Raw genomic sequence first — 55,197 nt, 5'->3', positions numbered from 1 at the left:
CGCGAGCAGAAGGGAGATCGCACCGACCACGCCCGGCGCCACCGCGCCGGGGCTGATGAACTCGAACACCAGCCCATACACGCCGACGGTCAGCAGCAGCAGCGCGATGGTCGGGCTGGTGATGGTGGAGAGCAGACGGACGCGCCAGTCGGGTTCGATCCGGGCCAGCGCGGCGCCGCCGGTATGCAGCTGCCTTTCCTGGCCGAGCACGGTGACCTTGCTGCCGTCGAGCTGCCGCACCAGCGCCTCGCTATCGGCGGCAAGGTAGTCGATCACCCGCAGCTTCAGCGCCTCCTCGGCCGGCAGGCTGACCGCCTCGCGCACCGCGCGCTCGGCCCAGTCGGCATTGCGCCCGCGCAGCTGCGCCAGGCCGCGGATATAGGCGGCGGCATCGTTGACATGCTTGCGTGCCAGCGCCGATAGAGGCTTGCCGGCGGCGTCAGGCGGCGTGTCGCCGTCGGGCGCCATGCCCGGCGCGCCGATCTGCACCGGGGTGGCCGCGCCGAGGTTGGTGCCGGGCGCCATTGCCGCGATATGGCTGGCGTAGAGGATATAGGTGCCGGCGCTGGCGGCGCGCGCGCCGCCGGGCGCCACCAGGCCCGCCACCGGCACCGGCGAGGACAGGATGGCCTTGACGATGGCGCGCATCGAAATGTCCAGCCCGCCGGGCGTGTCCATCTGCAGGATCACCAGCTGGCTGCCGTCGCGGGCGGCGCGGGCCATGCCGCGCACCACGTAATCGGCGCTGGCCGGGCCGATCGGGCCGTCGATGTCCAGCAGCGTCACCGGCGGCGGCCCGGCCAGCGCACAGGCTGCCAGCAGCAGGCCCAGAAGACAGAGCAGCGCGCCGCCGGCATGGCGGCGGCTTCGAGGCAATGGCATGGCGAGATTCCCGGATTCTCCACAAGGGCCGGCACTGGCCGGTCCATCCACCATGCCCATTCTTGTGCAGCCGGGCCGCGCGGGTTTGCGTCACATCAGAAGCCGGCCCGCCAGGTCCTAGCGGATGATCACCATGTACATGCTCGTGACCGAATTCCACGGTCCCAGCGTCACGCCGCCGGCGTTGAAGTGCTTGCGGAACACGCTGTAGGTGCGTGTGGCGCTGCCCTCGCGGGTGGCGACCTCGGCGCCGGTATCGGTCCAGCTGTCGTCGACCCAGGACGGCACGCCGCGATCGTTCTGCAGCGCGATATAGACATCGGCCTCGGCGTTGAGCGTGAAGGACGCCAGCGGATTGCCGGCGTAGCTCTTGGAGTCGTTGGCGGTGCGTATCCACTGGGCGCCCAGCAGGTTGCCCGGTATCGACAGGAAGGTATAGGCGCGGTCGCCATAGACCGCATCGCCGGCCTGCAGGTCGGTGCGCAGCGACCAGTCGGGCGCATTGGCATTGTCGGCCACCTGCAGGTTCGACGCCTGCAGCGCCGGCACGCCGCAGCCGGTGACGCGGGCGCCGGCCCAGTCGGCATGGTCGTACTGGTTGCCGTCGCCGGCATCGAGCACCACCAGCCGCATCTGCTGCCTGCCCGCCACGCCAACGTTGACATTGCGCCGCAGGTCGGCGCCGCGCACGATGCCGCTGTCGTAGGCCTTCACGCCATCGAGCCACACCTGGAATACCACGCTGCCGAGATCGCCCACCTCGTCGTCCACGCCGACATCGGCGATGAAGCTGCCCGAGCAGGCGCCGGCAAGGTTGTAGACCACCTCCGACGGCGCATGCACGCCCAGTCCGCGCGGATACGGTATGCCGCCCAGCGTGATGGCGTTGCCGTCGCCGGCGGCGGCTTCGCCGTTGCTGCGGTTGTTCTCGACCGGACCCCAGCCGCTGGCCGGCGTCGCGGCCGGCGCGAAGTCGGTGATCTGCTGCTTCATGTAGATGTCGCGGGTGGCGGTGGCGGTGGCGCCGGTGGAATCGGTGACGGTCAGGCGCAGGCGTATCCAGCTGTTGGCTTCATTGACCTCGAACGGGGTGGCGACAAAGGAGCCGTCGGCGCCTGTCAGCGGGCCGAGGAAGTCATGGGCATGCGCATCGTGCTGGAAGTCGATGTCCCAGACCAGCGATGCGGGCGGCAGGTTGCCGTCGTCGGGGTCGAGGCCGGCGCCCGAGAAGCGCACCAGTTCGCCGGGTGCGAAGCTGGCGCCGACGGCTGGCGTGTCGATCCGGGCCAGCGGTGCGCGGTTGCTGGTGACGGTCAGCGTGGCCGAGCGCGACTCGATGCTGCCGAAGGCATTGGCGACCTGCACCCGGAAGGTCGAGTTGCTGTCGGCCGCGCTGGCGGGAGGCGTGGTGTAGCTGGGCGCGGTGGCGCCGGCGATCGGCGCGCCGTTGCGCAGCCACTGGTAGGAAGTGGCGTTGTTGGCGCTGACGCTGAAGGTGGCGGTGCTGCCGATCGACACCAGCTGGTCCTGCGGTTCGGCCGCAATGCCCGGCAGCTGGGCGGTGCTGGCGCTGAAGCTGATCTTGCCCAGCGAGCCGGCGCCCGGCTGCGGCGAGCCGGTGCCCTGGTTGCCCGCCAGGTAGTACAGTCCGCCGTTGGGCGTGACAGCCAGCGCGATCGGATTGCCAATGGCGCCGGCAAAGGCTTCGGGCGTGCCGGGGGCGGCGGGATCGAGGCTGCGGATCTGGCCGGTGCAGAAATCGGCGAAGAAATAGCGGCCGATGAAACGCGCCGGAAACTGCGGCGCGGCCGGATTGTAGAATGCGCCGCCGGTCACGGAGCAGGCGCCGCCGGCATGCTGGTAGGCATAGACCGGATTGGTGAAACGGCTGTCCGAGGAATTGCCTTCCGCCGCCGGCCAGCCGTAATTGGCGCCGCGCTGGCCACGGTTGATCTCTTCCCAGGTGGCCTCGCCGACGTCGTTGATGTAGAACAGCCCGGTGCCGGGCTGCACGTCGATGGCGAACGGGTTGCGCAGGCCGAGCGCCCAGACCGCCGGGTAGGCGCCGGCGGTGCCGACGAAGGGATTGTCGCCGGGCACCGTGCCGTCGGCATTGATGCGCAGGATCTTGCCGAAGGGCGTGTCCAGCCGCTGCGAATTGGCGCTGGCGAAGGGCTGCACGGCGTCTTCGTGGTTGCCGACCGAGATGTAGAGCTTGCCATCGGCGCCAAAGCGCAGTCCGCCGCCCATGTGGAATCGGTTGCCGGCGGGCGCGTTCGGCAGATCGAGGATGACCCGCTCGCTGCCGGCGACCGCACGGTCGTTTGCCTCCGTCACCCGCAGCACGCGGTTGTTGACGCCGGTGGCGTTGCGCACCGTGCAGTACAGATAGACGAAATGGTTATTGGCAAAGCCGGGGTCGGCGACGGCGCCCAGGCAGCCGTGCTCGGAAGCCGAGTCGACATCGGCGACCTGGTAGAAGCTGGTGGCAAGTACGGCATCGTTCTTGACCATGCGAATCAGGCCGTTCTGCTGCACCACCAGCAGGCGGCTGTCGGGCAGCGCCGCCAGCGCGGTCGGGCTGGTCAGGCCGAGGAACAGCTGGCGGTCGGAAAATCCGGTCGGCACGCTGGCAGCCAACAGTGCCGGAGCGACCGGCAGCAGGCACAGCGCGGCCCAAAGCCGGCGCCGTAGCCGTGCAACGCTGGCCATGGTGGAACAGGCACGACGGAAAAACGAGATCGTGGGCACAGCAGTCTCCTCGGTGGTTGAGCGCACGGCGCAGGCGGGGGGACTGAAGGTGAACGGCTCTTGCGGCCTGCAAGATGTGCAGGGCGGGGCTGGCCCGGGATGGCTGGAGCATTGCTGTCCGCACGTTACAGCGGCGCGTACGGAAGCAAGCACGACCGGCCGTCCCAGCGAACGATCAGTGCCTCTTTCGAAAACCCGTCAATGAAGTGGGCACTATTCTCCCGCTTCATGCACATGCATTTGAGATGGATTAAGCTCGAACCCAGCGACAAGTAAAATTGTTAAAAACTCGTTTCGTTAGTTGCAAACCTTTGCCGGCACCGCTGGAAACCGGTCATTCCTGTCGCTTCCCGCCGCCCAGGCCTGGGCGATCGCCATATCCGGCAGCCGCCATGCCCGGTGGCGCGAAGCCAACTATGCTGACTGGCGGCGCCAGCCGGCCATGCTTACCTCACCTGGAGACGCCATGACAGATGCCCCCTTCTTCCAATCCGCCGCAACCTGGGACCAGCGCTACAGCGACCCAGACTTCGTGTTCGGCACCGAGCCCAATGCCTACCTCGCCGACCAGGCCGGCCTGCTGCAGCCGGGCAAAAAGGCGCTCGCAGTAGCCGATGGCGAAGGACGCAACAGCGTCTGGCTGGCCCGGCAGGGGCTGATCGTCGATGCGTTCGATATTTCGCCGGTGGGCGTGGACAAGGCGCGCCGCCTTGCCGGGGATGCCGGCGTCGACGTTGCCTACCATGTCAGCAGCGTTGATGACTGGGCCTGGCAGGAGCAGGCCTATGACTACGTGGTGGCGATCTTCGTGCAGTTTGCCGACCCGGCGATGCGCGACAGGCTGTTTGCCGGCATGGTGAAAGCCCTGAAGCCAGGCGGCTTCCTGGTGCTGCAGGGATACACGCCCAGGCAGCTCGAATACAAGACCGGCGGCCCCGGCGTGCTGTCGCATCTGTACACCGAGGACATGCTCAAGGCGGCCTTCGCCGGCCTGCGTATCGTCGACATGCGGTCCTATGATGCGCAGCTCGACGAGGGCAGCCGGCACAGCGGCATGTCGGCGCTGGTCGGCATGGTGGCGCGGAAATAGCCGGAAATGGCAATCGCCGGCAAGGCCCTGTCAGCCCTTGCCGAAATAAGCGCTGGCCACCGCCGCCAGCAGGCAGGCCAGCGCCGCGCCGAGCGCCAGTGCGCGCATCGGCGCGGGATGGGCCGCAACGGGCCTGTCGCCAGCGGTCAATGCCCTGCCCCGCCGCTTGCCGCAGACATGGAAGCCGGCGGCCAGCGCCAGCAGCGCGGCCCCGAACAGCAGCAGCGCGCTGTCGCCATCGGCGAGGCCGGCACGCAGCCACAGCATCGCATTGACCAGGAAGGCAAAGGCGGTGCGGCTCCAGGCCAGCACGGTCCGTTCGGCCTGAAGGCCGGGGTCATAGGGAGGCAGGACATGATGGTCGGGCACGATACGGCGGCGCTCAGGTGAAGGCGACCATCGCGCCGACGAAGACGCCAAGCGCGAGCAGGCAAACGGACAGCAGCGGAATCACATGGGGAAAGGGCAAGGGCTGCGCATGGCGCATCGCGATTTCATTGGCCCGCCAGCGGAAATAGGCCAGGCCGCACAGCCCCGCTGCCAGCCCGCACAGGAATATCGTCCCCGCAAGCACCAACCCCCTGGGATGGAGCCTGCTGGCGAACTGGTGCACCAGCACCGCGCCGGCCAGGATGGACAGCGCGGTCCTGATCCAGGCCAGATAGGTTCTCTCGTTGGCCAGCGAGAACCGGTAGTCAGGCTCCGTTCCGTCCTGCTGCCAGGACGGCCTCCTCCCGTGCCGCATCGTGTTAACCCCCGGGTTGTCGATGATGGCGGCGTGCGCCTGCATGCCGGCGCTGCCGCAAAGCGCGCCAGTATATCAGCCGACCCCGCAGCCGCCTCCGGCGCCTCGCACCGGCGCCGGGAGCATGCCTGGCCGAGCCAGGCCACCGGCAGTCATTCCGTCATGTCAACTGCGGCTGCAAGGCGATCACCGCCATGCCCGCCAGCGCCAGCAGCGCGCCGGCGACGTCCCAGCGACTCAGGACGACGCCATCGACCACCCGCAGCCACAGCAGGGCAACCACGATGTACATGCCGCCATACGCTGCATAGGTGCGGCCGGCCGCCGCGGGATGCAGCGTGAGCAGCCAGGCGAAGGCCGCCAGCGACGCCGCGGCCGGCAGCAGCAGCCAGGGCGTTCTGGCGTCGCGCAGCACCAGCCACGGCAGGTAGCAGCCGACGATTTCGGCCAGGGCGGTCAGTGCGAACAGGCCAGCGACCTTGATCATTTCCGGCATGAAAAAACTCCGTGGATGGGTTGGACCATGCCGGGCGCAGCAGGCATGCAGGCAGCGTTCAGGCGGTTTCGTGCCGGCCTTCCCGCGGCCGCCATTCCAGCAACTCGAACAGGGCCATGCCGGCCAGCATCGCCAGCACGAAGACCAGCGGCTTGATGCCGCCCGACAGCAGCGAGGCCAGCGCCGGGCCGGGGCAATAGCCGGCCAGTCCCCAGCCCACGCCGAATGCCAGGCTGCCCAGCGCCAGGCGGCGGTCGATCCGGGTGGCCGCCGGGAGCCGCATCGGCCCGCCGAGCAGCGCGCCCGACCGGCGCCCGGCCAGCCGGAACGGCAGGAAGGCCGCCGCGATGGCGCCCGCCATCACCAGCGCCAGCGACGGGTCCCAGTCGCCGGCCAGGTCGAGGAAGCCAATCACCTTGGCCGGGTTGGTCATGCCGGACAGGATCAGCCCGATGCCGAAAACCAGGCCGGCGAACAGTGCGGTGACGATCTGCATGGCGATCTCCTCAGGCGAGCAGGTGGCGGACGATGAACACGGTGGCGAAGCCGGCCGCCATGAAGCAGGCGGTGGCCACCAGCGAGCGCGGCGACAGCCGGGCGATGCCGCAGACGCCATGGCCGCTGGTGCAGCCGGCGCCATAGCGGGTGCCCACGCCCACCAGCAGGCCGGCCACAATCAGGATCCCGGCGTCGGCATCCACCACGGTTCCGGGCAGCGGACTGACCATGGCATAGAGCAGCGGCGCGACCACCAGGCCCGCCAGGAAGGCAATGCGCCACAGGATGTCGTTCCTGGCCGGATGCAGCAATCCGCCGAGGATGCCGCTGATGCCGGCGATGCGGCCGTTGAAGAGGATGAAGACCGCCGCCGCGACGCCGATCAGGATGCCGCCCGCCAGCGAGGCCCATGGCGTGAAATGGGTCCAGTCGATGTTCATGATGCCTTCTCCTTTTCCTTTTCCGGTGCGCAGTAGAGCGCATGAAGCAGCGTCATCACCGCCAGCGCTTCCCGGCTGGCGATGCGGCAGCAGATCTGCTTGCCCTCGCGCCGGGTGGCGACCATGTCCTCGCCGCGCAGCACGGTCAGCTGCTGCGACTGGGTGGGCTGCCTGATCCCGGCCGCCTCCTCGAGTTCGCCGACGCAGTACTCGCCCTGCGTCATCTGGCACAGAAGCAGCGGACGGTCCGGATTGGCCAGCACCTTCACCAGCCCGCAGGCCTGGCCGGCGGCCTGGCGCAGCTGCTCGATATCGATATTGGCGGTGGTTGTCATCCTTTCCCTTTGACCGTCGTCATGGCAGCGGCACATGCACGCTGATTTTTTACTCGTCCATATTATATATTTTTGTATATTGAAATGCCAGGCGCATGGCTTGGCCCAACCCAGCGTCCCCAGCGCCCAGCATCACTTAACTCCGACAGCCCACCACAGGATGCAATGACATGACCACGCCCCGCCCCCTTGCCGGCAGCGCCCGCCTGTTCCTGGCCGCCGCGCTGATCGCGGCGCCTGCCCTCCATGCGCAGGAGAGCAACGAACCCAAGACCGCCGTCAGCGGCGAGCCCAAGACAGCCAGAACCCGCACCCTGGAAGCCGGCGCCAAGCTGTTGCAGGGCAAGGCGCCGCTGCGCGGCTTCGATATCTACCTGGTTGGCTTCCACCCGATGAAGGACCAGCCGCAGGCCCAGATGGAAGCCCATCACTACTGCCACCAGGTCAACCAGGATTTTGCCCAGTGCGTGCTGTTCGACGGCAATACGGCCAAGGCCAACATGCATGGCGTCGAGTACATCATCTCGGAAAAGCTGTTTGCCACCCTGCCCGACGAAGAACGCAGGTACTGGCATCCGCACAACGGCGAGATCCTGTCCGGCCAGCTGGTGGCGCCGGGCATACCGCAGGCGGCGGAAAAGTCGCTGATGAAGACCAAGATGAACAGCTATGGAAAAACCTGGCATTTCTGGAACACCGGCATGGCCGGACAGCCCGGCGACAAGCTGCCGCTGGGCGACCCGATGCTGGCATGGTCTTTCAGCCGCGACGGCGAGATCCTGCCCGGCCTGGTCGGGAAGCGCGACAAGGCGCTCGGCACCGACACCGGGAAGAAGCGCCGGGAACGCGCCGGCCTGCAGACGCTGGCCAAGCCCCAGTCCGGCGTGGACGACCTGAAAGGCAAGTTCGACCGGCCGACCAAAGAGATTCCCGGCGTGGTCGACAGCAAGCCCGCCACCGCGCCGCGCTGAGCCGGGCTGCCGGCCTGAAGCAGCCAGGTCAGGCCGGCAGCGACAGCGCCGCCCTGGCCACCATGCCGAGCGCGACCAGCGCGGCCACCGCGGCAAAGGCGCGCTGGACGTGGGCGCCGCCGATGCGGGCCGCGACCATGCGGCCGCCCATCATGCCGGCCAGCGCGCCGGCGCAGAAGGGCAAGGCCGCCGCCCATTCCAGGCGGCCGGCCACGATGCTGGAGGCCACGCCGCTGGCCGAGACCAGCGCGATCACGGCCAGAGAAGTGGCCACGACCGATTCCATTTCCAGGTCGGTGGTGCGGCGCAGCGCCGGCACCATCACGAAGCCGCCGCCGACGCCCAGCAGGCCAGACAGCAGGCCGGCGATGCCGCCGGCGATTGCCAGCGAGCGCGCGCACGGCGTGGTCCAGATGAAGCGGCCGCTGGCGGCATCGCGCAGGCAGGGTGGACTGCGCTGGCCGGGCTTGGCGGCGGCCCCGGCCTGGCGGAAGCCGCGCCAGGCGACGATGGCCAGCACGACGGCGAACAGGACGGTCAGCGAGCGGTTGTCCACCCGCGCCGCCAGCCACAGCCCCACCGGGGACAGCAGCATGCCGGCGCCGGAGATCAGCAGCGCGGCGCGGTAGCGCACGATCCCCTGGCGCAAGCCCAGGGCCGCGCCGAGGCTGGCCGCCATGCCCACGGCCAGCAGGCCGATCGGCCCGGCCTGCGCCATGCCCATGTGCGCGCCGAACACCAGCAGCGGCACGGCCAGGATGCCGCCGCCGGCGCCGGTCAGCGCGAGGATGGCGCCTGTCACCAGGCCCAGGAACAGGTACAGCGTCATGGTTGACTCCGGCAATGCGCAATGCGCCGTCCGTCCGCGGTCATGGCTTTGGCCCTGGCCGCGATGGACGGCTCTGCCCTGGCCACGGGCACCATGTCGCGCTAGCCCTGCCGCGACGGCGCGCGGCAGGTGCGGATGCCCAGCAGGGTGTAAAGCGGACACCAGCTCACTAGCCCTGTAACCAGGGGCACCAGGCCAATCAGCGCCAGCCAGCGCGTTCCTTCGCCGAGGAAGAAATACAGCGACAGGATGATCAGGCCGGCGACGATGCGCAGGCTGCGGTCCGTGCTACCGACATTGGCTTTCATGGCAGCTTCCTTTCAGGTTGGACAAAGCGGGATTCAGGAGACGGCTTCATTGGTCGCGGCGGCATCCACCAGCTCGGGCTGCACCATCCATTCCCGGCCCTTCAGCATGCCTTCCCAGTACAGCGGCGGCAGGATGCGCTCCTTGAGCAGCCAGGCCAGGCGCGACGGCCGGGTGCCGTCGATCAGCCACGACGGGAAGCTGGGCGCGAGCTTGCCGCCGTACAGGAATTCGGCAAGCACGATCCTGCCGCGCTCGACCGTCAGCGGGCAGGAACCGTAGCCGTTGTAGTGCGCCTCGCCCTTCGCGCGGCCCAGCGCCGCCAGCAGGTTGTGCGCCACCACCGGCGCCTGGGCCCGGGCCGCCGCGGCGGTCTTGGCGTTGGGCGTGTTGCCGGCGTCGCCCATTGCGAACACATTGGGATAGCGCTTGTGCCGCATCGTCGCCGGGTCGATGTCCACCCAGCCGGCCGCATCCGCCAGCGGACTCACGCGTATGAAGTCGGGCGCCTTCTGCGGCGGCACCACGTGGATCATGTCGAACGCCTTCTGCACCAGTTCCTTCGTGCCGTCCGCCGCGGTCCGGGTGAAGGTGGCCACCCGGCCCGGCCCGTCGATCGCCGTCAGCGCATGGTTGAAATTCAGGTCGATGCCGTAGGCCTGCACATACTCCATCAGCGCCGGCACATAGTCCGGCACGCCGAACAGGGCCGCGCCGGCGTTGAAGAAGCCGATGTCGACCTTGTCCAGGACGCCGCTGCGGCGCCAGTGGTCGGCAGCCAGGTACATCGCCTTCTGCGGCGCGCCGGCGCACTTGATCGGCATCGGCGGCTGGGTGAACAGCGCCCGGCCACCGCGCAGATTGCGCACCAGTTCCCAGGTATAGGGCGCGAGGTGGTACAGGTAATTCGACGTCACGCCGTTGTGGCCCAGCGTCTCGGCCAGGCCGTCGACCGCATGCCAGTCCAGCTTCAGCCCGGGGCACACCACCAGCTGGCGGTAGCGGACGACGCGGCAGCCGTCGAGGATCACCGCATTGCGCTCCGGCTCGAAGGCGGCGACCGCGGCCTTGATCCAGTGCGCGCCCTGCGGGATCAGCGAACCCATGGTGCGCACCGTGTCGCGCGCATCGAAGACGCCGCCGCCGACCAGGGTCCAGCCGGGCTGGTAGTAATGCACGTCGGCCGGGTCGATGATGGCCACGTCCAGCCCCGGGCTGCGCGCCAGCAGGCTGGCGGCCGCCGCAATGCCGGCCGCGCCGCCGCCGACGATCACCACCTCATGCTCGGCCTCGCTGACCTCCACCGGCGTGCGCCCGCCATGGGCGATGCGCCGCACCACGCCCTTCAGGTCGAAGCCTGCATGGCTGGCGGCATCGATGATCTCCGGCAGCGGCCGCCTGCCCGACTGCGACAGCGCCCACATCGTGGTCGAGCGCATGCCGGTGCGGCAGTAGGCAAGCGCCGGCTTGGGCAGCATCGCCATCAGCGCGCCGAACACCGCGCCCTGCCCGTCGCTGACCTTGCCCGATTCGGCCGGCAGGTAATGCGCCTCGATGCCGCAGGCGCGGGCCGCCTCCTCGATCTCGGAAAACAGCGGCTGGTCGTTGCCTTCGCCGTCCGGACGATTGCAGATCAGCGCGCGGTAGCCCGCCGCCTGCAGCGCCGGCACGTCGGCCGGCACGATCTGCGGCGACACGGAAAGTTCGGGAGTCAGTCTGCGGATGTCCATGGTCGTCTCCTGCCTGGAAGGGAATGGTTGGAAATGAGCGCTCTCTTTTCAAAGCGAGTCGATCGGTATCTTCAGGTAGCGCCGGCCGTTGTCTTCCGGCTCGGGCAGATGGCCGGCGCGCATGTTGACCTGCACCGACGGCAGGATCAGCACCGGCATCTCCAGTGTCGCGTCGCGCTTCGTGCGCATCGCCACGAATTCTTCCTCGCTGATGCCGTCGCGCACATGGATGTTCTGCCTGCGCTCCTCGGCGACGGTGCTGACGAACTGCACCTCGCGGCCGTTGGGCTGGTAGTCGTGGCACATGTAGAGCCGGGTGGCCGGCGGCAGGGAGAGCACCTTGTTGATCGAGCGGTACAGGGTGCGCGCGTCGCCGCCGGGGAAGTCGCAGCGGGCAGTGCCGTAGTCGGGCATGAACAGGGTGTCGCCGACGAAGGCGGCGTCCTCGATGCCGTCGCCGACGACATAGGTCATGCAGGCCGGCGTATGGCCGGGCGTGTGCATCGCCCTCGCCCGCAAGCCGCCTATGCGGAATTCCTCGCCATCCTCGAACAGGTGATCGAACTGGCTGCCGTCGTGGGCGAAGCCGGGGCCGGCGTTGAACAGCTTGCCGAACACGTCCTGGACGGTGGTGATCCGGCTGCCGATGCCGACGCGGCCGCCCAGCCTCTCCTTCAGGTAGGGCGCGGCCGAGAGATGGTCGGCATGCACATGGGTTTCCAGTATCCACTGCACCTTGGCGCCCAGTTCCCTGACCCGCGCGATCAGCCGGTCGGCGCTGGCGTGGCCGGTGCGCCCGGATTTCGGGTCGTAGTCCAGAACGCTGTCGACCAGCGCGCACTGCCTGGTCTCGCGGTCCAGCACGAGGTAGCTGACGGTCCAGGTGCGCGGGTCGAAGAAGCCTTCCACCTGCAGGATGCTGTTGCCATTCATGATGTTTCCTCCAGCGTCGTGCTGACATTGATGTCACCCTGTAGCGCAAGCAGCGTGCCAGCCGGCGGAGAAAAAGCCTTATACATCCAGGTCATTGAATTTAAAGGACTAATTTTCCAAGGCATCGCTCAGCTGCGACGTCGGCATACTGACAACCGCACTGAAATGGCAGAGAATGGCAGCAAATGGCAGACATGCCTGGCAGCGCTTCCCGCCCCCTGCCAGCCTGCCCCCCTACTTTCCGGAATGGATGCCGACCATGACTTCCAGCGTTCCCGATGCCCAGGTGCAGGCGCTCGTTTCCTACCTCGACCAGGAAGCCCAGCCAGCCATCGTGCTCGACACCGACTACAACATCCTGGCCTCGAACACGGCCTACCGGCGCCAGTTCGGCTTGGCCGGGCAGTCCGTGGTCGGGCAGAAGTGTTTCCGGGTGTCCCATCACTATGACAAGCCGTGCGACCTGGCCGGCGAGCATTGCCCGATGAAGAAGGCGCTGGAAAAGCGCGGCCCCGACCGGGTGCTGCACATCCATCACACGCCGCGCGGCCCGGAGCATGTGAACGTGGAACTGCGCCCCATCCTGGATGCGGCGGGCAACGTGGTCGGCTATGTCGAGCACCTGGTCACGGTGCGGCAGGCCTCGGCCCGCGCCAGCAGCGACGGCCTGGTGGGGCGTTCGCCGTGCTTCATGCAGGCGCTGGAAGCGCTGCAGCGGGTGGCGCCATCGCGCCTGCCGGTGCTGCTGCTGGGGGAGTCCGGCAGCGGCAAGGAGCTGTTTGCGCGCGCGGTGCACGAGGCCAGCGAGCGCTCGCGCGGGCCGTTCGTGGTGGTCGATTGCTCCGGGCTGAGCGAGACGCTGTTCGAAAGCGAACTGTTCGGCTACGAGAAGGGCGCATTCACCGGCGCGGCAAGCCGCAAGCACGGGCTGGTCGAGACTGCCCGCGGCGGCACGCTGTTCCTGGACGAGATCGGCGACGTGCCGCTGGGCATGCAGGTCAAGCTGCTGCGCCTGATCGAAACCGGGACCTTCCGCCGGGTCGGCGGCGTGGAAACTCTGCAGGCCGACTTCCGGCTGGTGGCCGCCACCCACAAGCCGTTGCGCGAGATGGTGGCCGACGGCCGCTTCCGGCAGGACCTGTACTACCGCATCAGCGCCTTTCCGATCGAGCTGCCCGCCCTGCGCGAACGCATCGGCGACATTCCCATCCTGGTCGACTCCTTCCTGCAGCGCATGGCGCAGTCGTCGCGGCCGCTGCGCATCACGCCGCAGGCCGTGGCAAGGCTGGCGGGCCATGACTGGCCGGGCAACATCCGCGAACTGCGCAATGTGCTGGAGCGGGCCAGCCTGTTTGCCGACGACGGCATCATCGATCTGCCGCAGTTGCCGGCGCTGGCCGCGGTTGCGCCGTCGGCGCCGCAGCCGGCGGGCCTGCCGGCGCCTGCGGGCAGGCGCATGTCCGATGCCGAACTGGCCAGGCTGGCACGCGGCTTCCCGGGAACGCGGAAGGAGCTTGCGCGCCAGCTCGGGTTAAGCGAGCGCACCCTCTATCGGCGCCTCAAGGCCCTGGGCATCGCCATGCCCGATCAGGATGCGGCGCCGTGACCACAACGGCGTTCCGGCAATCCAAGTGCATCCTGCACGCGCCAGATCAAGCACCGGAGGCCGCGCAGCAGGCATGATGCCGCCATGAAGCCCAGCCACCTGCCCACCGATGCTGCTCAGGGTTGACACCGTCACCGGCCCGCTTGGCCTGCTGGAGCCGGCCGCCTTCTGGCTCGGCGCGGACAGGATCACCGTGCTCGACGTCGTAGACCGCTGGCCGGCGTCCGACTATATCTACTTCAAGGTGTCCGCCAGCGACCAGGCCAGCTACATCCTGCGCCATGACAGCCGGCAGGACTGCTGGGAACTGACGCTCTACAAGTCGCCCGGCCAGGCCGCCTGACGCCCGGCCGGCACGGGCATGCCGAGCAGTCGCGACAGGGGCGCCTGCCGTTCCAGTTCATCGAACCAGACGCCATAGCCGGCATCGCTCGGATGCAGCCTGTCGGCCGCGATCAGCCGCCGCGGGTCCTGCGCGAACGGGTCGGCGGCATGCTCCCGGTACAGGTCGACATAGGCCGCGCCCACCGTGCCGGCGCTGGCCCGCGCCAGCCGGTGCAGCAGGCGTGCCCGGTGCGACAGCAGCCACGACAGCGGCCGCGGAAAGAAAGGCGCATTGCCCACGTTCGGCGCAGGCACCAGGATCACCCGCTCTGCCTGGGAGGCTGCGCGATGCAGCGCCAGGTCGATGTCCCGCGCCAGGCGCTGGCGCGACGTGAAACGCATCACATCATTGGCGCCGCCGGCAACCAGGATCAGGTCATGCCGCCCGGCATCGTGCAGCTGCCCGGCAATATCGGCGAAACGCGCGCCGGCACGGGCCAGGTTGCGCACGCGCAGCCGAGGGTAATGCGCGGCGATGCGGCCCGCCAGGCTGGCCTGCGGCGTGCTGGCGCCGGTGCCCAGCGCGGTGCTGTCGCCAACGATCAGCAGGCTGGCCTCGGCCGCTTCCGGGCTTGCATGGAACGGCCTGCTCTGCCGCGTCAGGCGGGCGGCATGCCGGAGGTTTTGCATGGTGCTGCGGCCGATCGATGCCGCGGCAGCCAGCATGGCCAGGTAAAGGGTGCCGCGCACGGCGAGCGCGCCGGAAGTGCTTGTATTCATGGACGGATTTCCTGTGGCGGACATCGCCACGAAACGGCTGCTCCGGAACAGGGACAGGCAATCCGGGAGCGCCTGCGGCGGTATTGCCGCTCCCTGTCGAGCCCCCGGCAGTGGCTCCGGTTCAGCCATTTCGCCGCCGCCGTCGTTTGGCGCAACACATGAACGGCTGTCTGTCAGCCGATTCCGACGGCCAAAAAGCGGCTTGTCCGATAGGCAGCACCGGCGCGCTGGCCTAGAGTCCGGACATCCAGGCCCATTTCATCCACAGGAGACCGCCATGAACCGCGAACCCGATACCGGCAAGCCGCCGCTGCCAGGCGAAGACGACCGCGCTGCCCAGCCCACCATCGTGCACGAAACCGTGCCCGGGGAAGACCCGATCGTGCAGGGCGGCGATGCGGATGCCAAGGAAAAGGGCGGCAAGAGCACGGCGGACGAAGATATCTGAGGCAATGAACAAGCGGCGGCAAGCGACGAGCAACGCCCGCCGCCTGCCGCTGCGGGCTGGAAGACCGCCGCCGTATTGCTTTCCTGCCCGCGTTCAGCCAAACAGCTTGTTGGCCGTCCTGGCGATCAGTTCACCCTGATGGCGCGCGCCGGCCAGTTCGGTCTGGCTGGGCTGGCGCTCGCCCTTGCCGCCGGCGATGGTGCTGGCGCCGTAGGGGCTGCAGCCGACGATCTCGTCCAGGGTCATCTGGCCCTGGAAGCTGTATGGCAGGCCAACCACGGTCATGCCGAAGTGCAGCAGGTTGGTGATGATGGAAAACAGCGTGGTTTCCTGTCCGCCGTGCTGGGTGGCGGTGGAAGTGAAGGCGCCGCCGACCTTGCCGTTGAGGGCGCCGCGCGCCCACAGGCCGCCGGTCTGGTCGAGGAAGCTGGCCATCTGGGATGGCATGCGGCCATAGCGGGTCGGCGCGCCGATGATGATGGCGTCATAACTTTCCAGTTCATCCACCCTGGCTTCCGGCGCCTGCTGGTCCAGCTTGAAATGCGCGTTCTTCGCCACTTCCGCCGGTGCGGTCTCGGGCACCCGCTTGACGTCAACCGTCGCGCCGGTGGCGCGAGCGCCTTCGGCGACTGCGTTCGCCATGGTCTCTATATGGCCGTAGCTGGAATAGTAAAGGACGAGAACCCTGGACATGCTTGCCTCCGCTGATAAGTGAACGATGTTTCCGGCGGACGATGCCGCCGGGGCTGTTCTGTAGAGAAAGGCCGGTCGCCATAGTTCAACCGATCGGGGGCCGGACAGACTGCCGTCATGGCCGTGCGGTTTGAACAAGCCTGGCGCGGCGCCCTGGTCACCTGCCCCTGAAATGCGGCGCGCGCCGCGAAAAGAAGGCATCCATCGCTTCGGCGAAATCCTCGGTGGCGGCGCTGGCGCGGAAGTTGTCGCGCTCCAGGTCGAGCTGGGTGTCCAGGTCATTGTCGAGCGACTGCCGCAGCAGGCGCTTCATGCGGCCGATGGCCAGCGTGGGGCCGTCGGCCAGACGGCGCGCCAGCGCATCGGTTTCCTCCTGCAGCGTGGAGGCCGGCACCACCCGGTTGATCAGGCCCAGCCGCAATGCCTCGGCGGCGTCGAAGGTGTCGCCGAGCAAGGCAATGGCCATTGCGTTGCGCAGTCCGACCAGGCGCGGCAGGTTCCAGGAGCCCGATACGTCGCAATTGGCGGCGACGTTCACATAGGCCAGGTTGAAGCGGGCGGTATCGGCGGCGATGGCCAGGTCGCAGGCCATGGCCAGGCTCAGGCTGCCGCCCGCCACGCTGCCATGCAGGCTGGCGATCACCGGCGCATTCATCGCCGCCAGCAGCCTGACCGCCTTGTGCATCGGCTCGATCAGCGCCATTGCGGTGCCGACCGGGTCCTGCCGCAGCGCCGCGAGGTCGCCGCCGACGCCAAAGGTGCGGCCTTCGCCGCGCAGCACGACGGCGCGCACGCCGGCGTCTGCCGCCAGCTCGGCGCAGGCATCGTAGAAGGCGTTGGCAGTCGGAATGTCGAGCGCATTGAGCCCTTCCGGACGGTTCAGGATCAGCCAGGCGACGCCGCCTTCGCGGCGCAGCACGACAGGTGCAGTGGATACACTCATGACGTTTCTCCTCTTCTTCTTGTGAACTTCAATCGAACGGCGCTGCCCGCATCAAGCGCTTTGGTTGCCGTCCATGTTGCACGCAATCGCTTTATTCGTCCATTAAGCGGTCGGGTCAATTGAAAATCGCACATTTACAAGGACGCCGCCGCTGGCGCCAGGTCATTAAACGAATAAATACAAGATATTCTTTTTGGCGAATAATGTAAATTTATTCTTTTAAACATATAAAATACGAGCAATCAACGAATCATGTCTTCGCCTGTTCCACGTATTTCATTGCCTGCCCAGGGAGCCCGAATGACAACGCCCATCCGTACTACCGGTCAGCTTGGCCCGGTGCTGCGCAGCCTGCGCAAGGCCCGGGGCTGGTCGCAAGCCGAACTTGGACGCCGGGTTGGCCTGTCGCAGGAACGGATCTCCGCCATCGAGAGCCGGCCGGAGAAGGTCAATCTCGACACCCTGCTGACGCTGGCCATGGCGCTGGACGCCGAACTGAGCATCGGCGCACGCGCGCAGGCGGCGTCGACGCCCGAATCCGGGGAGCAGTGGTAGATGGCCGGCCGGCCTTCCCGCACGCGCGCGCTCGACGTCTGGATGAACGGCGAGCGGGTGGGCCGCTGGACGCTGGCCGGCGCCAGCCACCGCTTTGCCTATCACGCCGACTGGCTGTCCAGTCCCAATGCGAGGCCGCTGTCGCTATCCCTGCCGCTGGCGCAGGGCAGCGATGCCTTCGGCGGCGAGGCGGTCGAGCATTACTTCGACAACCTGTTGCCGGACAGCCTGGCAATCCGGAAGCGGCTGGCGGGCCGCTTCGGCGCCGCAACCACCCGCGCCTTCGACCTGATCGAAAAGATCGGACGCGACTGCGTCGGCGCGGTGATGCTGTTGCCGGCCGACGCCGCCGCGCCGGAGGTGCGCAGGATCGATGCGGAACCCCTGTCGGAAAGCCAGGTGGAACGCCTGCTCGATGCCGCCATCGGCGGCGCCGGGCTGGCGGCGGACGATGGCGAGGAACTGCGCATCTCGATTGCCGGCGCGCAGGAAAAAACCGCGCTGCTATGGCAGGGAGCATGGTGCCGGCCGCTGGCGGCCACGCCCACCAGCCACATCCTGAAGCTGCCGCTGGGCGAAGTCGGCGGCGCCCGCGCCGACTTCTCGACATCGGTGGAAAACGAATGGCTCTGTTCGCTGCTGGCCAGGGCTTTCGGCCTGGAAGCCGCCAATAGCCACATCGAGCGGTTCGGCCGGCACAAGGTGCTGGTGGTGGAACGCTTCGACCGCCGCCAGATGCATGGCTGGATCGCCAGGCTGCCGCAGGAAGACTTTTGCCAGGCGCTGGGCTGCCCGGTCGAGCTGAAGTACGAGAACCGGGGCGGGCCGGGGATGGCCGCCATCCTCGACAGGCTGCGCGGCAGCAGCACCGCAACCCGGGACCGCGAGACCTTTCTCGCCGCGCAGCTGCTGTTCTGGCTGCTCGCCGCCCCGGACGGGCATGCCAAGAATTTCAGCATCTTCCTGGAACGCGGCGGCGCTTACCGACTGACGCCGCTGTACGACGTGCTTTCCGCCTGGCCCGTGATCGGCGACGGCCCGAACAGGCTGCCCTGGAAAAAGGTGGCCATGGCGATGGCGCTACGCGCCGGCAATAGCCATTACCGGATGGCCGACATCCAGCGCAGGCACTGGAACGAAGCGGCCAGGCGCAATGCGCTGGGCGCGGATTTCGAGGCGGTGATCGAGCTTTTCATTCGCCGCGCGCCAGCCGCGCTGGCCGAGGTGGCCGCCCGCTTGCCGGCGGACTTTCCGGCCTCGGTGTCGGATCCGGTGTTCAGCGGCATCCTGAGTCAGCTGGCGGCGCTGCAGCGGCAGGCTTGAGATTCGGCGTTTGCGGGGCCGGGCGCCGCCTCAATCAGAAACCGAACGGCCGGTCTTCTTCTCCAGGTACATTGCCTGGTCCGCATGCCTGAGGATATGGCCGGCTTCCAGGCCATGGTCGGGATAGAACGCGAGCCCGATACTGGCGCGCGCCTGCAGCAGCTGGCCGTTGACATGGGCCGGCCGCAACAAGGCCCTGCGCACCGTGTCGGCCACCACCATCGCCTGCTGTTCCTGGTCCACCTCTTCCAGAAGGATCACGAATTCGTCGCCGCCCAGCCTGGCCACCGTGTCGACTTCCCGCACCGAACGCTTCAGTTGCTGCGCCACGTGCTGCAGCAGCAGGTCGCCAACGGCATGGCCCAGGGTGTCATTGACCTGCTTGAAGCCATCGAGATCGATGAACAGCACCGCGGCGCGGCATTGCTTGCGCCGGCAGCGCGCCAGCACCGCCTCCAGCCGGTCCTCGAAAAGACGGCGATTCGCCAGCCCGGTCAACTGGTCGTAGCGCGCCAGCCGCAGCAGTTCATCGTTGAGATTCCTGCGCCTGATCGCCATGGCTGCCTGCGCGGCAACGAAATGCAGCAGCTCGCTGTCCTTCCCGGTGCGCGCTGTCCCCGCCGGCTGCTTGACCAGCAGCACGCCGATGGTCTCCTTCTGTGCCACCAGCGGCATCGCAAGCCATGGCGGCGCCCCCGGTTCGTCGTCGGGCACCGCCATGGCCTCACCGGTGCGGATCACGGCGGCGCAATGCCGCAGCGCATCCGCCTCCCAGGCCGCCCCCGAATAGGCGTGCGGGCCCGCGCGGCAGGCAAAAGCCAGCTGGCCGGTCCTGATGTCACAGGTAACGACAGCAAAGCCGATCAGCGGCACCAGCGTGGTGATGATGCGATGGATTTCCTGAAAGAGCTGGTCCAGGTCGGTGGCATCGTGCGTTGCTTCCGAGATGGCATAGGTTGCCGCCTGCATCTGCTCCGCATGCTTGCGTTCGCTGATGTCCCGGGCAACGCCGATGCGCAGTTGTGCGGTATCAGACCAACTAGCCGACCACATGATAGCCACCAGATGGCCGTCCTTGTGCACATAGTGGTTCTCGAAGCCAATCCGGGCGCATCCGGCCACGACCTTGCCGGCCTCCTCCAGGGTGCGCGCACGGTCTTGCGGCGCGACGTGGTCGATCAGCCGCTGTCCCGTGAGCTCTTGCGGCGTGTAGCCGAACATCCTTTCGCATGCTGCGCTGACATAGACGACGCGACCGTCCAGGCCTACCAGAAAGACAGCATCCAGCAGCAGATCCACGAACGGCGGCAGCAGGTCTCTGTTGATATCCATCGCGGCATGATACCTGCTTACTGGTGGACAACAAATGGTAATTCCGCGCCAGATCCTTCGCAGGACTGCATCCATCAAGCCAGGCCGGATCGCCGGCTCTGGCGCTGCGCCGCAGGATCCTGCAGCGCGCCGACGCCAAAAGCCGAGCCCGGCATGGCCTGGTGCGTGAAAGCCGGATGCACTTCCGGTTCTGCGATTTCATCCCGGCATCATGAAGCCCGGCTGTATTCGTGCGCAGGGGAAAAACAGGGGCGACGCTTGTCTGCAAGTCGGTTTTCGCGGCTTGCAAGCTTATGCAGCGGGATCGAGGCCACCCAATTGTTTCTAACGTGAGTCGGAGAAATTTACGAACGACCGTGCAAAATACTATTGATAAACGTCTACATCGCACATTATTTCAATTGCCGTGCACTAAATTTCGAAATACCATCTAGCAACGAATTCCGTTATAAAACAATGACTTATATTTCCAACCGGAAAATATTTGCAGCGGATTCGCAGGCATGGCGAACGGCCCGCCACCGGGCCCTAGCCTAGAACACCAAAAACCAGGAGACATGCATGTTGAAAAATACTGGCCGCCGCATGGCGTCCGCCGTGATTTTGCTTGCCCTTCCACTGACCGTGCTGGCCGATGGTGTCGCCATCCGCTATGACCTGTCCGACCCGGCAGGCAGTCCCTTCCCGAGCGACCGCTTTACCGTCGCCGACCCCAGCCAGAACACCGGCCGCCGCGTGGAACTGCCGCTGCCGAACTGCGCCACCCGTCCCAGCGACTGCGCCGACATCGAGGTGCTTAATACCCTGGACGGCTTTTCCACCCAGCCCCGCATCACCCTGCCCTTCAACGGCGCCATCGACCCGCGCACCGTCAACAGCAACACGATCTTCCTGATGAATCTCGGCGATATCACCAACGGCATGGGCGCCGGCCAGAGAGTCGGCATCAACCAGGTGGTATGGGACCCGGCCAGCAAGACCCTTGCCTTCGAATCCGATGAACTGCTCAACGAGCATTCCCGCTATGTGCTGATCGTCACCGACGGCGTGCGCGACGCCAGCGGCAAGAAGCTCAAGTCGATCGACATGGACAACGACGACAGCGACCAGCGTCGCGAGACCAGCGAATACCGGCGCGAACTGCGCGACGCGCTGCGCTCACGCATTCCGGCCAATCTGAAGGTTGCCGCTGCCACGCTGTTTTCCACCCAGAGCATCAGCGCCGACCTGTACAAGATCATGAAGTCGGTCAGGGACGCCAAGCCAGGCGCCAATTTCATGATCGGCAACGGCGGCGCCGCCCGCGCGGTATTCCCGGCGGCCGGCACCAGCATCGCCTTCAAGCGCCAGACCAGCGTGGCCGGATTCACCACTTCCCAGTTGCCGATGGCGGCACTGCAGGTCGTGCCGGGCGCGGTTGAAAAGATCGCCTATGGCACGTTCGACTCGCCCAGCTACCTGAACGACGCCAAATACATTCCGGCAACGCCGACCCGCACCGGCCAGCCCGCGCCGCAGGGCAGCGAGAAACTGGTGTTCCAGCTGTTCCTCCCATCCGGCGACAAGCCAGCCAGGGGCTACCCGGTCGCCATCTTCGGCCACGGCTTCACCGACAGCATGTATGGCGCGCCCTGGACGGTGGCATCGACCTTTGCCGACAAGGGCATCGCCACCCTGGCAATCCAAGTGGTCGGCCATGGCGGCGGCGACCAGGGCATGCTGACCATCACAAGCAACGGCACCACCGTCACCCTGCCGGCCGGCGGCCGTGGCTACGACCAGAACGGCGACGGCAAGATCGACTCGACCGAAGGCGTCAACGCCGCCGCACCCTACACCGTGCTGGGCAACCGCGACGGCCTGCGCCAGACCGTGGTCGACCTGATGCAGCTGGTGAGCGTGGTCAAAGCCGGCATGGACGTGGACGGCGACGGCAAGGCCGATCTCGACGGCGACCGCATCTATTACAGCGGCCAGTCCTTCGGCGGCATCTACGGCACCATCCTGCTGGGCGTGGAGCCGCGCATCAAGGCCGGCGTGCCCAACGTGCCGGGCGGCTCCATCACCGAGGTAGCCAGGCTCGGCGCCTTCCGTCCGCTGACGGGCACTGCGCTGGCCACCCGGCTGCCGTCGCTGATCAACCTGCCGCCGGCGGGAGGCATCGAATTCAATGAAAACATCCCGCTGCGCGGCCAGGGCCCGGTGGTCAACAATGTGCAGGGCGCGATGGCGATCCAGCAGCTGCTGGACCGCAACGAGTGGGCGCAGCAGGCTGGCAACCCGGTGTCCTATGCGCCGTTCATCCGGTCCAATCCGCTGCCCGGCAACAGCGCCAAGCCGGTGCTGTTCCAGTTTGCGCACGGCGACCAGACGGTGCCGAATCCGACCACCAGCGCGATCCTGCGCGCCGGCAAGCTGGCCAATGCCGCCGTGCAGTACCGTAACGACCTGGCCTATGCAAACATCCCGGGGATACCGAAGAATCCGCATACCTTCCTGACCAACATCTTCACGCCCGCAGCGGCTCCCTTTGCGATCGGTGCGCAGCGGCAGATTGCCGAGTTCTTCATCAGCGATGGCGCGAAGGTGAAAGATCCGGATGACAACGGCCCGGTCTTCGAAGTGCCCAGCAGGGATCTGCCGGAAACGCTGAACTTCATCCCCTGACCGGGCACGCGTCGGCGGCGCGGATCACGCGCTGCCGACGCGTTGCCGGCAAAACGCCTGGCCACCGTCGCGGCGGCCAGGCGTTGTCACATCCAGGGCCGGGGCTCAGAACACACCCAGCAATAACAGCAGCAGGGTCAGCACCAGGGATACGGCAATCGAACCCAGGCAGCCCAGCCGGCTGGAAAAGAATACAAACATCGCGTCCTCCCGCAACAGCGCCAGCGGCTTGGATCACGAAACCGGCCTAGCGTTGCATGCAGGTCGCAACGCCAAGCCGGCTGCCTGCTCAACGCCGCAGGTCGGGCAGGCCGCGCAGCTGGCGCACCGCATGCATGGTGGCATGGCAGGCCCTGGCCGCCTCCTCGCCCTTGACCACGAAGTGCGCGGCGAAGAAATCGCGGTGCTCTGCGCCGGCATGGAAATGGTGCGGCGTCAGCACTGCCGAAATCACCGGCGTGCCGGTGGCAAGCTGCACCTCCATCAGGCCCGAGATCACCGCCTGGGCGACGAATTCATGCCGGTAGATGCCGCCGTCCACCACCAACCCGGCGCCGACGATGGCGCCATAGCGGCCGCTCTGGGCCAGCAGCTTGGCATGCAGCGGGATTTCAAAGGCGCCGGCGACCTCGAAGAAATCGATGTCGCTTTCGGCATGGCCAAGACGGCCGATTTCGGCAATGAAGGACTGCCGGCACTGGTTCACGATCTCGCTGTGCCAGCCGGCCTGGATGAAGGCAACGCGGCTGCCCGGCAGGGAGGCGGCGGCATCTTTGGAATGGAAGGTTTGCATGGTTGTTACTCCTGTTTTCGATGGACAAAAAACAGGGCTTGCGATCGATGGGAAAGATGCACGCCATGCGCTTGCAGCATGGCCGCCGGCCTGGCGCGACTGGCCCGGCCACGGCATGGCGCGACCAGGCAGTCCGCGCCGAAGCAGCCGGCCGGGAAGGCACTATCCCGCTCTCTCTTTATCCGGACTGTGACCGTCGGTCCCGGAATCGCACCGGGTCTGCTGACCTTGCCGCGATGCCGGAGAACCGGCGCTGCAGCAAGCGCTCGCGGACTAGGGGCAGTCCTGTGCCAATCCAAAACCTGGCATATGCCCGCCCCATTACCGCCGGTGAGGAATTTCACCTCGCCCTGAGAACGTATGCGGTCCGGCATGGCCGGAAACCGCGACGGCAATGTAGCACAGCGCCGACATGTCTGCTTAACCGAACGACTCGTCGCTGACCGGCTTTCGCGGGCAGAATCATGCTCTCGCGCTGCCCGGGTATCGCCCCCGGCTTGCCATGTCCGCCCATCCCGTTTGGTTTCCCTGCTGCTCAGTCTGGGCGGCTTTGCCACGCTGCTCGTGAGCATGACCGGCATCCCGGTCTGCACCGCCGTCACCGTGGCCTGGCTGCCGGAAGAGCAGCACACCCCGAACTCGGCAATGGACCTGGCACAAACGGGCAAGCCGGGCCGGTGTTAAGCTTTGCCGCTTTCACTGCGCCCTATCACACGAGGAGACAACAATTGACTACCCCGACCGAAAAAACTGCCCTGGAACTGCGCTCGCTGGTCAAGGCCAGCGGCGAGCTGGAACTGTCGCTGGCGCCGGTGCCGGTGCCAACGCCGGCCGAGAATGAAGTGCTGGTGCGTATCGAAGCCTCGCCGATCAATCCGTCGGACATTGGCCTGCTGTTCGGCGCTGCCGACATGTCCAGCGCGGTCTTCAGCCGCAATGCCAGCGGGCCGGTCGTCACCGCGCCCATCCCCGAGCGCGGCATGAAAAGCATGGCGGCCCGGCTCGACCAATCGCTGCCGGTGGGCAACGAAGGCGCCGGCACGGTGGTCGCGGCCGGCGCCTCGCCGGCGGCGCAGGCGCTGATGGGCAAGACGGTCGCGGTGCTGGCCGGGGCCATGTATGCGCAATACCGCTGCGTGCCGGCGGACCAGTGCCTGCCGCTGCCGCCAGGCGCCACGGCCGCGCAGGGCGCATCCGCCTTCGTCAATCCGCTGACCGCGCTGGGCATGGTGGAAACCATGCGCAATGAAGGCCACAAGGCGCTGGTGCATACCGCCGCGGCGTCCAACCTGGGACAGATGCTGAACCGCATCTGCATCAAGGATGGCATCGGCCTGGTCAACATCGTGCGCTCGCAGCAGCAGGCGGAACTGCTCAAGGGCATAGGCGCGCGTTACGTGGTCGATTCCACCGCCGACAACTTCATGCAGGAACTGACCGACGCGCTGGTCGCCACCGGCGCCACCATTGCCTTCGACGCCATCGGCGGCGGCCGCCTGGCGGGGCAGATCCTGTCCGGCATGGAAGCGGCGGCCAACCGCACCGCGAAGGAATACAGCCGCTACGGCTCCACCACCTTCAAGCAGGTGTATATCTACGGCGGCCTCGACACCCGGCCAACCGAGATCGTGCGCGACTTCGGCATGACCTGGGGCATGGGCGGCTGGCTGCTGTTCCCCTTCCTGCAAAAGGCCGGCCCCGAGGTGGCGGCGCGCCTGAAGCAGCGGGTTGCCGCCGAACTGACCACGACCTTCGCCAGCCATTACACGAAGGAAGTGTCGCTGTCTGAAGCGCTGGGCGCCGACGCCGTGGCGGCCTATGGCCGGCGCAGCACCGGGGAGAAATACCTGATCAATCCATCGCGGGGATAAGGCGGCGCGGCCTGCAGGCCAGCACGGCAATGCAGCCCGCCACCATCGTCTTCGGCGCCTTCGACCGGCACAACTTCGGCGATTTGCTGTTCGCACAGGTGGCCGCTGCGCTGCTGTGGCCACGCCACCTGGTCTATGCCGGGCTGGCCAAGGTCGACCTGCGCCCGGTCGGCGGCAAGCGGGTTCTGCCGTTGTCCGATGTGCTGGCGCGACATGGACGGCATGGCGGCGCGCTGATCCATGCCGGCGGCGAACTGCTGACCTGCAGCGTCTGGGAGGCTGCGGTGATGCTGCTGCCGCCGCGGCAGGCGATGCCGATAGTGAACTGCCTGGATCACGACCTCCAAGGTCGCGCCGCCTGGGCCCATGAACGGCTGCGCCGCCCTGACCTGGCGCCGTATCTGGCGGCGCCTGCCGGACTGCGCGTGCTGCATGTTGCCGTCGGCGGCGTCGGCCTGGCGCAGTGCGATGCAGCGATGCAGCGCGAAGTGCTGGACAAGCTGCGCCAGGCCGAGGCTGTGTCGGTGCGCGACGGAATCACCCACGGCCTGCTGGCCCGCGCCGGCATCGCCAGCCGGCTGATGCCGGACCCGGCGGCGCTGACGGCAAGGCTGCTGGATCGCCGCATCCGCCGCCACGCCCATGGCAGCGCCCTGTCCGCACTGCGCCAGCGTTTTCCGCGCGGCTACCTGGCCGTGCAATTGAGCGCCGACTTCGGCGACGACTTCACGCTCGACGCACTTGCCCGCGCCCTCGACCTGGCGGCGCGGGAGACCGGCTGCGGCATCGTGTTCTTCCGTGCCGGCGCCGCATACTGGCATGACGACATCGACTGCTACCGGCGCGTTATTCGTCGCATGCGCACGCCGGCCGCGATCCTGCACAGCCTGAACCTGTGGAACATCTGCGCGCTGATTGCCGGCGCCCGCTGCTACCTGGGCAGCAGTCTGCATGGCCGCATCGTGGCAATGGCCTATGCGCTGCCGCGCCTGAACCTGGGCCTGCCCGGCCAGGAAGGCGTCCCGACCAAGCAGGCGGCCTATGCGGCCACCTGGGACATGCCGGCAATGCCGGGCGTGCTGCCTGTGCATGCCCTGCCGGAAGGACTGCACCGGGCCATGGGCACCGACCCGCAGGCGCGGCGGGAACTGGGAGACCGGCTGGCAGAATGCTGTCTTGCCGGTTATGCGCTGCCGTGCCGCACACGGGAATCAACTGGCCGGCGCCATTAGAGCGGGTTGGCAAGCGCGGGCTCCGGAAAGCGAAGGCGTCGCATCCACGCAATGAGCCGTCCGCACGCAGAAAAAAGGCTGCCACGCTCGGTCGTGGCAGCCTGCTCAGCCGCCTGACCGGCCTGTGTTGCATCAGGCCAGCCGGCGGTCTCCCCTGAGGACGGTTTACAACAAATGCGATCAGGCCTTTCTGCGTCGCGACAGGCTGAGTCCAAGCACACCCAGGCCAAGCAGGGCCAGCGTGGCCGGTTCGGGAACCTGGCCGCCGCCGCCGCCGTTGAAGATCACGTCCAGCGAGCCATTGATGACCTGGGTACCGCTCAGGCTGAAATTATTGAGCTGGCCGGACTGGAACGACACGCTGTAGAACGGATTGGGCGCGGTGAAATAGCTCGTGCCAGCGGACGTCAGCCCCCAGGACGACGACGCGCCGAAGCTGCCGCAGTTGATGCCGGTGCCACCGCTGCCGGAACAGGTCGGCAGGTTGGGGTCCAGCGTGCCCTGTCCCGAAGTCGGCACGCCGTTGGCGATCCGGATGTCTTCACCCGCGTTGGCGGTTCCCCAGGCGGTGGAGCCGTTGCCTGGCTGCGTGAAGGTGGTGTTGCTGCCCGGGTCCAGGAATACTGACAGGTTGCCGCCCGGGGAGAAGCGGAAGTTCGTGGTGCCATTGGCGCCGGCGCTGAAGCTGCCGTTGCCCTGGTACAGCGCGTACATGCCGTACTGGTTGGACGTGACCCCGCCAAGCTGGGACGCGACCGGCGTCGTGCCGTCGTTGGCTACGAACTGGCCGGCTTGCCACAACAGCGACACATTGAAGTTGTTACCACTGAAGGTAATCACCTCGACGTAGTTGCCGGTCACCTTGTCAGCATTGACAATGCCCGCGTTCGCGCCAGGAACAGCGACTTCACTCACGGTAAAGTCCGGGAATGTCGTCTGTGCTCCCGCGCTTGAGGCAAGCATGGCCAGACCTCCCGCGATGCTGCATGCCAAAACTTTTTTCTTCATGGTAAAGCGCATGGTGTTTTCTCCGATCAAAATCTTGAGTACAAGCCAGTTCGCAATAAAGGAAAGGCTCCTGCTGATCTCTTTTACCCATTCCCTGAAAAAATCTGCTGCAAGGCGCGTGCCATGAAATAAGCAAACATGGAAAATCAACAGCTTAATGAATTTTTTTATTGCGCCCTAAATGAATGTGTAAATAAATCCGACATCTAAATTTTCCCAGGCTAAAATTTTATTGTTTTCCATGAAAAACATGTTACGCAGAATGCAATTAAATATTCCTTATGTCACTGTATGCAAAGGGGAAAATATTTCCTTCCAGGCCATGGAAATGCTGCAATTTAGAAGATGAAACGTCCCGCTTTGAAGTTGGCATTATTCGTCATTACCAGGTTCTTAAAAAGCCAATCCCTGGCCTTTACGCTTGTTTTACCGGGAAGAATATATTGGCATTTATTTAATTAACTTAAGAATCTTTTTCAGAAATAAATGGTTGACGGAAAATTTCCTCATTCAAATTAATTAAGGGAAACCAGGATATTTAACGGAAATAAATTGTGAAATGACAAATACTAATTAAGGCCAGGAAATAAATGCAGGATTTTCATTCCGATCGGGGAGGACGACTGAAAGACCGAATGCTGCTCGGACGCACCGCACCGATCGCCGACGAAGTTCGTACAAAGCGCCGCGTGATCCTGGACAAAGCCGCTGCGGGCGTGGCGCTTGCAGTGCTGCTGGCCGTGAATCATCTGACCATCAGGCGTCAGGCACGCCAGGGCTGGCGCAGGGACCGCTGCAGACCGGACTGACCGAAACCGTGCTGATGGAAGAAGTCGAACACGGGCTGCAGATACTGGGCGCGCTGCGCGGCGGGCGGGAAGTCAATGGCCAGGCTGTTGGGTGACGATCCCAACGCAGCCATGCGGAAAAAAGACGCCGTTTCATGAGACGTGATGGCTTGGAATTAATATCCGTCCCGGGCACGATGCATATGACGCTTCAACGTTCAATAAAAACGTCGTTTATTTACCTCATCGCGCCATAATCCTTTCCAACTAGAAATCCGGCCGTTATCATTACGCTGCATTTCCCCTCCGATTTCACATTCCCTACGCATCATGAAAAGCATCGTTCTGTCTTCCGCGCTCGCCGTCCTTGGCTGCATCGCACTGAGCATTGCCGCCGCCGTACTGGCCGGCACCCCCAGCGCGCAAACAGACAGTTCGAGCGCCGCGCCGCCGGCGGTGCGCAGCGCGGCCAAGGCCGGCTGATACCCTGCGCCACGCAGGCGGGAACATCCGGACCGGCGTCGCGCCGGTCTGATCCGTCCAGCGCATCCCGCTTTCACCGGGGCCATCCGGACCGGGGAAACGCCACGCACGCACGACAACCGGGCGGCGCTGCTCAGTCAGCGCTTTTGTCGCCCGGGTTCTTGCCGGCCGGGTCCAGATGCTCGATCGCGGCATTGAGCTCGGCGCCGAACAGCAGGATGAACGAGGTCAGGAAGAAGTACAGCAGCAGCACCACGGCCGTGCCGACGCTGCCGTACAGCCTGTCGTAGCTGCCGATATTGCGCACATAGAAATCGAAGCCCAGCGAGGCGGCAAACCAGACCAGCACCGCGATGACGGCGCCGGGCGTGACGAAGCGGAAGCGCTGCTTGACATCGGGCGTGATCCAGTAGATCACCGTCACGACCGCTGTCAGCAGCAGCAGGACCGCGGGCCAGCGCAGATACCAGGCCCACATGCCGGCCCACCAGTGCGGCAGGCCAAGGTCCTCGGCCAGCACCGCCATCGCCGCCGGCCGCACCAGCAGCAGGGTCACCGCGAATGCCAGCGCGGCGCCTACCGCCAGCGTGGCCAGCACGGACTGCAGGTAGCGCCTCCATAGCGGCCGCTCTTCCCGAACGCCATAGATCACGTTCATCGCGTTCATCATCGCCCGCATCGCCGAGGAGGATGCCCACAGCGCGAACACGATGCCGAAGGACAGCATGCCGTGGCGCCGCTGCTGCAGCTGGTCGATGACGGCATTCATCTGCGGCGCGGTCTGCCGCAGGAAAAACACTTCCGACTGCCGGCGCAGGTAATCGAAGAGGCTGACTATTTCCAGGTAGCCCAGCAGCGCCATGAACAGGATCACGAAGGGGAAAAACGAGAACAGCACCTGGAAAGTGACCGCCCTGGCGTGGGTCACCATGTCATGCGCCATGAAGCGGGACAAGGTCTGCCTGAGCACCGTCGCCGCGCCGATGCCGCGCAAGCCGGGAATGGCAATGTCGATCACGCTGACCAGGCCTCGAAGAGATGCAATTGGCATGCCGCCTAGCATTCCAGTTCCAGGCGGCGCGCACCTTATCCGCAATCACCTTTATGCGCAGATGCCGGCACTGGATGCAGTGCCTGCGGCCAAACGGATACGGGCAGGGACCCGAAAATGCAAAACGGCCCATAAGGCCGATTGCGAAGGCGCAACGCGCGTTCTTGCATTTTAAATAACAATGAAAGCAGGATCATTGTCCGCTTCCGCGGATGCCGCCCGGCTCTGCACCTCCGCGGGCACACACGAACCAACGCTTTCAAGGCCTCCCTCCATGTCCGATACGCCTTCCCGGCCTGGCAGCAATCTGACAACCATCGCGCTGATGCTCATCACGGTCGCCGTGCTGTATGTCGGCCGCGATATCTTCGTGCCGTTCGCGCTGGCGATCCTCCTGAGCTTCCTGCTGGCGCCGCCTGTGGCCTGGCTGCGCCGCACCAGGATGCCGCGCGTTGCCGCCGTGGTGCTGGTCGTCACCACCGTCTTCGCGCTGCTGGCCGGCGCCGGCTTCGTGGTCGGGCGCCAGGCACTGACGCTGATCGGCGACATACCGCAGTACCAGCGCACCATGCACCAGAAGATCCGCTCCATCAGCGGCGCCGTGCCCGGCAGCGGCGCGCTCAAGCGCAGCGCCGAGGTGGTCAAGGAAATAGGCCGCGACCTGTCGGAAGCCACCGGCACCGCCAGGCCGGCCGACACCGGCGGCCAGGGCCGGGCGCGGGAACCGGTGCCGGTGCGGGTCGAACCGGTCGCCGACCCGCTGCGCACGCTGCAGGACATGGTGGACCCGATCCTGAAGCCGCTCGGCACCGCTGGCCTGGTGATCGTGTTCGTGTTCTTCGTGCTGCTGGCGCCCAGCGACCTGCGCGATCGCTTCATCCGCCTGGCCGGCAGCGACCTGCATCGCACCACCGAAGCGCTGAGCGAGGCCGCCAGCCGGGTCAGCCGCTACCTGCTGATGCAGCTCGTGGTCAACGCCACCTATGGCATACCGCTGGGCGTGGGCCTGTATTTCATTGGCGTGCCGGGCGCGATGCTGTGGGGCTTCCTGGCCACGCTGCTGCGCTTCATTCCCTACCTGGGGCCGGTGGTTGCCGCGGTTTTCCCGCTCACCCTGGCCTTCGTGGTCGACCCCGGCTGGTCGATGCTGCTATGGACGCTGGTGCTGGTCCTGACGATCGAACTGGTCAGCAACAATGTCGTCGAGCCGTGGCTGTACGGTTCCAGCACGGGCATGACGCCGATGGCGGTGATCCTGTCGGCCATCTTCTGGACCCTGCTGTGGGGCACGCCGGGCCTGATCCTGGCCACGCCGCTGACCGTATGCCTGGTGGTGATGGGCCGCTATGTGCCGCGGCTGGCCTTCATCGAGGTGCTGCTCGGCAGCGAGCCGGTGCTGTCGCCGGAAGAGCGGCTGTACCAGCGCCTGCTGGCCGGGGATATCGAGGAAGCCATCGAGCTGGCCGAAGCCGAGGTGGCCGCCAGTTCGGTGCTGGCCTTCCATGACGATATCGCGCTGGCCGCGCTGCGCCTGGCCGAAGGCGCCCGCAAGAGCGGCTCGTCGATCGAAGACCGGCAGAAGGTGGCGGATGGCATGCGCATGCTGGTGGAAGACTTGCGCGAGATACTCGAGCGGCAGCAGGAAGGCGCAAAGGATGGCGGTTCCGGCGCGGCGTCGGCACCGTTGCCGCCGGTGGAAAGGGTCGACATCCTGTGCATCGGCGGCCGCGGCGCGCTCGACACGGTCGCCGCGCTGCTGCTGACGCATGTGCTGGAAGGCCGTGGCGTGGCCACCCGCCTGCTGCCGGCCACCGCAATCACGCTGGACGGCATCGGCAGCCTGGACGTGACGGGTTGCAAGGCGGTCTGCCTGTCCTACCTGAGCCCGCGGCCGCGTACCTACGCCCGCTTCGTGATCCGGCGGCTCAAGGCGCGGGCGCCCGGCCTGAAGATCGTGCTTGGCGCATGGAATCCGGCAGCGGAAGAGGATGGCGCCATCGACCTGGCCAAGGAAACCGGCGCCGATGCGGTCGCTGGCAAGCTGGCTGCGGCGGCCGATCTGCTGGAGCAATCGGTGAACGCATCACCGGCTGCAGCCGCGCCGGCTTCCAGCGCGGTTTGAAAGTGCGGCATGGCGCTGCGGCATTGCACCCAGGCGCTCAAGCAGCCCGACGCGGCCATCGCATGGCTTGCCGTTACAATGCACGATCCTGCTGACTTCCTGCCTTCCTCATGCATATCTGGGTCGACGCCGACGCCTGTCCATCCGTCATCAAGGACATCCTGTTCCGGGTGGCCGAACGCCTGCAGCTCAATGTCACGCTGGTGGCCAACAAGCTGATCCGCGTGCCCGGCTCGCGCTTCATCCGCGCGCTCCAGGTGCCGGCCGGCGCGGATGCGGCCGACGCCGAGATCGTCGAGCGCGTCAGCCCCGGCGACATTGTCGTGACCGGCGACATCCCGCTGGCCGCCCTGGTGCTGGACAAGGGCGGATTGCCGCTCAATCCGCGCGGCGACTGGTACACCAGGGACACCATCGCCCAGCAGCTGACGATGCGCGCCTTCATGGAAGAACTGCGCAGCGGCGGCGTGGACACTGGCGGTCCGGCCGCCTTCAGCCATGCCGACCGGCAAAACTTCGCCAATGCGCTCGACCGGGCGCTCGCCCGGCGCTGAAGCCGTCCGCCGCCCGCTTGCAGGCCGGCGAAAAAAAAACCGTTGCACCTGTGAAGGGCAACGGTAATGGAGTTACGTCGGATCATGAAATATCACGCCGGAAGGCTTTTCCGAAGTGACGCTTTCCATTATGAGAAGGCAACCTGACAATCCCCTGACTACCGGCTGACGGCTCACTGAACCTATTGCATCAGACCGGCCATTCCGTGTTCTCATGACAAAACCGCCAGGCGGCTGGGATACAGCGGCCTGGCGGTTTCAAACGCAATGCTTGCGAACGGCATGCAGTCCTCTCCGGTAAGAAACGACCTTCTTTTGCCGCTGTGGATGCCTTGTGGGCATGGAAGAATCTTATCCGGCGGCGCAAAAAAGGTGCTTTTTCTTTTTCAGCGAAATTCCACTAAATGCAGTTACTTCTCCTGTCATTTTCATTTTTAATGGATAATCCTTTTCCCCAAGCCGATTTCAGGAAAAAGTCCTCGCCATGAAAGATGCCAGCCTCGACGATACCGACCGCAAGATCCTGCGCATCCTGTGCAGCGACGGCCGCATCAGCAACCAGAAACTTGCCGAGCAGGTCAACCTGTCGCCCACGCCCTGCTGGAACCGGGTGCGGGCGCTGGAAGGCGCCGGCTATATCACCGGCTATGCGGCGGTGCTGGACCAGCGCACGATGGGGCTGCCCGAGACGGTGATCATCGAGGTCACGCTGGAACGCCATGACGACGAGATCTTCCAGCGCTTCGGCGACGCGCTGGCATTGCTGCCTGAAGTGATGGAAGCCTACCTGCTGACCGGCGAGTACGACTACCTGATCAAGGTCGCGGTGTCGGGTACCGAAGGGTATGAAAGCTTCCTGCGCCAGAAGCTCTACAAGATCCCCGGCATACGCCACAGCCGCTCCACCTTTGCGCTGCGCTGCCTGAAGCGGGTGCATTCGGTGGTGCCCTGAAGCGCCCGCCCGGCGCGGCCAACGACAGCGCTTGCCTGCGCCTACTTGATGCGCTGCTTTTCCAGCTTCCTGGCCAGCGTGCGGCGATGCATGCCCAGCCTTCGCGCGGTCTCTGAGATATTGAAGTCGGTCTGCACCAGCACTTCATGGATGCGCTCCCACTCCAGCGTCTTGATCGAGGTGGCGCGGTTGGTCAGCTCCACCGGCTCGCTGCCGGCCACATGGCCGAACGCTGCCTCGATGTCATCGGTGTTGGCCGGCTTGGCGAGGTATTGCACCGCGCCCAGCTTGATCGCTTCCACCGCGGTATTGATGCTGGCATAGCCGGTCAGCACCACGATCAGCATGGCCGGGTCGTGCTTGTGCAGCATCTGCACGCAGGCGAGGCCCGAGGTGTTCCCGTTGAGCTTCAGGTCAACCACCGCGTAGCCGGGGCTGTGCTGCTTGAGCAGCGCCGCGGCTTCGTCCAGGCTGGTGGCCATCAGCACCCGGTAGCCGCGCCGCTCGAAGGACTTGCCCAGCGTGCGGGCGAAAGCGGCATCGTCCTCGATGATCAGGAGCAGTCGTTCAGGCGGCATCGTCGCTCTCCTCTGCCAGCGTGATGGCGGCCAGCGGCAGCGCCACCCGCACCTGGGCACCGCCTTCGGGCCGGTTGCTGGCGGCCACGCTGCCGCCCAGGGTACGGGCCACGTTCACCACCAGGAACAGCCCGAGGCCGCGGCCCGGCTTGCCCTTGGTCGACTGGTAGGGCGTGCCCACCTGTTCCAGCATGCCGGGCGCAAAGCCCGGACCGCTGTCGCAGACCGTCAGCACCAGCGCATCGTCTTCCCGCTCGGCCACCAGCGAAAGCCAGGACGGCGAGGCTTCCAGCGCATTGTCGAGGATGTTGAAGATCATCTGCTTGAGGGTGGAATCGAACACCACCGGCAGGTCTTGCGCCAGCCGGTTCTCATAGACGAAGGCCACTGCCGGCCGGCTTTCGCGCCATTCCGCGGCCAGCTGGTCCAGGAAAGTTCTGATCGTGCTGCGGGCCGAAGATTCCCCGCGGGCCTCGCCCGAGGACAGCAGGATGCCGCTGACGATGGCCTTGCAGCGCTGCAGCTGGGTTTCCATCTCGGTGATTTCTTCCAGCAGGTCTGGGTTGTCCTTGAACTCGCGCATGTGCCGCCAGTCGCCCAGGATCACGGAGAGCGTGGCCAGCGGCGTGCCCAGTTCATGCGCCGCGCCCGATGCCAGCAAGCCCATGCGCACGATGTGCTTTTCCTCGGCAGCCCGCTGCCGCAGGTCGGCCAGCTGCGCCGCGCCGCGCCGCAGGTTGTCGCTGATGCGGGTGATGCAGACCACCAGCAGCGAGGCATTGAGGACGAAGCAGATCACCATGCCCTGCACATAGAGGCTGAAGAAGCCGATGTCGTGCTCGGGCGGCAGCGACAGCGGCACCGACCACAGCGACAGCCCCGCCAGGCAGGCGCTGGTGATGATCACGATCAGCCAGGTGGTCCAGGCTTCCAGCAGCACCGCGCTCAGGATCACCTGCAGCAGGTACAGGAAGGCAAAGGGATTCGAGGCGCCGCCGCTGAAATAGAGCTGGGCCGTCAGGCTGCCCACGTCCACCAGCAGGGCCAGGAACAGTTCGCGGTTGCTGACCGGGCGGCCTTCATGCCAGCGCATCTGGCTGCCCAGGTTGAAGGCGATCAGGCAGGCCAGCACCATCAGCATCTGCGGCAGCGGCAGCGGTATGCGCAGCACGATGCTCACCATCGCAATCGTGCTGACCTGGCCAATCACGGCGAACCAGCGCAGCTGGATCAGCTGCACCATGTTGAGCCGGCTGGCGACGTGCTCCACCCCGGCCGCGACGCTGGCCCGCTTCAGTTCCGGCTTGTCAGTGACTGCTTCAGTTGTTGCTGCCATCGGCTTCTTCCCGGTCGGGGGTGGCGCGCCGGCGTTCCTGGCGCGCCACCCAGTAAAACGCGCCCGCCACCATCAGCGCCAGCGCATACCAGGTGAGAGCATAAACCAGGTGGTTGTTATGGAAGGAAACCACCGTCAGGCCGCCGACCGGCGCCGGCCCGGGCGCCTGGCGCGCGTCGCGCTCGGCGCTGGCTGCATCGGCGTCGATGAAATAGGGCGCGACGCTGCCCAGGCCCTGGGCCGCGGCGATGGCACCGACGTCGCGGGAATACCAGCGCCCGGCGGCGGGATCGTTCCTGCGCAGGAAGGCGCCGCCAGGCTGGCTCATGCGCAGCAGGCCGCTGACTTCGGCGGCGCCGCTGCCCGGCCTGGCCGGGCCGAACCCGGCATCGCCCTGCCCGGCCGGAACGAAGCCGCGATTGACCAGCACGATGCTGCCCTGGTTGGTGACCAGCGGCGTCATCAGCCAGTAGCCGGCGCCCAGGTCGGTGACTGCCTGCACCCGCACCGTCTTCTCGTAACGGTAGCTGCCGGCCAGCCTGACTTGCCGGTACTCGTCGGACTCGGCGCTGATCTGCGCCCAGCGCTCCGGGCCGGGCGCGGCCACCGGGGCCGCATGCACCCGCTCCTCGACGCGCTCGATCAGCGCCAGCTTCCACTGCAGCCGGACCACCTGCCATGTGCCGAGCGCCGCAAAAACAGCAAAGGCCAGCACCGCGAAGATCGCCAGTGCCAGCCTTTTTGCCTTGCTGCGCGGATGCTGCGCGGCCTCCGGGGAAGCCGCGCGGCCCGGCCGCGCGGTGTCGCCTGTCATGGCGTCTGATGCATCTGATGCGCGCCGCCCGGCGCCATGCCGGGCATCATGTTGGTGTTCAAGTGATACATGACCCAGATCGAGCCCGACAGCGTGATCACCACCAGCACCAGCGTGAAGACCAGCGCCAGCAATGACCAGCCGCCTTCGGCACGGGTGTTCATGTGCAGGAAGTACACCATGTGCACCACGATCTGCACCGCGGCAAAGGCCAGGATCACCAGCGCGGTGGTGCTGGACTTGTCGAAGGTCTTGTTCATCACCAGCCAGAACGGAATGGCGGTCAGGATCACCGACAGCACGAAGCCGATCGCATAGGTCTTCAGGCTGCCGTGGTCGGCATGGTCATCATGACCGTGGTGGCCATGGTGATCGTGGTGATCGTGGCCGGCGCCGTGCGCCGCGTGATGCGGATGCGCGCTCATGGCAGTACTCCCATCAGGTAGACAAAGGTGAAGACGCCGATCCAGATCACGTCCAGGAAGTGCCAGAACATCGACAGGCACATCAGGCGGCGGCTGTTTTCCGGGATCAGGCCGTGGCGGCCGAGCTGGAACATCAGCGTGATGAGCCAGATGATGCCGAAGGTCACGTGCAGGCCGTGGGTGCCGACCAGCGTGAAGAAGGCCGACAGGAAGGCGCTGCGCTGCGGGCCCGCGCCCTCATGGATCAGGTGCGAGAACTCGTACAGTTCCAGGCCCAGGAAGCCGGCGCCCAGGAGGCCGGTGATGCCGAGCCAGACCAGGGTGGACTTGAGCCGCTTCTTCTGCGACTCCAGCATCGCGAAGCCATAGGTGATCGACGACAGCAACAGCAGCGCGGTGTTCATCGCCACCAGCGGCAGGTCGAACAGCTCGGCGCCGGTCGGGCCACCGGCGTAGCTGCGGCCCAGCACCGCATAGGCGGCGAACAGGCAGGCGAACACCAGGCAGTCGCTCATCAGGTAGAGCCAGAAGCCCAGCAGGGTGCCGTTCTCCGGATGATGCTCGGTGACGTGGAACAGCGCTTCGCCGTCGGCGCGCGCGGCCGCGTTGTGGTTCATGGTGATATCAGACATGGCTTTCCAGCAAACGTGTGCGCGCCTCTTCGGTACGGACTACCTGATCGGCAGGAATGTAGAAGTCGCGCTTGTAGTTGAACGTATGGATGATGATGGCTGCCAGCATCGCGACGAAGCCGAGGCCGGCCACCAGCCACATCTGCCAGATCAGGGCGAAGCCCATCACGCCGGACAGCATGGCGATGATGAAGCCGGCCGCCGTGTTGCTGGGCATGTGGATCGGCTGGAAGCCCTTCAGCGGACGGCTGTAGTTGCGCTTCTTCATGTCGGCCCAGGTGTCGTTGTCATACACCATCGGGGTGAACGCGAAGTTGTAGTCCGGCGGCGGCGACGAGGTCGACCATTCCAGGGTGCGGCCATTCCACGGATCGCCGGTGTTGTCGCGCAGCGATTCGCGGCGCAGGTAGCTGACGGCGAACTGCACCAGCATCGAGCCGATGCCGATGGCGACGCAGACGGCGCCCAGCGCGGCGATCTGGAACCAGATCTGCAGCGACGGATCGTCGAAGTGGCTCATGCGGCGGGTCACGCCCATCAGGCCCAGCACGTACAGCGGCATGAAGGCCAGGTAGAAGCCCACCACCCAGAACCAGAACGACATCTTGCCCCAGAACTCGTCGAGCTTGTAGCCGAAGGCTTTCGGGAACCAGTAGTTGATGCCGGCGAACAGGCCGAACAGCACGCCGCCGATGATCACGTTATGGAAGTGCGCGATCAAAAACAGGCTGTTGTGCAGCACGAAGTCGGCCGGTGGCACCGCCAGCAGCACGCCGGTCATGCCGCCGATGACGAAGGTCACCATGAAGGCCACGGTCCACATCATCGGCAGCTCGAAGCGGATGCGGCCGCGGTACATCGTGAAGAGCCAGTTGAAGATCTTGGCGCCGGTCGGGATCGAGATGATCATCGTGGTGATGCCGAAGAACGAGTTCACGCTGGCGCCCGAACCCATGGTGAAGAAGTGGTGCAGCCACACCAGGTAGGACAGGATGGTGATGACCACCGTCGCATACACCATCGAGGTGTAGCCGAACAGGCGCTTGCCGGAGAAGGTGGACACCACTTCCGAGAAGATGCCGAAGATGGGCAGGACCAGGATGTAGACCTCGGGGTGGCCCCAGATCCAGATCAGGTTCACGTACATCATCGAGTTGCCGCCGAGGTCGTTGGTGAAGAAGTTGGTGCCCACCACGCGGTCCAGCGACAGCATGGCCAGCACCGCGGTCAGCACCGGGAAGGCGGCCACGATCAGCACGTTGGTGCACAGCGCGGTCCAGGTAAAGACCGGCATCTTCATCATGGTCATGCCGGGCGCGCGCATCTTGACGATGGTGGCGATCAGGTTCACGCCCGACAGCAGCGTGCCGACGCCGGCCAGCTGCAGCGACCAGATGTAGTAGTCCACCCCGACATCGGGACTGGCCAGGATGCCCGACAGCGGCGGATAGGCCAGCCAGCCGGTCTTGGCGTATTCGCCGACGAACAGGGAAACCATGGTCAGGCCGGCGCCGACGGCCGTCATCCAGAAGCTGAAGTTGTTCAGGAACGGGAAGGCAACGTCGCGCGCGCCGATCTGCAGCGGCACCAGGTAGTTCATGAAGCCCGTCACCAGCGGCATGGCGACGAAGAAGATCATGATCACGCCGTGGGCGGTGAAGACCTGGTCATAGTGGTGCGGCGGCAGGAAGCCGGCGTTGTCGCCGAAGGCGATCGCCTGCTGCAGGCGCATCATCAGCGCGTCGGCGAAGCCGCGCAGCAGCATCACCAGGCCGAGGATGACGTACATGATGCCGATTTTCTTGTGGTCGATGCTGGTGATCCAGTCGCGCCACAGGGGTCCCCACAGGCGGAACTTGGTCAGCAGGCCAAGGACGGCCGCGCCACCCAGGACGACGGCGGCGAAGGTGACCAGCAGGATGGGCTCGTGATACGGGATCGCTTCCCAGCTCAGCCGGCCGAAGATGAGATCAGTGTGCTCGGTCATGGTGACTTTTCTTGGAATCCATAGAATGTGAAGGCGAAGGCGCGGTTGCCGGACCAGCGTCCGACGACGGCACGGTCGAGTTCTGGTTGCCGGTGATGCCGCCTGCGGGAACCGCCACGCCAGGCGTGTGCTCTTCCTTGCGTACCACGCTGCTCTTTGCGCGCTGCATGTCGGCGGCCATCATTTCGTCCATGCAGACCGCCTTGGCGTCGACGCAGCGGTTGACGATGGCATTGAACAGGCCAGGGGCGACCGCGCCATAACGGCGCACCGGCTCGCGCTCGCTCGGCTTTTCCAGCGCCAGGTAGCCGTCGCGGCTGAGTTCACCGCCGGCCGCCCTGGTCTTCTGCACCCAGGCCTTGAAGTCGTCGTCGCTCACGCCGTGGTACTTGAAGCGCATGTGCGAGAAGCCGGCGCCGCTGTAGTTGGCCGAGAAGCCGTCGTACACGCCGGGCTTGTTGATCACCGCGTGCAGCTGGGTCTGCATGCCCGGCATCGCGTAGATCTGGCCAGCCAGCGCCGGGATGTAGAACGAGTTCATCACGGTCGATGCGCTGATCTTGAAGTTGATCGGCACGTCCACCGGCGTCACCAGCTCATTGACGCTTGCCACGCCCTGCTCCGGGTAAATGAACAGCCATTTCCAGTCCAGCGCCACGACCTGCACTTCCAGCGGCTTGACGTTGGCCGCCAGCGGCCGGTTCTCGTCGATGCGCTGCAGCGGCCGGTACGGGTCCAGCAGGTGGGTGCTGATCCAGGTCAGCAGGCCCAGCGCGATGATGATCAGAAGTGGCGCGCCCCAGATCACCAGTTCCAGCTGGGTGGAGTGGTCCCAGTCGGGCTCATAGCGGGCCTTGGTGTTACTCTTGCGGTAACGCCATGCGAACAGCAGCGTCAACGCGATGACGGGGACGATGATCAACAGCATCAGCAGGGTCGATGCGACAACGAGCTGGCCCTGCTGCTTGGCAATGTCGCCGGACGGGTTCATCACCACCATATCGCAACCTGCAAGCAATACGAGTGACAACAAGCCGAGTCCGCGAAGAAGATTGGATGGAATCATGCTATGCAATACGGAGGATGGCTGACATGCTACTTTAGCCTTCCCCGGCGTCCTTGCCGATTGGACGTTTTGTCCCACCCCCCTTGCCCGCACCCCGGCACACAGGCTAGGCTCGGGGTATCGGCCACAAAAGGCATTTCAGAAAGAGTCACGTTCATGGCAAAACCGGCAACTTACGACGGGTCCGCCGCCGGCGGTCCGCGCGCTTCCACAGCTGGCGACGACGCCCGCAATATCAATACCCGGGGCAGCCACATCGCCCCCGGCGAAATCGCGATCGGCGTGGTGATCGGCCGCGCATCGGAGTACTTCGACTTCTTCGTCTACGCCATCGCCTCGGTGCTGGTGTTCCCGTCGGTGTTCTTCCCCTTCGCCGACACGCTGCAGGGCACGCTGTATTCCTTCACCCTGTTTTCCTTCGCCTTCATCGCGCGCCCGATCGGCACCGTGATCTTCATGGCGATCCAGCGCCGCTACAGCCGCGAGGCCAAGCTGACGCTGGCGCTGTTCATACTGGGCCTGTCCACCGCCGGCATCGCCTTCCTGCCGACCTATGCGCAGCTGGGCGGCACCGCGCTGATCCTGCTGAGCGTGCTGCGCATCGGCCAGGGCCTGGCGCTGGGCGGCTCCTGGGACGGCCTGCCGTCGCTCCTGGCGCTGAACGCGCCGGAAAACGAGCGCGGCTGGTATGCGATGCTGGGCCAGATGGGCGCGCCGGTCGGCTTCATCCTCGCCGGCGGCCTGTTCGCCTTCCTGCTGCACTCGCTGGCCGACAAGGACTTCCTGGAATGGGGCTGGCGCTATCCCTTCTATGTCGCCTTCGCCATCAACGTGGTGGCGCTGTTTGCGCGCCTGCGCCTGGTGTCCACGCCCGAATACTCGCACCTGCTGGACGAGAACGAACTGCAGCCGACCGGCGTGTTCGAGATGGTGGGCTCGCAGGGCCGCAACATCCTGATCGGCGCGCTGGCCGCGCTGGCCAGCTACGCGCTGTTCCACCTGGTGACGGTGTTCCCGCTGTCCTGGATCCAGCTGTACTCGCTGCGCGACGTCGGCGACTTCCTGCTGGTGCAGATCGGCGGCGCGGCCATTGCGCTGGTCTGCGTGATCCTGTCCGGCCTGATCGCCGACCGCTTCGGCCGCCGCAACACCCTGGGCAGCCTGGCGGTGCTGATCGCGGCATTCAGCGCCTCGGTGCCCAGCCTGATGAATGGCGGCGAGTTCGGCCAGAACGTGTTCGTGCTGCTGGGCTTTGCGCTGCTGGGCCTGTCCTATGGCCAGGCGGCAGGCGCGGTGACGGCCAACTTCCCGGCCCGCTTCCGCTACACCGGCGCGGCGCTCACCTCGGACCTGGCCTGGCTGGTCGGCGCCGGCTTCGCGCCGCTGGTGGCGCTGGGCCTGTCGGCCCACTTCGGCCTGGCCTATGTCAGCCTGTACCTGCTGTCGGGCGCGGTCGGCTCGCTGGCGGCACTGAGCCTGAACCGCGCGCTGGAAATCAGGAACTAGAAAACCGTGCCGGGCCGCCCGGCCCGGACCAGCAGGCCCGACGCGACATGCCGCGTCGGGAATCTGCGATCCCCGCAATTCTCCTCCCAGCCTGTCTCCCGCCAGACCGCACAGCGCGGCCTCGTCCTCCCCCCTTCCGGAGCGCGGCCGTAAAATTTTGACCCACGTCAAGAGCGCTTTGCGGCCGCCTTCCTACCATTGGCGCTTGAGCAATGCGATATTGCAGCGCGTGGGACTTGCCATTCTTTCCATCCATCCTGCTCCTCTGCCTTGCGCGCCGGGCAGCGTCGGCGCGTTGAAGCCGAAGGCGCCAGACCGACTCTCCGGGATACCCGCCAATGCCCGTGCCGCCCCCGCAACCCTCCGCCGCCAGAGTGGGCCTGGCCAGTCCGCTGATCCATGCGGAGCAAGGCCTTGCGGACGAGCAGGCCGCGGCGCTTCTGGCGCGCGACGGCTATAACGAACTGGCGTCGGCCAGGCGCAGCAGCATCCTGGCCGTGGCGGCAGGCATCCTGCGCGAGCCGATGTTCCTGCTGCTCATTGCCTGCGGCGCGGTCTATCTGGCGCTGGGCAGCCGGCAGGAAGCGCTGATGCTGCTGGGCTTCGTGTTCGTGGTGATCGGCATCACCCTGTTTCAGGAAAACAAGGCCGAGCGCGCGCTGGAGGCGCTGCGCAGTCTCTCCAGCCCGCGGGCCAGGGTCGTACGCGGCGGCGCGCTGCGCATCATCCCGGGCCGCGATGTCGTGGCTGGCGACATCGTGCTGCTGGTGGAGGGCGACCGCATCCCGGCGGATGCCGCGCTGATCGAAAGCACCAACCTGATGATCGATGAATCCCTGCTTACCGGCGAATCGGCGCCGGTGCAGAAGCAGGCGGCCGCTGCGGGCACGAGCGCGCCGGCCGAGGCCGGCGTCGACAGCCTCTGCCATGTCTTTTCGGGCACGCTGGTGGTGCAGGGCAAGGGCATGGCCAGGGTGGTCGGCACCGGCGCCAACACGGCAATCGGCCGCATAGGCAAGGCCCTTTCCGCCATCGAGCCTGAAGTCACGCGGGTGCAGCGGGAAACTGCCGGCGTGGTCAAGCGGCTTGCGGCCGTCGCCGGTCTGCTCGCGTTGCTGGCGGCGCTCTGGTACGGCGCCACGCGGACGGACTGGCTCAACGGATTGCTGGTCGGCCTCACCCTGGCGATGGCCGTCCTGCCGGAAGAACTGCCGGTGGTCCTGACGATCTTCCTGGGCCTGGGCGGCTGGCGGCTGGCGCAGAACCAGGTGCTGACCCGGCGCGTGGCAGCCATCGAGATGCTGGGCGCGGCCACCGTGCTGTGCGTGGACAAGACCGGCACCCTGACCGAGAACCGGATGACACTGAGCAGGCTGGTGGCCGGCGGCGAGGCGATCGACCTGGCGGCATTGCCCGGCGGCGTGCTGCCGGAGGCCTACCACGAACTGCTCGAGTTCAGCATCCTGGCCAGCCATCGCGATCCCTTCGACCCGATGGAAAAGGCCATACATAGCAGCGCGCAGGCCACGCTGGCGCAGACCGAGCATCTGCACCGCGACTGGGAACTGGTCAACGAGTACCCGTTGTCGCCGGCCCTGCTGGCCATGTCGCGCGTCTGGCGCTCCAGCGAGCGCCGGGAATACGTGGTCGCGGCCAAGGGCGCCCCGGAAGCCATCGCCGACCTGTGCCACTTCGACGCCGCCAGGACGGCTGCGCTCGATCGGCAGGCCGATCTGCTTGCGCGGCAGGGATTGCGCGTGCTGGGCGTGGCCAAGGCGCGGCTGCAACCCGCCAGCCTGCCCGTGCTGCAGCATGACTTCGACTTCGAATTTCTCGGCCTGATCGCCCTCAGCGACCCGCTGCGCGCGGATGTGCCGGCAGCGATCGCCGAAGCGCTGGCGGCCGGCATCCGGGTGGTGATGATGACGGGCGACTACCAGGCCACGGCCATGCGCATTGCAGGCCAGGCGGGACTGGAGGCCGGCGGCGTGGCAGTCACCGGCGCCGACCTTGCCCTGCTTACCGATGCGCAACTGCGTACGCGGGTGCGCGACACCAATGTGTTCTGCCGCGTCGCACCCGAGCAGAAGCTGCGGCTGGTCAATGCGCTCAAGGCGCAGGGCGAGATCGTCGCCATGACCGGCGACGGCGTCAACGATGCACCGGCGCTGAAGGCGGCGCACATCGGCATCGCCATGGGCGGCCGCGGCACCGACGTCGCGCGGGAAGCGGCTTCCCTGGTGCTGCTCAACGACGACTTCTCCTCCATCGTCAGGGCGGTGCGGCTTGGCCGGCGCATCTTCGACAACCTCCGCAAGGCGATTGCCTTCGTGGTGGCGGCCCATATTCCCATCATCGGCATGTCGCTGATCCCGGTCGCGCTGGGCTGGCCGCTGGCGCTGATGCCGGCGCACATCCTGTTCCTGCAGCTCATCATCGACCCTGCCTGCTCCATCGTGTTCGAAGCGGAGCCGGAGGAAGCCGACGTGATGGCCCGGCCGCCGCGGGCACCATCGGCTTCCCTGTTCGACCGCGCCACGCTGGGACTGGGCTGCCTGCAGGGCAGCCTGCTGCTGGCGGTGCTGCTGGCGATCTATGGCGCCGTCCTGGCGCAGGGCAAGGGGGCGGAAGAGGCGCGCGCCCTTGCATTCACCACGCTGGTGGCGGCCAACCTCGGGCTGATCTTCGTCAACCGCTCGCGTTCGCGCCGCTTGCGCGATGCGCTGGCCGCGCACAATCCGGCCTGGTGGTGGATCAGCGGCCTGACCGTATTGCTGCTGGCGCTCGTGCTTGGCATTGCGCCGCTGCGCGCGCTGTTCCATTTCGGGCCGCTGCATGCGGACGACATCGTGCTCTGCGTGGGCGCGAGCCTGGCATTGCTCGGCGCCGCCGAAGTCTGCAAGCGCCTTGTGCCCACGCTGCAGGGCCGCCTGCGGCGCTTGTCCTGATCTCCCCTTGCCGCCCACATGAAGTGCGCCGCGCTCGCCGTGCGCCAGTCATGCATGGGGCACGTTGCTGGATTTTGCACTGCGCGAGTGCATTTCCTTTCCTGCTGCCCGGCGCCCGGGCTGGCATCCCAATTGCTTAACAGGCCATGCAGGGAGAACGGGCGCCTGGAGGCAGGCGCCTTGTTCAGACTGAGGCACACTAGGGTTCCGGCCAACGGCAGCAATGCCGCGGGCGACTGGTCCGAGAGTGGGCCGGCTTCGTTCCGACGAAGCTCCACGGAGGGATAAAAGCCCGGGAGAACTTGAGCATGACGTTCTCCCACGCCCATTACCCCAGACCAGGAGCTTCCATGAACGCAGCCGACCGTACCGCCCGCCACGCCTTCCCCGCCAAACGCCTGTTCCTGCGCAGCCTGGCTGCCGGCGCCGCCGCACTGGCCATGGGCATGTCCGCCCATGCCGCAACGCCCGTCCTCAATATCGGCACCGTGGTCTGGATAGGCTATGGCCCCTTCTACGTCGCCGAGTCGCTCGACCTCTTCAAGAAATACGGCATCAAGGTCAAGCTGCAGCCCTTCGCCGACCCGGCGCTGATCCCGCCGGCGCTCGCCAGCGGCTCCCTGCAGGGCGCGATGCTGACCTACGACCAGGTGATCGGCCAGGTGGCCAAGGGCCAGATGCAGAAGGTTGTCATGCCGATCGACTATTCCAACGGCGGCGACGCCATCGTGGCCGATGCCTCCATCAGCAAGATCGCCGACTTCAAGGGCAAGAAGATCGGCTACAACCCGCTGTCGCCATCGGACTTCCTGCTGTCGTATGCGATGAAGACGGCCGGCCTCGGCGAGAAGGACATCACCCCGGTCAACATGACGCCGGAAGCGGTGCCGGCCGCCATGGCCTCGGGCCAGATGCCGATCGGCGTGACCTACGAGCCCAGCCTGTCGCAGGTGCTGGGACAGGGCGGCGGCAAGAAGTTCAAGGTGGTGTTCTCGTCCAAGGATGCCCCCGGCCTGATCGCCGACGTGCTGGTGTTCGACGACAAGGCCATCAAGTCCAGCCCGAAGGAAATTTCCGCGGTGATCCAGGGTTATCTCGACGGCATGGCCTACATGAAGTCCAAGCCGGAGGAAAGCGCGAAGATCATCGGCAAGTTCATGGGCGTGTCGGCCAAGGAAGCCAAGGAGCAGATGGCGGGCGTCTACAACATTCCGCTGGCGGAAATGCCGGCCGCGTTCGAGAAGTCGGCTTCCACCAAGTCTTATTACGCCAGCGGCGAGATCATCGCCGGCCTGCTGAAGGCCAAGGGCCAGATCGGCGCGGTGCCGCCGGCTGAATCCACCTTCGACGGCCAGTTCGTGCGCGCGCTGCAGAAGAAGTAAGCGCATTCCGTCATGCTCCTACCGAACGCAACCATGCTGTCACGCATCTTCCGCCATGAGGACGGCGTCGCGCCCAACGTGGCGGCGCTGGCCTTCGTGCTGCTCGGCTTTCCGCTCGGCGTCTGGCTGCTGACCCGGCCCGGCTGGCTGGCCGCGGCCGGCATGCCGCTGGTCACGCTGGCGCTGATCTGGTCGGCCTACTTCATCCACGAGTTCGCCCACTACGCAATCTTCAGGACGCCGCGCGCCAACGAGCGCTGGGGCACGCTGATGAGCTGGGTCAACGGCAGCTGCTATGCCAGCTTCGCAGACATGCGCAGGAAGCACATGCGCCACCATGTGGAGCGGGCCGACGTGATCACCTTCGACGTGCACGGTTTCCTGCGCGGCCTGCCGGCCTGGCTGCGCGCCCTGGTGCTGGCGCTGGAATGGGCCTATGTGCCGGCGGTGGAATTCATCATGCGCGGCTTCGTGATGGCGCTGCCGTTCACCTCCAGGGGGGACGGCAGGTCGCGCCTGCGCATCGTCGCGATCTTCGCGCTGCGCGCGGCCGCCTTCGCCGCACTGGCATGGGTGTCGATGAAGGCGCTGCTGCTGTATGCGCTGTGCTACCTCGTGTTCGTCACGGTGCTGCGCTTTGCCGACTGCTTCCAGCATACCTACGATGCCTATCCCATCCTGGACGACACGCCGGTGCCGGCCGACAAGGTGCGCGACCGCGCCTATGAGCAGGCCAACACCTACAGCGACATCGTCGGCATCGACAGCCGCTGGCTCAACCTGGTCTGGCTCAATTTCGGCTTCCATAACGCCCACCATGAACGGCCCACCATGCCCTGGCACCAGCTGCCGGCGGAACATCGCAAGCTGTATGGCGAGCACCATGCGCAAGTGGTCACCGTGGGCGAGCTGCTCAGGAGCTTCCACCGGCACCGGGTGACTCGCGTGCTGTCGCCGGACTATGGCAGCGTGCGTTCGCCGGGCATGCCGGGCCGGGCCGACGGCTTCGTCGGCGCGGTCGGCGTGTCCTTCCTGACGGCGGTGTGATGGGCGTCGCGCCCTGTTCCGCCCTGCCGGCGCCGGCGCCGGTCCGGCTGGCGCTGGCATCGCTGTTGGCCAGCGGCCTGGTCTGGGGACTGTCATGGTGGCCGCTCAAGCATTTCGCGGCGGCCGGCCTGACCGGCAACCTGATCGGCATCACCGCCTATGCGCTGGTCGGGCTGGCCGCGTTGCCGGTGCTGTGGCGCGAACGCGCGGCCTGGCGCGGCGAGGGCCGGCTGCTGGTGCTGATCGGCCTGTTCTTCGGCGCCGCCAACATTGCCTTCACCAATGCGCTGATGATGGGCGAGGTGGTGCGCGCCATGCTGCTGTTCTACCTGCTGCCGGCCTGGGGCGCGCTCGGCGGCGCGCTGTTCCTGCGCGAGCGCCTGTCGCCGCGCCGGATCGCGGCGGTGCTGCTGTCCTTGGCCGGCGTGTTCGTGATCCTGGGCGGCGGCGCATCGTTTGGCGATTTCTCGGCAGCCGACGCGGCGGCGCTGGCGGCCGGCCTGTGCTACACCGCGGCCGGCATTGCCAACCGCCGCGCCACCCGCATCCCGGTGGCCAGCCGCACCATGGTCAGCTTCGTCGGCTGCGCGCTGGTGGCCGGCGCCGGCCAGCTGCTGCTGCCGGCGCCGCTGCCCGCGCCGGGCGCCTCGACCTGGCTGCTGCTGGTGCTGTTCGCCTTCGTCTGGCTGCTCGGCGGCACCCTGCTCACCACCTATGGCGTGACCCACCTGCAGACCAGCCGCGCCTCGGTGCTGCAGGTGGTCGAGCTGCTGGTGGCGGTGGCCTCGGCCATGCTGGTCGGCGGCGAAATGCTGGCATGGAAGGAATGGACAGGCGGCGCCATGGTGCTGGCCGCCACGCTGCTGGAAGCCGGCGGCGACGATGATGAAGGAGCATCCGATGCATGATCCCCTGCGCACTGCCCTGTTGGTCATCGACATGCAGCGCGACTTCTGCGACCCCGCCGGCTATGCCGCGCAGGCTGGCCTGGACGTGGCGCGGCTGGCTTCGGTGGCCGCCAATATCGCCCGGCTGATCGCCGCCGCCCGTGATGCGGGCGCGCCGGTGATCTATACCCGCGAAGGCCACCTGCCCGACCTGTCCGACTGCACGCCGGCCAAGCTGCTGCGCAGCCGGGCAGCCGGCGCCGAGATTGGAAGCGCCGGGCCGCTGGGCCGGCTGCTGGTGCGCGGCGAGCCTGGCCACGGCATCATCGACGCCCTGCGTCCCGCGCCCGGCGAAATCGTGATCGACAAGCCCCGCTACGGCGCTTTTTACCGCACCGGTCTGCAAACCGTGCTGGAAAGAATGGGCGTGGCGCGTCTGCTGCTGTGCGGCGTCACCACCGAGGTCTGCGTGCATTCGACGCTGCGCGAGGCGGTGGACCGGGGCTACGACTGCGTCACCATCGCCGATGCCTGCGCCGCCAGCGATCCGGCGCTGCAGCAGCCGGCGCTGGCGATGATCGCGGTGGAAGGCGGCATCCTCGGCACGGTCGCCAACAGCGCGCACTGCATGGCGATGCTGGCGGCGCGGGAGGCTGCATGAGCCGCGCCAACCGCATCTGGCCGCTGCTGACCGCGACCCATCGCTATGACAAGTCGATCTCCACCCACGGCCGCGGCATGGGCCAGATGATCGAGGCGCCTATCCTGGCCTACCTGGTCGAAACGCCGAACGGCCGCATCCTGTACGACGTCGGCTGCGACTACCGCAAGATCCATGACCCGGCGCTGCGGGCGCGCTATTACGATCCGGCCACCTTCGCGTTCGGCGCGCCCGAGATGGCGCCCGAACAGCGCCTGCCGCGGCATCTGGCGCGCATGGGGCTGGCGCCGGCCGACGTCGACCTGATCTTCATCGGCCACCTGCATTTCGACCATGCCGGCGGCCTGGGCGAGCTGCGCGCCTGCGGCTGCGGCGCCGAGGTGCATGTGCAGCAGGCCGAACTCGATGCCGCCTGCAGCGGCGAGGACAGCGTGTATTTCGCCGACGACTTCCGCAGCCACGGCCCGTTCTGCGTGCAGGACGGCGAATACCAGGTGGCCGGCGGCGTGCGCGCGGTCGCCACGCCCGGCCATACCGCCGGCCACATGTCGATGTGGATCGAGCTGCCGAAAGGCCCGCCGGTGATCCTGGCCGGCGACGCCGCCGACCTCGCCGAGAACATCGAGGACGAGGTCGCGCCCGGCGGCTGCTGGCGCGGCGCCTATGCCCAGGCCGAGGACAGCATCCGCAAGTTGAAGGCGCTGGCGCGGGAACAGGGCGGCGTGATCTGGCCCAATCACGACATGGCGTTCTACCGCGGCCTGCGCCGCTTTCCGGCGTGCCACGAATGAGGCCGGCGATGGCGCCGGTGCCGGCGCGCTACCGCGGCTTGTGGCGCCGCACGCTGCTGCAGGCCGGCAGCCTGCGCGACACCGCCAGCACGGTCTACTGGCTGCAGACGGAGAATTGGCATGCCGACATCCGCATTCCCGCAGGCCGGCCCTGCTTCGAAGGCGTCTCCTCGCTTGCGCAGTGCAGTCCGGCGCAACGGCGCTTCCTGGCCACGCAGCAGGGATTTCACGGGCTGACCGAAGTCGACACCACCACCGGCACGGACATCTGCCGCTGGCACAGGCTGGCGGACTTCCAGCCGCCGGCATTGTCGCCCGATGCCGGCGTGCTGCGCCTGGACGGCGACCTGCTGGTGGAAACCGGCCTGCATGAGGATTACCTGGAACACTGGGAACGGCTGTCAGGTAGCAATCAGGACACCAGGGTGCTGGCGCAGAGCGGCTCCGGCGGCGCCCTCCTGCTGCGCGCCGGCGACTGGGCCATGCGCGTCTTCCCGCGTCGCGCTGCCTGGCCCGGCGGCCTGGAGGCGGGCACGTCCCTGGAAGCCATCACGGCGGCCGGCGATGCGCAGGCAATCGCGCTGCTCGACTTCGAGATATCACTGGCAAAAATAACCGATATGGACTGGACAGTACACCACTCCACCTTGCCCTGGCTAGAAGGGAGGGTTATGCTGCCAGTAACCGCATAAGCCAGAACCGGCAACCTAGTCATATACGTTTCCATGATAATTGGTAACACACATGGGAATTGGAAATAGTGGTAGGCAAGACCTATATTCTTCCCATCGACAACGCAAGTTAAGGAAGAACAACATGACCGCTATCACTCATTCCCACGCTGGATTCAACGCCCCTGCCGCTACCCGTACCGTCAAGGCAGCCAAGGCTGGCGCCGGCTTCTCCGTCAAGGAGTTCTTCGCGATGCTGCAGCAGAGCTTTGCGATGACCCGCGCCATTCCGGACGTCGGCCGCATCAGCGCCAAGGATGTCGCCAAGGTCCGCGCCATGCTGGTGGACGCAAAGTAATCAGGCAGCAAAGCAGGCAGCGCGGTGTCGCCTGCCTGCAGCCCGTCATGCCGGGCAGTCGTTGAGATACCGTTGACGTATCGTTGAAGTACCGTTGGAAATACTGTTGCAGGAAGCGGAATAGTCATACTGCGGCAGCAGACAGCAGACAGCAGGTGGGTCGCTGATGCCTGATGATTTGACCGTCCCCATGAACGCGACGGCGGCGAACATTCGCCGCCGTCGCGTTTTGCCTTCATCCGGCTGCGCAGCGCCCCGGGCGTGGCGCGGTTCTGCGCCACCAGCTCGGTGCCGAAGTCGCCGAAGCAAACGTAGCCTGGGTTGAGCGCAGCGAAACCCGGGCATTTAAGCAAACGATCAGAAATACCCTCGGCAGAACCGCGTCCGACACGGCCAACACCGCCTTCGGGCTAGCGAAAACCTATTCGCCGTTAGTTTGCTGAACCAGGCTGATGTACTGCGCTTCGGCGCTGGCATGGCCGTCGAGGAAGCGCTTCCCGGTCATGGCCGTGGCCTGGGCGAGTACAAGGCGCTGTTCGTAGAAACCGTCGCCCAGCCGCTTTTGTGTGCGCTCGGGCTGGATGCCGAGGCGCTGCAGCAGGTAGTCGCTGGAGATAAAGCGCTTGTAGCTGGTGAAGCAGAGTGGACGGGTTTTAGTTGTTAATCAGATTACCGCCGTGCATAGTGTGTTCCACACATGGCATGCAAACAGGCATAACCCGGGTTTCGTTGAACTCAACCCAGGCTGCGCTTGCTCAATCAGGGGTCTTCTCTCAGAATAATGTCTCGCTCGCGTTCAAAGATCGGATACGTGGCTGGATCGTGATCGCAAAACGCTTCAAGAAAGCCAGAAGTTTGCCACGCCTCTGGCCCTATGCCGCAGGCATTCTTATTTTCCCACTCGCGCCAGTTAGAAGGCACTTTCTCGCTAATTACTTCAAAGCACTCAGCATTTTGATATCCCATCTGTGGCCATTCCCCTTGGGGATGCCGGCTAATAATGCGGAAGCTACGCCTTCCATCTGGCGCGACGTATATCCCCATCACATGATAGACCTGGCCGAGTTTTAACCAAGATGAAGATTTAACCTCTTTACCATCGGCATTTAACAGTCGAATGCATTTTACTTTCATGGCTTTTTCTGAACTCCGGACATATTATTAAAGACAGCTTTGTAATCTAGGCCATAGAACACTTCGCCAGTGGTTGGATTCTTGTAGAAATGGACCTGGAAATCGCCCGCTGAACTTTGGAATGTACCCGTTGTGTATTTTCCGAAACCAGTTGGAATATTCGGGTTCATTAGTTCACCGGGGGCAATAATTTGATCCGCTCCTTTAATGACATCCTGCGTCAACTTCCCCGCTGCTGTAAACGGCGATTTTGCCGACTGCATCGTCAACTGCTCGGCCAGTTTTGGATATAGCGCAACGCTATATGCCTCACCTACTCCCTTTGCCTCCGGCGTTGCTTTGACTGTGGCTACAGTTCGCTGTGTTGTCTCTACTTCTAGATTGCCAACGCCGCTCCCAGCTCGCCTAACTGCCCCATTCACTGGTTGCACTGTAGGCGCCGCCCCGTTGACGCCAATTAGCGTTGCAGTAGTCAGTACATCAACACCAGCGTTCTGCCCATCATTGAACCACGGCTTTGGGTCATACTTCAGCCTGTCCAACTGTGCCCGGCCGTACTCGTCCTGAATCACAGTCGGACCATTGCGCATCGCCGCAGTGACATAGGCTATCGCTGAAGGGCTGGCACTAATTTGTTCGTAGTATCTGCCATCTGGCCCGACAATCACCTTTTCCACACCTGCTGAGGTCGCGGCAGCCTCAGTATCAAAGCTACGCCGACTCCCGTCAGCAATCCTGTCATTAGCATTGATGACCCGAGCCGCATCCTGTAATTCCTGTTCTGAAAAAAGACTTTGTTTCTTGGCGAGTTGACTTATGAAAGGCTTGACCGCTGGATGCAACTGCCTGTTATACCGCTCCCCATCCAGCGCCGCCGCTGCACCCGCCTGCGCCGCCCCACCACCGCCAACCACCGCCCCCACCGCGCCACCCGTCACCACCGCTGCCCACTGCTGGATCGCGTTCCTCTGACCCGGCGTCAGCTCCGGGTGCCGCTCCAGGTAGTCGCTCACCTGCGTCAGCACATACTCGCCCGCCGCTGCACCCGCTGCCCCGGCCAGCGCATTGCCGCCGGCGGCACTCGCCTGCAATGCCCCCACCGCCGCATGCAACGCCATCTTCTCCGGGCTGCCATCGGCCAGCCCCAGCTTCTGGCTCACCGTGCCTACCGCCTGATTGCCTACCTCGCCCACCAGTCGCGACAACTCCTGCTGTTGCTGCACCTTCTTCTGGTCGAAGATCTTCTCGATCGCGCCATTGGCATTGGCCGTGTTGCGGTTCAGCGTCGCTACCGTCGTGGCCGCATCCTGGCCCGTCCTGGCTTGCTGGCCGGCGTCATCGGTGATCACGACTGCGCCCGGGCTGATTGCGCTTCTCGTCACGCCTGCTGCACTGTCCCCGCTCGGCATGCCAACGCTCGGGGTGGCGACGATGGAGTTCTTCTCGCCTGTCGAGATGCTGATACCCGAACTGCTGGCGCTGTACTCGGCTCGGTTCTGCAGGTCGCTCGTCGTCAGCGTGCCGGTCACCAGGCGGTTCTTGGCCGCTTCTGCCGCGCTCGCGATCACCGCGCCCGTCAGGTTCGTGTTGCCCTGGACCTGCACGTCATACCCCGCCTTGCCGGCATACAGCCCGCTCTGCTCGCGCACCGACAGGTAGTCGCTGTCGATGTCGGCACGCTGGTAGCTCACCGAGCCCTGCACCGGCGCGCCCACGCAGGCTGGCGGCACGCATACGCTGATGCCTGCGCCGGCGCTTTGCTGCTCGATCCGGACAGTCTCCTTGTCCTGCGTGCTGGTGATGTCGAGGTTGCGGCCGACCTGTACTTCGACCCGGTTGCCGCTGGCCTGGGCACCGTGCAGCGTGGTGTCGCGACCGCTCTCGATGCGGAGCGTGTCGGCCGCGCGGATCTGGCTGGCGTCGTAGCGGCTGCTGTCCTGGTCGGCCTTGCCGCGGCTGGCCGATGCCTGCGCTTCCAGTGTCACGCCGCTTTGCTTGCCGCCTACCGCAAAGCCCACGCCAACGCCCACGCTGCTGCTGCTGGACTGGCCGCGGTTGCTGGCGGTGCTCTCGGCGGCGCTGAGTTCGACGTCGTGCGCGGCGGCAATGGTGATGTTGTTGCCGCTGATCCTGGCTCCAGCCGCTTTCAGATCCCCATCCACCGCGTAGCCCGCCGCATCCCTGTCGCCATTGCCGGAGGCGCTGATGTACACGTCCTTGCCCGCGGCGATGCTGCTGCCGCTTTGCACCGTTTCATGGCTCACGCTTTGCGCATGGCTCTTGCTGCTGCCTACCGTGGCGCTGAGCTTGAAGGCCATTGGCTTGCTGGCCGGCGGGGCTTCCGTATTGCCGTTGGCCGCGTTGGCCGCATCCAGTGCCTTGGCCTGCTCGGCATTGGCCAGATAGTTGTCGACCATCAGCCCGGCCTTGATACCCTGCAACGCGGCGATGCGCGGGTCGGCGCTTTGCACGTCGCGGTCGGCGGCACGCGCTACTGACTGCGCCACCGCGGCGGCGGGGCCGCTGACGGTGATGCTCAGGCCGCTCTGTTTGACGTCGTGGGTCTCGCGGCTGTCATGGCGGTCGGTGCCGGGGTTGAGCGTCACATTGCGACCGACCAGGATCGTGTTCTGGCCCGATACCAGGTCGCTGCCGGCAATCGTCACATTGCCCTGCGCTTGCACCACTACATCACCCGTGCTGCTGCCCACCAGGCTGCGTCGCCGGTTCTCGGTCAGGCCATCGCCCTGATACTCGTCACGCTCGCTGCGGCTGCCGATGGTGATGCCAATGCCGCTGCCGCCGGCGAACATGCCTGACTTCTTCTCTTCGTGCAGATGGTAGTCCTGACGGCTTTCGCGTGCGGCTTCGACGACGACATTGCCGCCGGCCGACAGGCTGACCGTGCCGCTGCCGGCAATGGCGCTGCCGCGAACGGTCAGGTCGCCACCGCTGGTGACGCTGACTGCGCTGCCGCTCACCGTGCTGCCGGTGGCGGTTTGCGCCTTGCGGCTGTCGATCTCGTGGCTGCGCGTGGTGGAGAAGGTGCTGCTGCTGGTCTGGCGCGACTCGGTGCGGTAGCTGAAATTGCTTCGGGCTGCGTCGAGCTCGGTGCGTCCGGTTGCACCCAGGCTCACCTTGCCATCCAGTGCCGGATTCTGGCCGGCCATGATGCTGCTGCCCCGCAGCGTCAGGTCGCTGCCCGCCTTGCCGGCGCTGGGGTTGAAGCGCAGGCTGCCATCAGCCCCCTGCTCCACCCCGGCATGCACCGACACCTGGCCGCCAGCAGCCAGCTTGCTGCCAATGACAGTGTCGGTCGCCAGGTCGGTGCTGCTGCGGTAGTTTGATGCGCGCGCTGACATCTGCAGCGTATTGCTGCCAGTACTGTTGACGATATTGACCGGGCCTTGCGCGGCGATGGCCAGGTCGGCGCCGGCGCTGAG

General features: G+C 66.0%; 55 protein-coding genes and 2 riboswitches (2 of these 57 running past the window's edge). Of the genes, 27 read left to right on the top strand and 28 right to left on the bottom strand.

Annotated features, from left to right (window positions below; translation table 11 throughout):
* Positions 1-882 carry the 5' portion of an NfeD family protein gene (locus IGW04_RS05095; RefSeq protein ID WP_194711950.1) on the bottom strand. Its footprint begins 501 nt before the window's first position, so the window shows 882 of its 1,383 coding nt (coding positions 1-882); the start codon lies at positions 880-882; the stop codon falls past the left edge of the window.
* A gap of 117 nt (positions 883-999) precedes the next feature.
* Complete coding sequence (locus IGW04_RS05090; RefSeq protein ID WP_194711949.1) at positions 1,000-3,633, bottom strand: PQQ-dependent sugar dehydrogenase; 2,634 nt, start codon at positions 3,631-3,633, stop codon at positions 1,000-1,002.
* A gap of 466 nt (positions 3,634-4,099) precedes the next feature.
* On the opposite strand from IGW04_RS05090, the gene IGW04_RS05085 reads away from it, so the two are divergent.
* On the top strand, positions 4,100-4,723 hold the full coding sequence (locus IGW04_RS05085; protein WP_194711948.1) for a class I SAM-dependent methyltransferase: 624 nt from the start codon (positions 4,100-4,102) through the stop codon (positions 4,721-4,723).
* Positions 4,724-4,753: 30 nt separating this feature from the next.
* Here IGW04_RS05085 and IGW04_RS05080 read toward each other — a convergent pair whose 3' ends face one another.
* The 6 genes from IGW04_RS05080 to IGW04_RS05055 form a co-directional block, all read right to left on the bottom strand.
* Positions 4,754-5,092, bottom strand: a complete 339-nt coding sequence (locus tag IGW04_RS05080) for a DUF202 domain-containing protein (RefSeq protein WP_194711947.1) — start codon at positions 5,090-5,092, stop codon at positions 4,754-4,756.
* Between the two features lie 13 nt (positions 5,093-5,105).
* Entirely contained in the window at positions 5,106-5,513 is a 408-nt protein-coding gene (locus IGW04_RS05075) for a YidH family protein (protein WP_228526862.1), read from the bottom strand.
* A gap of 115 nt (positions 5,514-5,628) precedes the next feature.
* Entirely contained in the window at positions 5,629-5,964 is a 336-nt protein-coding gene (locus IGW04_RS05070) for a YnfA family protein (RefSeq protein ID WP_194711946.1), read from the bottom strand.
* A gap of 58 nt (positions 5,965-6,022) precedes the next feature.
* Positions 6,023-6,460 carry a YeeE/YedE family protein gene (locus IGW04_RS05065; RefSeq protein ID WP_194711945.1) on the bottom strand — a complete coding sequence of 146 codons (438 nt, stop codon included), beginning with the start codon at positions 6,458-6,460 and terminating at the stop codon, positions 6,023-6,025.
* A 10-nt stretch (positions 6,461-6,470) separates the two neighbouring features.
* Positions 6,471-6,902, bottom strand: coding sequence for a YeeE/YedE family protein (locus IGW04_RS05060; RefSeq protein ID WP_194711944.1), 432 nt, complete (start codon positions 6,900-6,902; stop codon positions 6,471-6,473).
* A complete protein-coding gene (locus tag IGW04_RS05055; protein WP_194711943.1) occupies positions 6,899-7,237 on the bottom strand; it encodes an ArsR/SmtB family transcription factor in 339 nt (112 codons plus the stop codon). Before IGW04_RS05055 ends, IGW04_RS05060 begins: the two co-directional genes overlap by 4 nt.
* A gap of 170 nt (positions 7,238-7,407) precedes the next feature.
* Here IGW04_RS05055 and IGW04_RS05050 point away from each other — a divergent pair, with 170 nt between their 5' ends.
* Entirely contained in the window at positions 7,408-8,208 is an 801-nt protein-coding gene (locus IGW04_RS05050; protein WP_194711942.1) for an OBAP family protein, read from the top strand.
* A gap of 28 nt (positions 8,209-8,236) precedes the next feature.
* On the opposite strand, the gene IGW04_RS05045 is transcribed toward IGW04_RS05050, so the two are convergent.
* The 4 genes from IGW04_RS05045 to IGW04_RS05030 form a co-directional block, all read right to left on the bottom strand.
* Entirely contained in the window at positions 8,237-9,037 is an 801-nt protein-coding gene (locus tag IGW04_RS05045; RefSeq protein ID WP_194711941.1) for a sulfite exporter TauE/SafE family protein, read from the bottom strand.
* Between the two features lie 101 nt (positions 9,038-9,138).
* Complete coding sequence (locus IGW04_RS05040) at positions 9,139-9,345, bottom strand: YgaP family membrane protein (protein WP_194711940.1); 207 nt, start codon at positions 9,343-9,345, stop codon at positions 9,139-9,141.
* A gap of 33 nt (positions 9,346-9,378) precedes the next feature.
* Positions 9,379-11,073 (bottom strand): bifunctional protein tyrosine phosphatase family protein/NAD(P)/FAD-dependent oxidoreductase, encoded by a 1,695-nt coding sequence (locus IGW04_RS05035; RefSeq protein ID WP_194711939.1) that lies wholly within the window; start codon positions 11,071-11,073, stop codon positions 9,379-9,381.
* Between the two features lie 48 nt (positions 11,074-11,121).
* Positions 11,122-12,006: an MBL fold metallo-hydrolase gene (locus IGW04_RS05030; protein WP_194711938.1), complete on the bottom strand. Its 885-nt coding sequence runs from the start codon at positions 12,004-12,006 to the stop codon at positions 11,122-11,124.
* 250 nt (positions 12,007-12,256) lie between these two features.
* Here IGW04_RS05030 and IGW04_RS05025 point away from each other — a divergent pair, with 250 nt between their 5' ends.
* Positions 12,257-13,612: a sigma-54 interaction domain-containing protein gene (locus tag IGW04_RS05025; RefSeq protein ID WP_194711937.1), complete on the top strand. Its 1,356-nt coding sequence runs from the start codon at positions 12,257-12,259 to the stop codon at positions 13,610-13,612.
* Between the two features lie 109 nt (positions 13,613-13,721).
* The gene (locus tag IGW04_RS05020; protein ID WP_194711936.1) at positions 13,722-13,955 is read left to right on the top strand and encodes a hypothetical protein; all 234 of its coding nucleotides are present in this window, start codon (positions 13,722-13,724) and stop codon (positions 13,953-13,955) included.
* On the opposite strand, the gene IGW04_RS05015 is transcribed toward IGW04_RS05020, so the two are convergent.
* On the bottom strand, positions 13,928-14,716 hold the full coding sequence (locus tag IGW04_RS05015) for a GDSL-type esterase/lipase family protein (protein ID WP_228526860.1): 789 nt from the start codon (positions 14,714-14,716) through the stop codon (positions 13,928-13,930). The two genes, IGW04_RS05020 and IGW04_RS05015, sit on opposite strands and share 28 nt — an antisense overlap.
* Before the next feature lie 277 nt (positions 14,717-14,993).
* Between IGW04_RS05015 and IGW04_RS05010 the strand changes: the two genes are divergently transcribed.
* Entirely contained in the window at positions 14,994-15,164 is a 171-nt protein-coding gene (locus tag IGW04_RS05010) for a hypothetical protein (RefSeq protein ID WP_194711935.1), read from the top strand.
* 93 nt (positions 15,165-15,257) lie between these two features.
* Here IGW04_RS05010 and wrbA read toward each other — a convergent pair whose 3' ends face one another.
* Complete coding sequence (wrbA, locus tag IGW04_RS05005) at positions 15,258-15,857, bottom strand: NAD(P)H:quinone oxidoreductase (RefSeq protein ID WP_194711934.1); 600 nt, start codon at positions 15,855-15,857, stop codon at positions 15,258-15,260.
* A gap of 157 nt (positions 15,858-16,014) precedes the next feature.
* Positions 16,015-16,800, bottom strand: coding sequence for an enoyl-CoA hydratase/isomerase family protein (locus IGW04_RS05000; protein ID WP_194711933.1), 786 nt, complete (start codon positions 16,798-16,800; stop codon positions 16,015-16,017).
* Positions 16,801-17,100: 300 nt separating this feature from the next.
* On the opposite strand from IGW04_RS05000, the gene IGW04_RS04995 reads away from it, so the two are divergent.
* On the top strand, positions 17,101-17,355 hold the full coding sequence (locus IGW04_RS04995; RefSeq protein WP_194711932.1) for a helix-turn-helix domain-containing protein: 255 nt from the start codon (positions 17,101-17,103) through the stop codon (positions 17,353-17,355).
* A complete protein-coding gene (locus tag IGW04_RS04990; RefSeq protein WP_194711931.1) occupies positions 17,356-18,678 on the top strand; it encodes a type II toxin-antitoxin system HipA family toxin in 1,323 nt (440 codons plus the stop codon). It begins immediately after the preceding gene.
* A 30-nt stretch (positions 18,679-18,708) separates the two neighbouring features.
* Here the strand turns inward: IGW04_RS04990 and IGW04_RS04985 are convergent, their stop codons facing one another.
* Complete coding sequence (locus IGW04_RS04985; RefSeq protein WP_194711930.1) at positions 18,709-20,010, bottom strand: sensor domain-containing diguanylate cyclase; 1,302 nt, start codon at positions 20,008-20,010, stop codon at positions 18,709-18,711.
* 561 nt (positions 20,011-20,571) lie between these two features.
* Between IGW04_RS04985 and IGW04_RS04980 the strand changes: the two genes are divergently transcribed.
* Positions 20,572-22,677, top strand: coding sequence for an Ig-like domain-containing protein (locus IGW04_RS04980; RefSeq protein WP_194711929.1), 2,106 nt, complete (start codon positions 20,572-20,574; stop codon positions 22,675-22,677).
* 289 nt (positions 22,678-22,966) lie between these two features.
* On the opposite strand, the gene IGW04_RS04975 is transcribed toward IGW04_RS04980, so the two are convergent.
* Positions 22,967-23,470: a 6,7-dimethyl-8-ribityllumazine synthase gene (locus IGW04_RS04975; protein ID WP_194711928.1), complete on the bottom strand. Its 504-nt coding sequence runs from the start codon at positions 23,468-23,470 to the stop codon at positions 22,967-22,969.
* A gap of 165 nt (positions 23,471-23,635) precedes the next feature.
* A riboswitch (FMN riboswitch) is annotated at positions 23,636-23,832 on the bottom strand.
* A gap of 157 nt (positions 23,833-23,989) precedes the next feature.
* Here IGW04_RS04975 and IGW04_RS04970 point away from each other — a divergent pair.
* Genes IGW04_RS04970 through IGW04_RS04960 form a run of 3 tightly spaced genes read left to right on the top strand, consistent with a single transcriptional unit; the run spans position 23,990 to position 26,573 of the window.
* Positions 23,990-24,154 (top strand): hypothetical protein, encoded by a 165-nt coding sequence (locus IGW04_RS04970; RefSeq protein ID WP_194711927.1) that lies wholly within the window; start codon positions 23,990-23,992, stop codon positions 24,152-24,154.
* Positions 24,155-24,198: 44 nt separating this feature from the next.
* A complete protein-coding gene (locus tag IGW04_RS04965; protein WP_194711926.1) occupies positions 24,199-25,341 on the top strand; it encodes a zinc-binding dehydrogenase in 1,143 nt (380 codons plus the stop codon).
* Between the two features lie 29 nt (positions 25,342-25,370).
* Positions 25,371-26,573: a polysaccharide pyruvyl transferase family protein gene (locus IGW04_RS04960; RefSeq protein ID WP_194711925.1), complete on the top strand. Its 1,203-nt coding sequence runs from the start codon at positions 25,371-25,373 to the stop codon at positions 26,571-26,573.
* A gap of 180 nt (positions 26,574-26,753) precedes the next feature.
* Here the strand turns inward: IGW04_RS04960 and pepA are convergent, their stop codons facing one another.
* Complete coding sequence (gene pepA / locus IGW04_RS04955; protein WP_267253675.1) at positions 26,754-27,536, bottom strand: flocculation-associated PEP-CTERM protein PepA; 783 nt, start codon at positions 27,534-27,536, stop codon at positions 26,754-26,756.
* Here pepA and IGW04_RS25590 point away from each other — a divergent pair.
* The 3 genes from IGW04_RS25590 to IGW04_RS04945 all read left to right on the top strand — a co-directional run bounded on the left by IGW04_RS25590 (position 27,535) and on the right by IGW04_RS04945 (position 28,852).
* Positions 27,535-27,708, top strand: coding sequence for a hypothetical protein (locus tag IGW04_RS25590; protein ID WP_228526879.1), 174 nt, complete (start codon positions 27,535-27,537; stop codon positions 27,706-27,708). The genes pepA and IGW04_RS25590 overlap by 2 nt on opposite strands.
* Positions 27,709-28,171: 463 nt before the next feature.
* Entirely contained in the window at positions 28,172-28,390 is a 219-nt protein-coding gene (locus IGW04_RS04950; protein WP_194711923.1) for a hypothetical protein, read from the top strand.
* Positions 28,391-28,699: 309 nt separating this feature from the next.
* Positions 28,700-28,852: a hypothetical protein gene (locus tag IGW04_RS04945; protein WP_194711922.1), complete on the top strand. Its 153-nt coding sequence runs from the start codon at positions 28,700-28,702 to the stop codon at positions 28,850-28,852.
* Between the two features lie 133 nt (positions 28,853-28,985).
* Here IGW04_RS04945 and IGW04_RS04940 read toward each other — a convergent pair whose 3' ends face one another.
* Positions 28,986-29,903 carry a YihY/virulence factor BrkB family protein gene (locus IGW04_RS04940; protein ID WP_228526859.1) on the bottom strand — a complete coding sequence of 306 codons (918 nt, stop codon included), beginning with the start codon at positions 29,901-29,903 and terminating at the stop codon, positions 28,986-28,988.
* A 274-nt stretch (positions 29,904-30,177) separates the two neighbouring features.
* Between IGW04_RS04940 and IGW04_RS04935 the strand changes: the two genes are divergently transcribed.
* The 3 genes from IGW04_RS04935 to IGW04_RS04925 all read left to right on the top strand — a co-directional run bounded on the left by IGW04_RS04935 (position 30,178) and on the right by IGW04_RS04925 (position 33,531).
* Positions 30,178-32,025: an AI-2E family transporter gene (locus IGW04_RS04935; protein ID WP_194711921.1), complete on the top strand. Its 1,848-nt coding sequence runs from the start codon at positions 30,178-30,180 to the stop codon at positions 32,023-32,025.
* Positions 32,026-32,135: 110 nt separating this feature from the next.
* Positions 32,136-32,579, top strand: a complete 444-nt coding sequence (locus IGW04_RS04930; RefSeq protein ID WP_194711920.1) for a YaiI/YqxD family protein — start codon at positions 32,136-32,138, stop codon at positions 32,577-32,579.
* Positions 32,580-33,063: 484 nt separating this feature from the next.
* Positions 33,064-33,531: an Lrp/AsnC family transcriptional regulator gene (locus IGW04_RS04925; RefSeq protein WP_194711919.1), complete on the top strand. Its 468-nt coding sequence runs from the start codon at positions 33,064-33,066 to the stop codon at positions 33,529-33,531.
* Positions 33,532-33,572: 41 nt separating this feature from the next.
* On the opposite strand, the gene IGW04_RS04920 is transcribed toward IGW04_RS04925, so the two are convergent.
* The 7 genes from IGW04_RS04920 to cyoA are packed head-to-tail and all read right to left on the bottom strand — an operon-like array spanning position 33,573 to position 40,369.
* Positions 33,573-34,109: a response regulator transcription factor gene (locus IGW04_RS04920; protein ID WP_194711918.1), complete on the bottom strand. Its 537-nt coding sequence runs from the start codon at positions 34,107-34,109 to the stop codon at positions 33,573-33,575.
* Entirely contained in the window at positions 34,099-35,445 is a 1,347-nt protein-coding gene (locus tag IGW04_RS04915) for an ATP-binding protein (RefSeq protein WP_194711917.1), read from the bottom strand. The genes IGW04_RS04920 and IGW04_RS04915 overlap by 11 nt, the downstream gene beginning before the upstream one ends.
* Positions 35,429-36,259: an SURF1 family protein gene (locus IGW04_RS04910; RefSeq protein WP_194711916.1), complete on the bottom strand. Its 831-nt coding sequence runs from the start codon at positions 36,257-36,259 to the stop codon at positions 35,429-35,431. The genes IGW04_RS04915 and IGW04_RS04910 overlap by 17 nt, the downstream gene beginning before the upstream one ends.
* On the bottom strand, positions 36,256-36,684 hold the full coding sequence (cyoD, locus tag IGW04_RS04905) for a cytochrome o ubiquinol oxidase subunit IV (protein WP_194711915.1): 429 nt from the start codon (positions 36,682-36,684) through the stop codon (positions 36,256-36,258). Before cyoD ends, IGW04_RS04910 begins: the two co-directional genes overlap by 4 nt.
* On the bottom strand, positions 36,681-37,316 hold the full coding sequence (gene cyoC, locus IGW04_RS04900) for a cytochrome o ubiquinol oxidase subunit III (RefSeq protein WP_194711914.1): 636 nt from the start codon (positions 37,314-37,316) through the stop codon (positions 36,681-36,683). The genes cyoD and cyoC overlap by 4 nt, the downstream gene beginning before the upstream one ends.
* Positions 37,309-39,303 (bottom strand): cytochrome o ubiquinol oxidase subunit I, encoded by a 1,995-nt coding sequence (gene cyoB, locus IGW04_RS04895; protein WP_194711913.1) that lies wholly within the window; start codon positions 39,301-39,303, stop codon positions 37,309-37,311. The genes cyoC and cyoB overlap by 8 nt, the downstream gene beginning before the upstream one ends.
* Entirely contained in the window at positions 39,287-40,369 is a 1,083-nt protein-coding gene (cyoA, locus tag IGW04_RS04890) for a ubiquinol oxidase subunit II (protein WP_194711912.1), read from the bottom strand. The genes cyoB and cyoA overlap by 17 nt, the downstream gene beginning before the upstream one ends.
* Positions 40,370-40,525: 156 nt before the next feature.
* Here cyoA and IGW04_RS04885 point away from each other — a divergent pair, with 156 nt between their 5' ends.
* From IGW04_RS04885 to IGW04_RS04840, 10 genes are all read left to right on the top strand, one after another.
* Complete coding sequence (locus tag IGW04_RS04885; RefSeq protein ID WP_194711911.1) at positions 40,526-41,875, top strand: MFS transporter; 1,350 nt, start codon at positions 40,526-40,528, stop codon at positions 41,873-41,875.
* Positions 41,876-42,213: 338 nt separating this feature from the next.
* Positions 42,214-44,823 (top strand): cation-translocating P-type ATPase, encoded by a 2,610-nt coding sequence (locus IGW04_RS04880; protein ID WP_194711910.1) that lies wholly within the window; start codon positions 42,214-42,216, stop codon positions 44,821-44,823.
* Between the two features lie 188 nt (positions 44,824-45,011).
* Positions 45,012-45,124: riboswitch (guanidine-I (ykkC/yxkD leader) on the top strand.
* A 49-nt stretch (positions 45,125-45,173) separates the two neighbouring features.
* A complete protein-coding gene (locus IGW04_RS04875) occupies positions 45,174-46,205 on the top strand; it encodes an ABC transporter substrate-binding protein (RefSeq protein ID WP_228526858.1) in 1,032 nt (343 codons plus the stop codon).
* A 12-nt stretch (positions 46,206-46,217) separates the two neighbouring features.
* Positions 46,218-47,252 carry a fatty acid desaturase family protein gene (locus tag IGW04_RS04870; RefSeq protein ID WP_228526857.1) on the top strand — a complete coding sequence of 345 codons (1,035 nt, stop codon included), beginning with the start codon at positions 46,218-46,220 and terminating at the stop codon, positions 47,250-47,252.
* On the top strand, positions 47,252-48,160 hold the full coding sequence (locus tag IGW04_RS04865) for a DMT family transporter (protein WP_194711909.1): 909 nt from the start codon (positions 47,252-47,254) through the stop codon (positions 48,158-48,160). Before IGW04_RS04870 ends, IGW04_RS04865 begins: the two co-directional genes overlap by 1 nt.
* Complete coding sequence (locus tag IGW04_RS04860; protein WP_228526856.1) at positions 48,153-48,800, top strand: cysteine hydrolase family protein; 648 nt, start codon at positions 48,153-48,155, stop codon at positions 48,798-48,800. Before IGW04_RS04865 ends, IGW04_RS04860 begins: the two co-directional genes overlap by 8 nt.
* Positions 48,797-49,591 (top strand): N-acyl homoserine lactonase family protein, encoded by a 795-nt coding sequence (locus IGW04_RS04855; protein WP_194711908.1) that lies wholly within the window; start codon positions 48,797-48,799, stop codon positions 49,589-49,591. Before IGW04_RS04860 ends, IGW04_RS04855 begins: the two co-directional genes overlap by 4 nt.
* Positions 49,588-50,283 carry a hypothetical protein gene (locus IGW04_RS04850; RefSeq protein ID WP_194711907.1) on the top strand — a complete coding sequence of 232 codons (696 nt, stop codon included), beginning with the start codon at positions 49,588-49,590 and terminating at the stop codon, positions 50,281-50,283. The genes IGW04_RS04855 and IGW04_RS04850 overlap by 4 nt, the downstream gene beginning before the upstream one ends.
* 124 nt (positions 50,284-50,407) lie before the next feature.
* Positions 50,408-50,620, top strand: a complete 213-nt coding sequence (locus IGW04_RS04845; protein WP_194711906.1) for a hypothetical protein — start codon at positions 50,408-50,410, stop codon at positions 50,618-50,620.
* Positions 50,621-51,095: 475 nt separating this feature from the next.
* Positions 51,096-51,284 (top strand): hypothetical protein, encoded by a 189-nt coding sequence (locus IGW04_RS04840; protein WP_194711905.1) that lies wholly within the window; start codon positions 51,096-51,098, stop codon positions 51,282-51,284.
* Between the two features lie 95 nt (positions 51,285-51,379).
* Here the strand turns inward: IGW04_RS04840 and IGW04_RS04835 are convergent, their stop codons facing one another.
* Complete coding sequence (locus IGW04_RS04835; RefSeq protein ID WP_194711904.1) at positions 51,380-51,754, bottom strand: hypothetical protein; 375 nt, start codon at positions 51,752-51,754, stop codon at positions 51,380-51,382.
* Positions 51,751-55,197: the 3' end of a two-partner secretion domain-containing protein gene (locus IGW04_RS04830; RefSeq protein ID WP_194711903.1), read on the bottom strand. The gene runs 6,900 nt beyond the window's last position; 3,447 of the gene's 10,347 nt are visible here — the last part of the coding sequence; its start codon lies beyond the right edge, outside the window; its stop codon occupies positions 51,751-51,753. The genes IGW04_RS04835 and IGW04_RS04830 overlap by 4 nt, the downstream gene beginning before the upstream one ends.

Origin of the sequence: Noviherbaspirillum soli, assembly GCF_015352955.1 — a bacterium.
GTDB lineage: Bacteria > Pseudomonadota > Gammaproteobacteria > Burkholderiales > Burkholderiaceae_D > Noviherbaspirillum_A > Noviherbaspirillum_A soli.
Note: the sequence above shows the minus strand (reverse complement) of the source record. Positions and strands in the feature narration are given on the sequence as shown.

Bases quoted from the DNA above. Each gene is read 5' to 3' on its own strand.
- IGW04_RS05085 (WP_194711948.1), top strand. From the start codon at position 4,100: ATGACAGATGCCCCCTTCTTCCAATCCGCCGCAACCTGGGACCAGCGC.
- IGW04_RS05075 (WP_228526862.1), bottom strand. From the start codon at position 5,513: ATGCAGGCGCACGCCGCCATCATCGACAACCCGGGGGTTAACACGATG.
- IGW04_RS05070 (WP_194711946.1), bottom strand. From the start codon at position 5,964: ATGCCGGAAATGATCAAGGTCGCTGGCCTGTTCGCACTGACCGCCCTG.
- IGW04_RS05065 (WP_194711945.1), bottom strand. From the start codon at position 6,460: ATGCAGATCGTCACCGCACTGTTCGCCGGCCTGGTTTTCGGCATCGGG.
- IGW04_RS05060 (WP_194711944.1), bottom strand. From the start codon at position 6,902: ATGAACATCGACTGGACCCATTTCACGCCATGGGCCTCGCTGGCGGGC.
- IGW04_RS05055 (WP_194711943.1), bottom strand. From the start codon at position 7,237: ATGACAACCACCGCCAATATCGATATCGAGCAGCTGCGCCAGGCCGCC.
- IGW04_RS05050 (WP_194711942.1), top strand. From the start codon at position 7,408: ATGACCACGCCCCGCCCCCTTGCCGGCAGCGCCCGCCTGTTCCTGGCC.
- IGW04_RS05045 (WP_194711941.1), bottom strand. From the start codon at position 9,037: ATGACGCTGTACCTGTTCCTGGGCCTGGTGACAGGCGCCATCCTCGCG.
- IGW04_RS05040 (WP_194711940.1), bottom strand. From the start codon at position 9,345: ATGAAAGCCAATGTCGGTAGCACGGACCGCAGCCTGCGCATCGTCGCC.
- IGW04_RS05035 (WP_194711939.1), bottom strand. From the start codon at position 11,073: ATGGACATCCGCAGACTGACTCCCGAACTTTCCGTGTCGCCGCAGATC.
- IGW04_RS05030 (WP_194711938.1), bottom strand. From the start codon at position 12,006: ATGAATGGCAACAGCATCCTGCAGGTGGAAGGCTTCTTCGACCCGCGC.
- IGW04_RS05025 (WP_194711937.1), top strand. From the start codon at position 12,257: ATGCCGACCATGACTTCCAGCGTTCCCGATGCCCAGGTGCAGGCGCTC.
- IGW04_RS05020 (WP_194711936.1), top strand. From the start codon at position 13,722: ATGCTGCTCAGGGTTGACACCGTCACCGGCCCGCTTGGCCTGCTGGAG.
- IGW04_RS05015 (WP_228526860.1), bottom strand. From the start codon at position 14,716: ATGAATACAAGCACTTCCGGCGCGCTCGCCGTGCGCGGCACCCTTTAC.
- IGW04_RS05010 (WP_194711935.1), top strand. From the start codon at position 14,994: ATGAACCGCGAACCCGATACCGGCAAGCCGCCGCTGCCAGGCGAAGAC.
- wrbA (WP_194711934.1), bottom strand. From the start codon at position 15,857: ATGTCCAGGGTTCTCGTCCTTTACTATTCCAGCTACGGCCATATAGAG.
- IGW04_RS05000 (WP_194711933.1), bottom strand. From the start codon at position 16,800: ATGAGTGTATCCACTGCACCTGTCGTGCTGCGCCGCGAAGGCGGCGTC.
- IGW04_RS04995 (WP_194711932.1), top strand. From the start codon at position 17,101: ATGACAACGCCCATCCGTACTACCGGTCAGCTTGGCCCGGTGCTGCGC.
- IGW04_RS04990 (WP_194711931.1), top strand. From the start codon at position 17,356: ATGGCCGGCCGGCCTTCCCGCACGCGCGCGCTCGACGTCTGGATGAAC.
- IGW04_RS04985 (WP_194711930.1), bottom strand. From the start codon at position 20,010: ATGGATATCAACAGAGACCTGCTGCCGCCGTTCGTGGATCTGCTGCTG.
- IGW04_RS04980 (WP_194711929.1), top strand. From the start codon at position 20,572: ATGTTGAAAAATACTGGCCGCCGCATGGCGTCCGCCGTGATTTTGCTT.
- IGW04_RS04975 (WP_194711928.1), bottom strand. From the start codon at position 23,470: ATGCAAACCTTCCATTCCAAAGATGCCGCCGCCTCCCTGCCGGGCAGC.
- IGW04_RS04960 (WP_194711925.1), top strand. From the start codon at position 25,371: ATGCAGCCCGCCACCATCGTCTTCGGCGCCTTCGACCGGCACAACTTC.
- IGW04_RS25590 (WP_228526879.1), top strand. From the start codon at position 27,535: ATGGCCAGACCTCCCGCGATGCTGCATGCCAAAACTTTTTTCTTCATG.
- pepA (WP_267253675.1), bottom strand. From the start codon at position 27,536: ATGCTTGCCTCAAGCGCGGGAGCACAGACGACATTCCCGGACTTTACC.
- IGW04_RS04950 (WP_194711923.1), top strand. From the start codon at position 28,172: ATGCAGGATTTTCATTCCGATCGGGGAGGACGACTGAAAGACCGAATG.
- IGW04_RS04945 (WP_194711922.1), top strand. From the start codon at position 28,700: ATGAAAAGCATCGTTCTGTCTTCCGCGCTCGCCGTCCTTGGCTGCATC.
- IGW04_RS04940 (WP_228526859.1), bottom strand. From the start codon at position 29,903: ATGCCAATTGCATCTCTTCGAGGCCTGGTCAGCGTGATCGACATTGCC.
- IGW04_RS04935 (WP_194711921.1), top strand. From the start codon at position 30,178: ATGTCCGATACGCCTTCCCGGCCTGGCAGCAATCTGACAACCATCGCG.
- IGW04_RS04930 (WP_194711920.1), top strand. From the start codon at position 32,136: ATGCATATCTGGGTCGACGCCGACGCCTGTCCATCCGTCATCAAGGAC.
- IGW04_RS04925 (WP_194711919.1), top strand. From the start codon at position 33,064: ATGAAAGATGCCAGCCTCGACGATACCGACCGCAAGATCCTGCGCATC.
- IGW04_RS04920 (WP_194711918.1), bottom strand. From the start codon at position 34,109: ATGCCGCCTGAACGACTGCTCCTGATCATCGAGGACGATGCCGCTTTC.
- IGW04_RS04915 (WP_194711917.1), bottom strand. From the start codon at position 35,445: ATGGCAGCAACAACTGAAGCAGTCACTGACAAGCCGGAACTGAAGCGG.
- IGW04_RS04910 (WP_194711916.1), bottom strand. From the start codon at position 36,259: ATGACAGGCGACACCGCGCGGCCGGGCCGCGCGGCTTCCCCGGAGGCC.
- cyoD (WP_194711915.1), bottom strand. From the start codon at position 36,684: ATGAGCGCGCATCCGCATCACGCGGCGCACGGCGCCGGCCACGATCAC.
- cyoC (WP_194711914.1), bottom strand. From the start codon at position 37,316: ATGTCTGATATCACCATGAACCACAACGCGGCCGCGCGCGCCGACGGC.
- cyoB (WP_194711913.1), bottom strand. From the start codon at position 39,303: ATGACCGAGCACACTGATCTCATCTTCGGCCGGCTGAGCTGGGAAGCG.
- cyoA (WP_194711912.1), bottom strand. From the start codon at position 40,369: ATGATTCCATCCAATCTTCTTCGCGGACTCGGCTTGTTGTCACTCGTA.
- IGW04_RS04885 (WP_194711911.1), top strand. From the start codon at position 40,526: ATGGCAAAACCGGCAACTTACGACGGGTCCGCCGCCGGCGGTCCGCGC.
- IGW04_RS04880 (WP_194711910.1), top strand. From the start codon at position 42,214: ATGCCCGTGCCGCCCCCGCAACCCTCCGCCGCCAGAGTGGGCCTGGCC.
- IGW04_RS04875 (WP_228526858.1), top strand. From the start codon at position 45,174: ATGAACGCAGCCGACCGTACCGCCCGCCACGCCTTCCCCGCCAAACGC.
- IGW04_RS04870 (WP_228526857.1), top strand. From the start codon at position 46,218: ATGCTCCTACCGAACGCAACCATGCTGTCACGCATCTTCCGCCATGAG.
- IGW04_RS04865 (WP_194711909.1), top strand. From the start codon at position 47,252: ATGGGCGTCGCGCCCTGTTCCGCCCTGCCGGCGCCGGCGCCGGTCCGG.
- IGW04_RS04860 (WP_228526856.1), top strand. From the start codon at position 48,153: ATGCATGATCCCCTGCGCACTGCCCTGTTGGTCATCGACATGCAGCGC.
- IGW04_RS04855 (WP_194711908.1), top strand. From the start codon at position 48,797: ATGAGCCGCGCCAACCGCATCTGGCCGCTGCTGACCGCGACCCATCGC.
- IGW04_RS04850 (WP_194711907.1), top strand. From the start codon at position 49,588: ATGAGGCCGGCGATGGCGCCGGTGCCGGCGCGCTACCGCGGCTTGTGG.
- IGW04_RS04845 (WP_194711906.1), top strand. From the start codon at position 50,408: ATGACCGCTATCACTCATTCCCACGCTGGATTCAACGCCCCTGCCGCT.
- IGW04_RS04840 (WP_194711905.1), top strand. From the start codon at position 51,096: ATGGCCGTCGAGGAAGCGCTTCCCGGTCATGGCCGTGGCCTGGGCGAG.
- IGW04_RS04835 (WP_194711904.1), bottom strand. From the start codon at position 51,754: ATGAAAGTAAAATGCATTCGACTGTTAAATGCCGATGGTAAAGAGGTT.